Source organism: Endozoicomonas sp. PH6C, from assembly GCF_059322965.1.
The window spans coordinates 576,715-634,385 of record NZ_CP185342.1 but is presented as its reverse complement, the minus strand read 5'-3'; the positions used below and the strand labels follow the sequence as shown (position 1 = coordinate 634,385).

Genomic DNA, 57,671 nt, shown 5'->3' with positions numbered 1-57,671 from the left:
TATCTTGACATCCTCTAAAAGTACGGGGCTTTCCGCTCATTCAGGTAAAAGGCCTCTGATTCACGACTTCACTTCGGCTTCCTCTGGTTTTCGAGACGTCAGACGAGCAAACAGAATGCCCACCTCAAACAACAACCACATCGGGCCAGCCAGCAGAGTCTGGGAAATTACATCAGGAGGGGTCAGCAGCATGCCCAGAACAAAGCAGCCTACGACAATATAGGGACGCTTTCCAGACAGGGACTCAACGGTTGAGACTCCCGACCAGATCAGAAGCACAGTGACAACAGGAATCTCAAATGCCATACCGAAGGCAAAAAACAGTTTCAGAATAAAATTCAGGTAACTGTTTATGTCGGTCATCACCGTGACACTCTCAGGGCCGGTGCTGGTAAAGAACCCAAAGATCAGCGGAAAGACCACAAAGTAGGCAAAAGCCACTCCGACATAAAACAGTACGACACTGGCAATCAGCAGTGGTACAGCCAGCCTCTTCTCGTGCCTGTATAGCCCCGGCGCAATAAACCCCCATATCTGATTGAGGATAAAAGGAATAGCGGCAAACAGTGACAGGACCATTGTCAGTTTGAAAGGTGCCAGAAAGGGCGAAGCAACATCCGTTGCGATCATGCTGCTATTTTCCGGCAGAAAAACTCGCAGAGGCTCTGAAAAGAATTCATAGAGCGTACTGGAAAAGTAGAAGAGCCCGGCAAAAATAATCAGCACAACAACGATGCTGCGCAGAATACGGGTTCTCAGCTCTAGCAGATGCTGAACCAAAGGTTGTTGCTTGTCACTGCTCTCGGTAGTAGACGACATTTATTTGTTATCCTGAAAATCACTCCGATGGCCAGATACTTAAGCATACTCAACTGAAAACCCTTCTCACAATCAGTAGATTCAATAGGACAGCCACTACTTGCGAAAAAAAACAGCCGCCATTCTGCACAGAACCCTATCTGAAATGATTTCCAATAAGTACCTGGCCAGTTGGTTTCGCATATTCTGGCGAGTGGATTTTTTCATCCTTCAAGGCGCAACGACGGGCGCGTAGCCATAGCTACGCAACCAGAGTTGGAACGCAGAAGGGTGGAAAAAGCCGCCGTCCAGAATATGCGAAACCAACTGGTTAGGTACTTAAGTGAATTCATTCGATTAATGACATACCCATCCTTACAATGGCGGGCAATATTTGTGAGGACAGTTTATGAGACACTCGATTCTCGACATCTTCTGGCGCTTTCTGGTGCTGGGTTGCTACTCCTTCGGGGGACCCACAGCCCACATTGGCTACTTTCATAAAGAGTTTGTAGGACGTCGCAAATGGCTCAGCGAAAGAGATTACGCTGACACCGTAGCCCTCTGCCAGATGCTGCCCGGACCGGCCAGCAGTCAGGTGGGAATGAGCATAGGTTTTGAACGTGCCGGCCTGCCGGGTGCTGTGGCCGCATTCCTGGGTTTCACCCTTCCTTCTGCCCTGATCATGATCCTGCTGGCACTGGGCTACAGTGAGATATCCGGCATCCCTGCCGCTATGGGAATGCTACAGGGCATCAAGCTGTTTGCCGTTGCTGTCGTGGCAGATGCCCTCATCAAAATGGGCAAATCATTATGTCCGGATCGTCCCAGGGTGACATTAGCGGTGTTGTCGGCAGGGGCCATGTTGCTGCTCCCCCACGTATTCACCCAGATTGGGGTGATTTTTGTGGCGGCAGCCTGTGGATTCGTCATCTACAAAGATCAGTCTGCTCATGACGACCATGCCCGGGTTAAAGGCAGCAAACGACAGGCCTTTGCTGCACTGGTTCTTTTTCTTGCCGGCCTTATCTTGCTGCCTTTCTTTGCAGATATGTCAGACTCTACCAGCCTGAGCCTGTTTGACAGTTTCTATCGCGCCGGTGCTCTGGTGTTTGGCGGCGGTCATGTTGTTCTGCCGATGCTTCAGGCTGAAGTTGTACATCCCGGCGGTGTTACCCCGGACGCCTTTCTGGTTGGCTACAGTGCCGCCCAGGCAGTACCTGGCCCTATGTTTGCCTTGGCTCCTTTTCTGGGCGGTGTATACGGCGATAGCTACAGTATTTCCCATGCACTGGCCGCTCTGTTGGGTATTTTTGCTCCCTCTTTCCTTCTGCTGGCAGCGGCCTGGCCCTTCTGGAACCGTCTGAAAGCCATGCCAAAGCTGAGAGCCGCTATCAATGGCATTAATGCGGCGGTGGTAGGCTTGCTTCTGGCAGCCTTTTACAATCCGGTGATTACGCTGGCCATCAAGGATGCTCAGGATGTTGCCCTGGCATTGTTGGCTTATCTGCTTCTGGCTGTCTGGAAGCTGCCAATTGCCTGGATGGTTCCCCTTTTTGCAGGCATTGGTTTTCTGTTGATCTGACACTGAGCAGACACTTCCGGGGAACTTTTCACTCCCCGGAGACTCTAAACTATATAAGCTTTTGGAGGGTACGATTATGCAATTCGTGGTGTTCTGGGATATCAACTGGCTGAAGGAACGACTGATAAAGAAGCCTCTCTCTGGTCGGGAAACATACCTCTATGCGATATGCTGGCTGGCATTTCTAACCCTGGCTTTTTTTCCTGGAAGCATCAATGACCGCTCTGCCCATTCAGTCTGGCTTGAGGCCATAGAGCTCTTGATTCCTGTCATTGCTATCTTTTACGCCTGGCTCTGCAACGGGGGTCTTCAGGGAGAACAGTTCTGGACCCGACTGATTTCAATAGGTTGGGTCGTCACCATGAGAGCGTTGGTGTTCAGCCTGCCGATCTTTTTAATATTGGCTTTTGCACCCATGGAACAGTCAGAGCTTATTTTTGAATCCGTCGCCACATTGGTGAGTTTATTCATAATCTGGCGGCTGGGGAGTCATATCGAAGGACTAAGGGAAGTCAATATGACTAAAAAAACTTCCCTGTGAGCGGATGTTTTACTGTTACTTTTCCTTCTCGAGAGTCTTGATTCTGGCTCTCACCTGCCTTATGTCCCGCCACAGTTGAAAGCTTTCTGCAGGGTTCTTATACCACTTCAATTTGTCTTTTTGCTTAATCATATTGTTCAATACATCTTGTTCGTTAACTAATCTGACCTGACGCCCCCCCCATTCGACAGCATGTGATGCAGTCTGATAAAGTTCTTCTGCTTCATGCTTGACGGCATCAACAACCTTAACTGCGGCTTTTTTTATCTGATTCAGAGGACCCTTCTGTCTTGCTCTCTTTGCTTCGGCCATTCGGCTTTTTTGTTCCTTACGAATTTTTTCATTTTGGAGCTGGGCACTGGTTTTGGCATTTTCCGCCTGGGTTCTGACTTTTTGAGCTTGCTCTAGTGTGCACTGTTGCGCAACCTTCGATCTGTACTGTCCAGCCTGTTTTTCCAGATGATGAGCTTGAGCCAAAAAGAATTCTTTTGACTCCTTCAGGATGGGTTTGCCATCGACAGCCTCAGCAGCTCGATGATCATATCGCCCGACCTGCTTGCCTTTGACCTTGTTCGAACTCTGTGAAGGTGACGCTCCCACCAAGCCTTTGAGAAAATTTACTGGTCCAGCCATGGCTCATAATCCTCCTTGAAAGCTGAAAATACCTTACATCTAACTATCGACGATTTTCAGGTTTCTTCCATCAGTAGACGGTGTTTAGCGAAATTCTTCTCCCATACCTTCGCCAAAAACGTTATATTGTAACAACCTCAATCAGTTTCAGATGTCATGACCAAAGCAATCCCTACTAACCTGATTACCGGCTTCCTCGGATCCGGTAAAACCACTGCGATCCTTCATCTTCTTGCCAACAAGCCCAGAGACGAAACCTGGGGTGTGCTGGTGAATGAGTTTGGAGAAATCGGCATTGATGGCGCCATAATGTCGGGCAAAGGCGCAGTTGTCCGGGAAGTGCCCGGTGGCTGCATGTGCTGCGTGGCCGGGCTGCCCATGCAGATAGGGTTGAATATGCTGATTGCCCGCAGCAAACCAGACCGTATTCTGATCGAACCCACAGGGCTGGGGCATCCGGAGCAGATTCTGCAGACGCTGTCAGGTGAGCACTATTGCGATGTACTCGACCTGAAAGCCAGTATCTGTCTGGTGGACCCCCGGAATCTGAAAGACCAACGGTATCTGGATAACGAAAATTTTCAGGATCAGATCGCTCTGGCAGACGTTATCGTGGCCAATAAGACCGACTGTTGTGAGGATTCCGACAAAGAGCGTTTTGACGACTTCTGCAGCTCTATGGAAAACAAAACACTCAAAACAGCCTGGGTGGCCCATGGCGCACTGGAGCAGCAATGGCTGGATCTTCCCAAAGGCCATCAGGTCGCTCTGCACCCAGATGCGCATCACTCACACAGCGCCATGCCCCAAACCGCCCCCCTGCAACTGCCTGATGGCGAGCTGTTTATCCGGCGAGAGAACAAGGGACAGGGCCATTTCAGCTGTGGCTGGCTGTACAGTTCAATGCTGGTGTTTTCCTTCGATGCACTGTTTCATCTGTTCAACAGCATACCCGCCAAACGTCTGAAAGCTGTGGTTAATACCCATCTCGGGCCAAGGGCATTTAATGCCCAGGATGGAGTAGTCAGCATCATGGAACTGGAAGAATGCGATAACAGTCGGATTGAGGTGATTCACAACGAACCTCTGGCATGGGATGAGATTGAAGAGTTATTGTGCCAGGCAGCAGGATTGGTGCCTGATTCAGAGTGAAGGCTTTACCAGTTACAAAAACGGGACCTCCATGAGATCCCGTTTCCAGAAAGTGTTGTGTTTCATCTGGATAATAAGCTTGCCAGAATCAAGCGCCGCAGCACTTCTTGTATTTTTTACCACTGCCACAGGGGCAAGGATCATTGCGACCAATTTTGGTAACAGAAACCGGATCTGGCGTTTCCGTAATGGCTTCCCAACGGGTGCGAACTCCCAAGTCAATGGAAGCCAGCTCCCTGGCTACAGAGGGCACTGCAGACAGCATCTTGCCAATGTCAGGCCCCCCCGGTTTTTTGGCTTTATCCATTAGCTGCTCAGGGTTGGACCAGACGCTGAGGAGAATGGTGCAGGCCGTCCAGGATTCTTCCAGCTCTTTCATGGCCTGGTGCTGGAATATTTCTTCCCAGAAGTTCACCAGCATGGCATTGGCTTCACCGAAACCTTTGGACCACTTTTGAAGATTGGGGAACAGCTCATCTTCCGGCGTTTCTGACAGACAGTCTTCAGGAATGATATCCAGCCCCATTGCAGCAGTCCGCTCAATCGTGTCGCAAAGATTAAACAATATACGGTGAGCATCTTTTTCCTGCTGCGCATCCCTAAAAGCAGGTGTTTCACCAAAGATTTTTTTAAACCAGCGGTTGGGTGGCACCGGTTGAGGCGAGCCCCAGATACCAAACAGGAAACCTTCCAATTCCTGATAGGACATCTGGCCATACTCAGACAGCATGGTTGCCAATGTTGCCTTCTGGGCATCGTCAAAACGCCAGTCAGGAATGAAGGAACGGGTTTCTCTCAAACCCAGCTCAATCTCCACGTCCTCAATATCACCATGAACCTCACGATCAACTTTACCACGCTCAAAAGCATCGCGGATGACTTTAGCTGCTTCTTTGCCGTGCAGATCGATCAGGGCACCGACCAAGGCCGTATTCAGATAGTTCCCATCATCTTCCCTGTCTTCCAGAAGCTGCTGAAGGCCTGCTACTGTGCTTTCACGATCCGCGTCATGGTAAGTCGCATTCCAGCGCAGAGACTCTATAGCCAGATCCCGGGCATCTTCATTTTCCCCGGTGTTTCTGGCAATGCTCCAAAGGCGATCAGTGGCCACTTTACCAAGACGACCGACCACAGAAGGCAGATACTCTGAAATCACAAAATGTTCATCATCTTTGTAGAACAGCTCCAGCAGAGGTTCTACCGCTTCTTTTGCCTGCAGAATACCCAGAACTCTCCAGGCATGAACGGGTGACCAGACGGTATCGGCATCGTCATGGTCAAAGAAGGCCCAGTCCTGAGCCAACTTCAACAGCTCCGGGATGTGCGACTCATTAAATTCAAAACGGCTGTAATCCGTCCAATCCTGCCAGTCGCAGTGGCCCAGACCAAGAAGTTCAGAAATAGGAGAGGTATAAGGACTCATGGAGATATCCGAAGGTGATCCGTACAGAAAGGCACGCAATCATAGTAGATCAGTTCAACTAATCCAACATCCTCGAGCTCCTTCAGAATAAATACTCCGGAGAGATTATGACGCTCATTCAAACTAACGTCTGAGAATAGCAATCCAGCGGCCAAGATTAAGCAGGCTGCCCAGCGCTGCAGCAACATAAGTCATGGCAGCCGCTTTTAATACCTCTCTGGCAGCAGGCATATCTTTTTCTGACAGGTAACCCTCCGCCAGAATGGGCAGGGCTTTTTTAAAGCTGGCATCCAGTTCAACGGGCAAATTGATCAGTTGCACCCAGATGGCCGCTAGCATACCGGAGATACCGACCAAAACCGTTAGCAACATGCTGTGTGGAACCCGGGTCAGGGCGAAAATCAGTGGCGTAATCATCAGTGCCATGGCACTGAAACGCTCTATGGTTATGGCGAGACGTATCCGCCTCTGACGAAGCATAAATCCGGCATGTTTTTCCTGATGCTGAAGCGCATGTCCGGTTTCATGGGCCGCGACAGCAACTGCTGAAACTGAACGTCCATCGTAGTTTTCCGGAGAAAGCGAAATCAGCCACTCTTCCGGGTTATAGAAGTCTTCTCCCTGGTTGCCTTTGATAACCTTTACACCCTCAAGGCCAAAGCGTTCCACAAGATGTTCAGCCAGCTCGCCACCGGTTCCCTGGAGATCCGGACGATCACTGCTATGTAGTCTGATTGTTCGCTTTACCCAGATCTGGGGACCAAACACCAGAACAAGAATCAACAACCCCAGGATGACAAAGACCATTCCATGCTCTCCAATCCATTGATAATGTTTTAGCCCGGAAATTTCGTAAACTATCGAGCTTTTCGCTCAGCCATTCTCTTGATTTGCAGCGTTTTTATACGCTTTCAGGATTAAAAAATGGCCTGTTCACGTACCACGTCGGCGATCACTTTCAAGACGACCAGGGCCAGAATCAGCCTTGGGGCCCAATGCATATTTTTTACATCTTTAAAGAATTGCAGCATGTTTTTCAGCCCATATTACCGCTTACTGTTTGTGAAAAGGTCTTTCATAATGAAAAATAATTTCACTTTTTCACTTGTGGCTGAGAAGCTTTATATCATATCTCGGCTGCCAGCTCATATAAGTGTCCGTCGCTGGCGTGGTTCAATGGCGGTATATTTCTATCTCTGCTGTTTGCTAAAATCCTGACCTGAATCGGGAAGCCTGGCATTATTGGCCGATCTGGTTTCTGAATCCTTGCCTCACTCCAGAATCTGCTTTTCATGGCTATATCGAATTTTGCCCCTGAGTATAATCACCGAGCCGTGTCCAGCCTTCTGCTGGATATCGCTGTTCTGCTTACGTCATCCGGTGCACATACAAACAGGGTTGATCGTAATATACGACGAATATCTTATGCCCTGGGATATGACATTGAACTATTCTTCTCCTTTGCCGGGATTACTTTGACTCTATCTGATCGAGAGAGCCCCCACCTTCAACACACTGCTTTTAAAAGAGTTGGCAATTACGCTGTAAACCTCAGTGTGGTATCCGCCATCAGTCGAATGAGTTGGAAAGTCGCTTTTGAAAACTGGCCCATGACCGACATTGCCATAGAAATAGAGCGCATCCGAAGCATTCCTCATTACCCAAAAATGGTATTGCTGGTCATGATAACTCTGGCAGGTATGGCCTTTTGTCGACTGGCCGGCGGAGAAGTTCTGGCCATGCTGCTGGCAGGTGCGGCGACAGCCATTGGCTTTACAGCCCGAAATATATTGCTGGCCAAGGGTTATAACCTTGCCCTGACCGTTGTCGCTGCTGGCTTTATCGCCAGTACTATCAGTGGACTGGGTCTGGTGTTTCACTGGGGAGATTCTCCGGAAATAGCTGTAGCCACTTCCGTTCTTTTTTTGATTCCGGGCGTGCCGCTGATCAACGGTATTATTGATCTCATGCATGGCTATATTATTGTCGGACAGGCACGCGCCACGCAGGGCATTGTTATCGCATTTGCCATTGCCACAGGTATCGTCATCAGCTCCGCAATGTTGGGAGTTCATCAATAATGAGCGGCTTGCTGTTAGAAAAGTGTCTTTGGGCTGCTCTGGTCGCCATGGGCTATGCTACGCTGTTCACTTCGCCTATTCGGGCATTCTGGGCTTCAGCTTTTCTGGCTGCCCTGGGATACGGGCTGAGAGGTGTAGCCCTGCAGTTTGGTCTCGATTTACTGACATCCACACTGCTGGCATCATGCACCATGGGCTTGCTGTCGATTCAGTTAGCACATTGGGTGCACACGCCTACTACTGTTTTTATGGCACCCGCTGTTATTCCGATGGTGCCGGGCGTCTACGCCTATAGAAGCATTATGGGGCTTATGGAGATGAGCCAGGCCACCACCTTCTCAAGCGATCTTTTAATGCAAACCGTCAGCTATGGGTTGAATACACTATTTATTCTTTTATCCCTCGCCGTCGGCGTCACCATTCCATCTCTGCTCTTTAAGAATCGCAGTGTCAAAGACATCCGTTTCCTGAAATCCCGTCGCACAAGAGTCTAATTTCTCATAAGTAGCTGGTTAAGTTGTCATCCAGGGAGTGTCAGGCAGTTTATCGAGATTCTGCTCATATCTGTTCAGATTGAAAGTCGCATCATTTTGAATCACATCGATAATCTCGACCGAAAGGGCGCAGGCAATATAGTCCATGGCTTCCTGTCTATCCATACCCGTCATGGTCAGCCTGAGCAGTGTCTCTTTAACCCTTGTGGGGTTATTCCCGGTCAGCTGGTTTTCTACGATTTCCAGCAAATGCGCCTCAGTGACCAGATCATCATCAATCATGGCAGTTTTCCGATTATTAAATGGGGTAATCTTAGCGTTTTACCTTATCGATTGGCAGCCTGACGATGACTGAAATGGTTGAAATTCCGGAAGACTATTATCTAACCAACTTCCTGTCACTGCTGGATTTTGTTAATCATCATTATGAAGACCTGTTGGTGGATGATGAAAATAGTTTTCTCAGCTGTTTCCATGCTGCCTCTGAACCTGCCCGGCGTCTCTATGTACGTCTGATTTGCAGAAAGGGCCCCTTGTTCCGCTCAGACTTATTGAAGTATCCGGAAATATTGGCCATAACCCCGGCAGCCCGTGAGCTTGAGAAGCTGGGGCTACTGGCTGTTAATCCTGATATTAACGTCTCGGAACTGGTTCAACTTGGCACCAAGCCAGAGCTCTTGAAGTGGTTCAGCTCAGTCAGTGGCCTTTCCTCGAAGTTGAAAAGACCTGAACTTGTTGAACGGATTGTGGCTGAAGTCTCTCAGTCACCCGATCTGCCTTTTGATATTTATAAGCCTCTTTTCGCCGAACAGGTTCAGAATCTACAATTCCTGTTTTTTGGTAATCTCCATCAGAATCTGACCGAATTTGTGCTGCAAGACCTGGGACTTTATAAGTTTGAAAATTACCCTCTGGAAAAAAGCAATCGACTATTCAAAACCCGGCAGGAATTAAACGACGCTTTACAACTATCTAAGTTAGGCATTCTCGCTTATGAAGCAGAATTTGATAAAGACTCTCAAGCCCTTTGCCATTTACAAAATGAACTCCCCGCCCCACCTGCCAGCCCCATTCTAAAGAGGCGCTTCAGCCGCCTGGTCAACCGGATCGCCAGGGAATTGGAGCGTAAAGAACGGTTCGATGAAGCTCTGAGCCTGTTTGCACAATCAAACCTGCCGCCAGCTCTGGAAAGAATGGCTCGTATCCACCAAAAGCTTGGAGAGATAAAGACCAGCGAAACGATTTGCACCCATATTCTGAAACAACCTGCCAGCGATATGGAGCTGGAGTTTGCCAAACGATTCATCAGAAAATTAAGGGGGGAGAAAACCTTACGAAAACAATCCCGTTTTTCTGAAAAACGCCTTTCCCTAGCTGATAGCAGCGAAAGGGTTGAATTTCAGGTGCAAAAACACTTTCAGAATAATGGCTGGAAAACATTCTATGTAGAAAATACTCTGATCTGCGGGCTGGCAGGTCTGCTGTTCTGGGACATTCTGTTTGCCGATATTCCAGATGCCTTCTTTCATCCTTTCCAGAGTGCGCCTGCTGACTTATCGACCCCCGACTTTTACCGTAAACGACAGAATTTGTTTGAAAAAAGATTCAGACAACTGAAAACGTCTGATGTGACCCGGGAGGCTCTGACTATTTATCAACAAAAGCGGGGCATTTCCAACCGTTTAATCTATTGGCCCAGGCTGTCAGAAGAGTTAATCACGCTTGCCTGCGACCTGATACCCCGGCCTCACCTGAAAGCCATGCTGGAAAAACTGGTTTTCGACTTTGCCCATAATCGTACTGGCTTTCCCGACTTGATTCTTTTTCAGCCAGAAACCCGGGAGTATCGATGGTTAGAAGTAAAAGGCCCTGGTGACCGACTTCAGGAAAATCAGAAACGCTGGCTTTCATTTTTTTCCGAACACGATATACCGGCTGAAGTTATTTATGTCGGTTGGCAGTAGTCAGAATGGTGTCATGACCATCGCCGAGATCAGCCTCTTTGGGTAAACGCACACTAAACTGGACCGACTTTCCTTTAATCTTGGTCAGGCTTAAATGCTTTTTCAGAGTCCGGTTTCTGAAAAGATTTCCTCTTCCCCGTCCGACGCTGAGGTATTTCTTTGATAAGCTGATGGAGGGTTTGCAGGTGCAGTTAGGGTGGATCGACTGTCTCTTTCTTCATAGGGTGGCGGTTGCATTGAAATAATGGGCGGATAAGAATGGCTACCGGCATCTTCATCAGCCCGGAGTAAACCCTGAAGCACGGGAGTACTTTCAGGCTGGTCTATTACTGGCAAATGTCTGCGACAGACATCATCTGCCTCAGTTATACGACGACACCGGATACTGCAGCCATCGTTCCGATATGCACTGACTGCTGGGTAAGCCAGACAACCAATACTGGAGCCAGTAATGCCACCGATAATAAGTCCTGTGGGACTAGTTCCACTTCCAATAGTGGCAACACTCCCTAAAAGGCAACCAACAGCACCTCCAAGGCCTGTAGAAATTCCAGTAGAAATCCCGTGTCTTCGAGCACTTTGCAACGTCGGGTCCTGGCAAATACATTCTACTATTGTTGCACTTCCTGCTACCTGCATCACATCCTACCCCCATTAATGATTTATGTTGTCATTATTCAATTGGACTAAAGTATCTGAAAAAAGTTCCTCAGTTTTTGTCAGAAAACATCCAGAGCCTTTGAGAGTGAGTTAATACTTTAAATGCTTTTTCAAACCGTAGTTTCTGAAAAAATTTCCTCTTGCCCATCCGGCGCTGAGTCATGTCGTTGGTAGGGAGGCGGAGGATCTGCAGGTGTGGTCAGGGTGGCTCGACTGTCTCTTTCTTCATAGGGTGGCGGTTGCATTGAAATAATGGGCGGATAAGAATGGCTACCGGCGTCTTCATCAGCACGGAATGACCCCTGAAGCATGGGGTTACTTCCGGGTTGGTTCATTACTGGCAGATGTCTGTGACAGGCGACGTTTGTCTCAGTTATACGACGGCAGCGGATAGTGCAGCCTTCAGTCCGGTATGCACTACAAGCCGCGTAAGACAGACCACCAAGACAGCAACCAGAAGAGCACCCGATAAGAAATCCTGCGTAAGTACTTGCGGTTGCGAGAGGCAGCGCATTCCCGGTGAAGCCAGCAATCAGGCCTCCACAACATGCAGAAGTTCCGCCAAGAATGCCGTGTTTTCGAGCAGTTTTCGTCGTTGGGTCTGGGCAAATACATTCTAATATTGTTGCACTTCCTGATACCTGCATAACATCCTACCTCCATTAATGATTTATGTTGTTATTACTTTATTGGACTAATGTACATTAAAAAAGTTCCTCAGTTTTTGTCAGAAAAGTGAATTTTTCTCTCTGTCAACAATCACGGAGCAGCAGGGATCATTGCTTAGTGTCTGACAGGCACAGTCTCTGATATGTGATGCATGGGAATAGCGTGACGGAACCCGGAAAGGTTCATTATTCGGTGTCAACAAGGACAATCAATGAAATGGCGCTCTCGTAGGGAATCGAACCCCAATCTCAGCCTCCGGAGGGCCGCGTGTTATCCGTTACACCACGAGAGCATCGTCTGGCGTAGCCCCGACGGGGCTGAGGCAGGTTAGAATCCCTGTCCAGCTGAGCTACGACTGTTTAAAAGCCAATTGACTTCAGGGCTTTCAGCGGAGGCCAATATTACTGATCAGCTTCCTGCCTGTCTATGGCTTTTTGCCGCAAATACGGTTTTAGGCACTGGTACCTCAAGCTGAACAGGTTTTGGTGGATTCGTCAACTGTCTGCTAATAACCTTTCCTGGCAGCCGGGGTCCTGCATGCATAAGCGTGTCTTGTCTGGTGGAAATACCTGTGACCAACCTTTTTTGCTTTTTCAAACGCCCTATCCGAGGTGACGTAAGATTCAGCATTTGCCATGAACTCAGGGAACTGATGAGAAAAGATGAAATCTGATCTGGACGAACATGACACTGCCTTCTATACATCAAGCACAAATCTCAAAGCAGCACTTAATCACAAATTCAGGGACTGCCAAGTAGATGCATTCCTGTGGATTTTTTTGTGACGCTTGCTCTCTTTATTAAAATCAAAATGGTGTAGCTGTTTATGCGCTTGTTTATTTTTTTAGTTTTCAACTTAATTTTAACAATAGGGTACGCTGACGTATGTCCAATTTGTCTGCATGAAATTATCAGTGGTCAGCAAAGTACCAGCCTTTGTTGCGGACATGATTTTCATAAGGATTGTATAGAGACATTGCGATCAAATCATCGTGATCTGTTATGCCCGGTTTGCAGGCAGCGATCCCGAGTACACCATGGTGCAAGTTCGGGAGATCATAGTGTTTGTTTTGGGCAAGAACCTGCGGTTGAGGCACTTTCCAGACCAGAGCTTCAGGCAAATATGATTGTCGAGCTACAAAACAAACCGGCAAGTCCTAAATTATTATCTGCAGCAGCTCTATTTGTACAATCACAACTCCATTGTCCACCAAGAGACGATAATGACAGAAGATTATACAAAACATTACTTGATTTGTTCTTTCAGCGTTTTTCAGAGTTAAGCGAAGCCGATCGGTGGAAATCAGTAGAAGCTTTTCGAATGTTAATGGATATAACATGCAAGCCAGAGACACAGACTCAGACAGAGAATCAGACAGAGACTCGGACAGAAACTCAGACAGAGACTCAGATTCAGACTCAGACAGTGGCAGAGACAGTGGCAGAGGCAGAGACAGAGACAGAGACAGAGACACAATGACAGCTGATTTTATTTAGCAAAATCGCCGCGTAAACCCTCGCCCAATCGAGGGTGTCGCAAATAAAGAAGCACCAATGTTTATATTTCGACAAATAGTTCAATACAATCAATCTGTTAAACAATTAGCTGATATGACAAACGTTTTGATCTATAATCCGCGTTGCTTAAAAACAATTCGGTTGCTGGCGGTGCCCTGAGCACACAATAATAAGATCATCGCAATGGTTTATTCAGGTCCACCAGATCTAACCATAAGCAGCATAAGCGTTGAGATGCCCGACGTAGCCAAGTGCCACTGGCCAATTACAGTAAATTGTGCCACTGACTCATTACATGGTGCCGCGGGCCTTTGTCGATATAGGGGATAAGTGAGTGTCTCGGGTAACTCAAATACGTACGTTAATTGCCTTGGTCGGAGGCCTGTTTTCCGTCCTGGCGTTCGCCAAGCCTGTTGAGCTGGATGATATTTCCCGTAAAGAAGTAGCCGAGCGCATCGCTCCTCTTGGCTCTGTGTGTCTTGAAGGTGAAGAGTGTGCTGCCAATGCCGGTGCTACTGCCAGCACCGCCAGTGGTCCTCGTTCCGGTGAGCAGATCTTCAACCAGTTCTGTACTGCCTGCCATACTTCCGGTCTGCTTGGCGCTCCCAAGAAAGGCGACAAGGCTGTCTGGGAAACCAAACTGGCTGCAGCGGGTGATTTCAGCAAGCTGCTGGGTAATGCCATCAAAGGTGTCGGCAGCATGCCTCCAAAAGGAACCTGCGGAGATTGCTCTGACGAAGAGATCAGCAACGCCATTGAATTCATGAGTGGCCTCAAGCCCTGATACGCTTCAGTGTTGTCAGCTTCGCTGGCTCTCAGGCCAGTGGACTGACAAAGCCTTCCGGCTTAACAGCCAGAATTGAACAGTAGATATTGTTCAGAATATTCTCAGCCGTATTCCCCATCAGTACTCCACGGGCATGACGGCTCAGAGTTCCCATAACGATCAGATCCACATTAATTTCGTTGGCCAAATTCTCTATTTCTCTGGCAGCGTTGCCTTTCAACAGGTGTACTTTTACTCTGTCAGATTCAGGATCAATGCCCGCATCAACCAGAGTCTTATCCAGTCTCTGCTGATAGCGCTGATGAGTGCTCTCCTGAAGATCATAGATCTCCTCATCACCCAACATCCTCAATGCAGGCTGGTTCAACGGCAGGTTCCAGACTGTCACTATATGCAGCTCAGCGTCTTCCTGACTGCTGAGATAGTGACCATGAAGGAGCAGATTTCTATTCAGGGCCACCGCATCAGAGTCCGGGTCACCGACATCGACCGCTACCAGAATCTTGCCGGTGAAATCAGGCAGCTGATCCCTGCAGGCCATCATCAACACAGGGACCGGACATTTTCTTAGCAGCGCCAAGTCATTACCAGTTAACTGATTACGAACCAATGCCCCAGAGGGATCTGCAAGCTTGATAACCAGGTCTACACCAAATTCTTCAATTAAACCCGCAATGAGCTGTCTTGGCTTGCCAGCGACAATATGAACTTCGGCTTCAATGCCTTCTTCCCACGCCAGTTGCCTGAACTTCTCGGCATCCAGTTCCAACTGCTTTCTCATGGCAGCCTCCAGCTTGCTTTCCAGAGGTATGAACTGAAGCTTGCGCATAATTTCCAGGCTTTGATCAAAAAAGGCCATGATAAGTCTGGCGTGGTTATCAGCCACCAGCCTAAAGGCCTGTCTTAACTCGAGCTCGCTGGTATGACTTCTGGTAATGGCCACCATAACGGTCTTGAAAGCATGCATAGTCAACCCCATACAGTTCGCATCGGGCTTGTCGAATTACGTGCCGCCATTCCGCGACAAGCTCAGAACGAACGAAGTGTGTATATCAGTTCCTGGCTGCACCGGAAGCAAGACTCCAGAAAACGCCTCAGATCATCTCACCAATAACCGGAATAATAGACAGCACCAGTAAAAGCGCCATAGTGATGTTAAATGCCCTTTGATAAGACGGCTGTTGCAACACCTTTTTCAGACGAACACCAAAAAATAACCAGACGCCTACGCAGGGAATCGCAGCGACCAGAAAGGCCAGGGCAATGACAATCACTTGCAGAAATACATCTCCGGACACTGTTGTATAAGCAGCCACGGCACCTGTCGCCATAATCCATGCCTTCGGGTTTACCCACTGAAACAGGGCTGACTGTATAAAAGTCAGTGGTCTGGACTTGCCGCCATTTAAATCGGCAGGTGCAGACTTTGCGATGAGCCAGGCAAGGTATAGAAGATAAGCGACACCCAGAACCTTGATAATATCGTGAAGCACTGGAAAAAGATCAAACACCGCCCCCAGCCCCAAACCCACAAACAACACCATCAGAGGAAAGCCAAGACAGATGCCCAAAAAATGGGGGATGCTCTGTCGGGTGCCATAATTCATCCCCGAGGTCATGATCATGACATTATTGGGTCCCGGAGTAATCGTACTGGAAAAAGCAAAAGCCAGCAGGGACCACAAAACGATGCTCAACTCGCCACTCATTATGAAACTCCCGTTACTGTTATCTGGCCTTTGAGGAAGAGTACAGCGGCTCCACGCAGCAACACCCTGTCCTCAACCCATTCACACCCCAGCTCCCCCGTTCTTCGGGAAATCTGTTCAGCTTTGAGTGTTCTTTTGCCCAATAGTCCAGACCAATAAGGAGTTAGCATAGTATGAGCTGAACCGGTGACCGGATCTTCTTTATGAATGGGAAGCACTTTCATTATTTGTTCCTTTCTTCGGTTGTCCGATCAAAAACGATTTGGACTCTCTTGTTTTGTTTGCCTTTACTTTCAACCGGCATAAATTGTCACCATACAATTTTGTTTTTATTTTGCTTTTTTCATTTGATTGCAGTTTATAGGCTGCTTAAAATGGTTCAATCCTTTTATTGTCACCATGACAATCATGTAAATAGCTGAATCTATGATCGACTGGCAACCTGATCTGGATCGTTTTTCCGGTCCCAAATACAAAGCGCTGGCTGACGCTATAGAAGAAGCCATAAAGGAGGGCAAGCTAAACAGTGGCGACCGGCTGCCCACACATCGCTCTCTATCTGAGCAACTGGGTGTCACCATCGGGACAATTACACGTGGCTACGCTGAAGCTGAACGACGGCGGCTTATCATCGCAAGAGTGGGAAGTGGTACATTTGTTCTTGGCAAGGTCTGGGAAAAAAGAGATTTCTCTATTCCAGAGCCCCGGGAATCCGACCTGATCGACCTTAGCCTCAGCTTGCCCGTCCCGGCCAACCGAGAACAAACCCTGGCCAGGAGCCTAAGTTCAATAGCCGAAAAATGGCAACAATTGTCGCCTTTACTGGATTACCATCCGGAAACGGGCATCCCCCGGCACCGTGAGACCATAGTTCGCTGGATGGGCTATCACGGAATGAAAGCGGCGCCAGACAATATTCTGATAACATCCGGTGGCCAGAACGCTAACATGCTTACCCTCCAGGGTCTCATGAGGCCCGGAGATGTTATCGCGTCAGAATATCTGACCTACCGCGGATTTATTAATGCCGCCAGACACTGGCAGCTTCGCCATATGGGTTTGGCCATGGATCAGCACGGTCTGACGCCTGAGGCGCTGGAGCAATGTTGTGATCAATTCAAACTCCGTCTTCTCTACCTGACGCCAAACCTTCAGAACCCGACGGCCACTTTAATGCCACTGGCCAGGCGTCAGGAAATTCTGGACGTTGCTGCTGCGCATAACCTTGTGATTCTTGAAGACGATGTGCAGTTTATTCCACCTGAAAACCGCTTACCGTCTCTCTATAGCCTTGCGCCGGAACGAGTGGTGTACACTTCAAGTTTTTCCAAATTCCTGGCGGGAGGGCTGAGAGTCGGTTTTATTTGCAGCCCGAAAGACTTGAACCTCAAAATCAGAATTGCCATGCAAAACAATTATTGGAGCGCACCGCCACTGATGTCAGAAGTGGTAACGGAATGGATTGACTCCGGGGAAGCCCGGCAACTGACAGACTGGCAGCGGGAAGAAATCCTGCACCGGCAGGACATTCTGAAAGAAACTATCGGGCACCTTGATATTCAGTCACAACCTTATAGTTTTTATGCCTGGCTGAGACTGCCAGAACCCTGGCGGGCAGAAACATTTGTCCAACAGCTGGAAAGTAAAAATGTTAAAGTGTTGCACTCTGAAGTTTTTGCGGTTGGCAGCTCGGCTGCGCCTCAGGCCGTGAGAATCTGTATTAGCAGTCCATCATCAAGAGATCAACTCAGAAGAGGACTGGAAACCATCAGCGAACTTCTGGCCTCTGACCCCAAACCTGTTTTCAGACCCATTGTCTTTTAAATGGTTTTTTTAGATGAAACAACTGAATACTTTCTGGCTTAACAGTGGCCTGGCTTTGGCAGGCTGGCTGGTGTGCATGACAACCCGATCAACCTGGGCTGTTGCCGCAGCAGTCATCATTCTGATAGTACACTTCTTTACCTACGGCTCATGGAAAAAAGAGCGGGAGATTATGTTTATTACCCTGATTCTCGGTAGCGCCCTGGACAGTGTGATGAGCAATATAAGCGTTCTTCAATTTGCCGGTGAGAGTCGAATTCTTCCACCATGGCTGGCTTGTATCTGGATAATGCTGGGACTGACCATCCGTCATAGTCTGAGCTGGGCAGGTAAAAGCAGACTGACAGGCAATCTGTTTCTTATTATTTTGAGTGCAGCACATTACTTCCTGTTGTTAGAGTTTACCTATGTTTCTTCCTGTCTGCCCACATGGCAGGCAGTGGCTATTCTTTCAATATCCGCAACAATAATTATTAATATTATTCTGACATTCTCTGATGTCTGGTGGGAAAAATATCGTCTCCAGAACCCGAAATAATCTCACCTGTTATTGAGTCTGAAAAATCACTGCTATCGAATTTCTGCCACAAAAACAGGCTCGAAAAAAGCCTGCTCTCAAATACGCTTACACAAAAGTATCACTTTAGTTACATAAACTATTGTAATATGCCGTCATTTCTGTGTAGCCTGACAACATTTCCGGGCGATGAGCTCTAGATGACATAGTGCGCGAAAATAAAAAAGGAAAGTATTTGATGACCGTCTCAGCCCCCCCTGTTAATGCCAGCAACTTTCTGACTCAAAAGGCAGCTGATATGAAGTCCTGGTTCGAGTCCGGGACCCAACCCATAGAAGGCCTCAATGTTCGTAAAATGCCGGCCCGTGCAGAGCCTCTTGAATACATAGCGAGCGAGGGAAAAACCAAAAACAAGGCTCGCTTCAAACTGATTGTCAGTAAGAACTTTAAGCTTTGGTCGATGGATCTTGAAATGAGTTTTTTCTGCCAGCCCTGGCTAAGCAATGACGGCATAGCCAACCCACCTGGTTTACTTTTCTCAGTCATTGATGACGAAGGTACGATTCACCCCATTGAATACCTGCCAACAGTGTTCGATTATGAAGAAGAGGATATGAATGCACCACAATGGTTCAGCTTCTGGATTCAAAAAATTCTGAAAAGACCTTCAATCAAAATTGTCTTTGCCTATAAACAACTGATTTTCTCTGAGCTTGATGACTAAAGCGCCCTTTCATTTACCATGATACGTCCAGAAACAATAATAAGAACCGGAGCCTGTTTTGAATAATCATAACAAAAGGCTCCTTTCTTTTTATTTCCGGACAGGTGAAAAATATCTGCTATTACTTAATAAAAACAGGCAGAGCCTTCTTTCTCCGAAAATACTGGATTAGTAACATACGTTTTCAGCCATCTAACTTTTTGGAAGGAAAATAATGAATCGTTTACTCCTGCTTTTCTTCACTGCTTCACTATCACTCTTCTCATATTCAGAATTCAGTCACTATACTCATCGCTGGGTTGCCGTATTTGACTCAAGTATTGTTAAAAACTGCGATGCAGAACTACTGATCGAAAAGCTGGACAAACTCTCTTCAGAGGTGACGATATCACTGGTACGCCCCTTCGGATCCTGCGGCATTGTTTTTCTTTCCGATTCATCGCTGGATATTGAAAGCCTGACTCAGCAGGACCCATCCATTCGATATATTGAACCAGATGGCCTTAACCAAATTCTGCCGGAAATGACACCCATTAATTAGCAACAAAACATAAGAGAACGATAATTAAAACAATTCCCTTCTAAAGAATGATGACAGCACTAACAACCTGGTAGCCTGTTATCTGGCATTGATTCCCGGGACTCCGGCTCTCCCACTGCTTGCTTCTACTTCTATTAGTGCTAAAGTGCATGGTTTTTCCATTTTATCCCTCTTGAGCATTTTAATGACCTCCCAGTACACCAACAACATCAAGCTGACTGAATACAGCCATGGCGCAGGATGCGGCTGCAAAATTTCGCCACAAATTCTCGATGGCATTCTAAAAACCAACCTTCAGCTGCCTGACTTCCCCGGACTGATTGTCGGTAACTCCAGCAAGGACGATGCCGCTGTTTTTGACCTCGGAAATGGTGAAGGCTTGATCAGCACCACTGACTTTTTCATGCCTATTGTTGATGATCCCTTCGATTTTGGACGAATCGCTGCCACCAATGCGATCAGTGATATCTACGCCATGGGAGGTAAGCCCATGATGGCTATTGCCATTCTGGGCTGGCCAGTGAATAGGCTGCCCCCTGAAATTGCCGCAAAAGTTGTCGATGGCGGTCGTCGGGCTTGTGCTGATGCCGGTATTCCTTTGGCAGGTGGGCACAGCATTGATGCACCGGAGCCTATTTTCGGACTGGCGGTCACTGGCAAAGTACCGCTAGAGCAGCTCAAGCGCAATGACCAGGCCCGGGCAGGTAGCAAGCTTTACCTTACCAAGCCTCTTGGTGTCGGTATTCTCACCACAGCCCAGAAGAAAAAGCTGCTCAGGGACGAACACAGCCACCTGGCTCGTGATGCCATGTGCACACTTAACAAAATTGGCTCAGAGCTGGCGCAATTACCGGGTATCAGTGCCATGACCGATGTCACAGGATTTGGTCTGCTGGGTCATCTGATTGAAGTCTGTGAAGGCAGCGAAGTAGCGGCCAATATCAGAATGAGCGCTCTATCACTACTCCCCCACGTCAGTGAATACCAACTACAAGGTTGCATTCCGGGCGGTACTGTACGCAATTTTGACAGTTATGGGCATAAAGCCGGGATCATCACAGAAGAGCAAAAACAACTCCTGTGTGATCCACAGACCAGTGGTGGCTTACTGGTCGCTGTGGACAGGGAAAGCGAAGAAGCGTTTCTGGCCATCACCCGGCAGCATGGTCTTTCACTGGAGTCTATTGGTGAGCTGGAAGAATATTCAGAGGGCCCTTTAGTGAGGGTTCAGATATAAGAGGCCAAAAAAAAAAGCCCGACAATGTCGGGCTTAAAAATCGGTTTAAATTGTACGGTTACCGTATTCGCTCGAAGGTTTTTTGGGCGGATCAGCAGTAACGTTTGATGGGACCTCTTCTATTTCACCACCGGACTTAAGAAAGGCCTCTACCTGAGCGTTAAGACTCTCTCTGAGTTTTTTCCGGGATTCAACTGTGCGTTGATCAGCGGGTTCGTCTCGACTCCCCAGATAACTGATATCAACCCCGTCAAAACCAGCAGCAGCTTTTTTCGGCGTTTTCCGTGCCATAGCTATTTCCTCTTGGATACTGGTCAATGGAGCAATCTGTGCTCCAACCCATATTTTAAGACTTTAGTTCCGATTTTTTTTAGTTATAGTCCAGCGTTGGTAAAACGCCAGTCGGTTCGAGTCCTCCATTGATATACTGCTGTTAAAAAAGACCAATGAAATTATAATTACCTATATAGACGGCCTTGTAAAGTCGCAATCAAGCGACGTTTTCCGCCGCGCTTTTTGTGCTCTCCTAACCAGAGTCCCTGCCAGGTCCCGAGATTAAATCGGCCCCCGGTAACAGGTATCATCACACTGGCACCCCACAAGCTTGATTTTATATGGGCCGGCATATCATCAGCCCCCTCAAGAACATGGCGATAGTAGTCGGCACTATCCGGAATAGCTTGAAGGGAAAATGTTTCCATATCATGACGAACATCCGGATCTGTATTCTCATTCAGAGTAAGGGACGCGGATGTGTGCTGAATAAAGATATGAGCCAGACCCACCTGATAGAGTGAAAGCTCGGGAAGCTTTGACTCCAGCTCATCAGTGATAAGATGGAAGCCCCTGTCTTTTTCCGACAGTTGAATCAGTTTCTGAAACCAACTCATATCAAGTCTTCTCCTGTTTTGCCGAACTGCATTGGGCATTAAGCCCTTTTGGATAGCTTAACAGGCCTGTTTAATGATTCAGAGATTTTGGTTTGCTTTCATACTGCCTCTTTCTTTTCTGACAGCACTGTCTCACGCCAACGATTTGAATAGCTTTGGCTGTGACTTTCTTGCTATGCAGGCTTTCTATATGGAAGAACTGGGAGTCAGTGGTGTCACTATTGTTCATCTGACACAAAAGATGGATAAGCCCGAAATAAAGGGCTTTACCAAACCGCTCGGGCCGAAAAAGTACCTGATAGCCTTGGCAGAAGGACTCGAACCCAGTGAAATAAGAGTCACCATGGCTCATGAACTGGTGCATGTCCGGCAGCTGGAAGAAGGCTCAATCGAAAACAGTGAGTTTAAAAAGCATTATCTGGACCGAAGCTTCGAAGATGAAGCCTTCCGGCTAAGCCTGCCATTAGCTGCCCAATTCTACACCAGCCATTCATGTAATGATGAAAATCAGGCAAAGCAACACTGAACGAAGGGGTAGTAGAGTATTTTCCAGCTCAGGGGCGTCGATAGTTGCGCCGTCTATTGATGACAACCTCTCCGAACTTATTGATCTACCCGCTGTTATAGTCTACTTTTTGGATATACAAAATATATATACAGGACTAAAAATGGAAACCAGTGTATTTAGAAACAACCGTTCACAGGCGGTCAGAATCCCCAAAGAGCTTGAGCTGCCAGAAGGCACAAATCGTGTCAGGATCTCCAAACGTGGAGAATCTATACTGATCACTCCGATAAAAGGAGACTGGGACTCATTCTTTCAGATGGTTGATGAAAACGCTGTTGAGTTTGAGCGTCAGCCTCAACCCGACATGCAGGCCAGAGATCTGGGGGATTGGGGCGAATGAAATATATGCTGGATACCAACATGGTTATCTTCGCTATGCAAAAAGACGACCCCAGGCAAGTACGCCAAAAGATAACCAGCCACAATGGTGATATGTTCATTTCCTCAATCACCTATGATGAGCTGATGTTCGGTGTTTATAACTCAGACAGCGAAAAACGAAAGCAGACCAAAATCATTATACTAAACGAGTTTCTCATGAGGGTGTCCATTTTGCCCTTTGATGAAAAAGCCTCCGATCACTCAGCCAATATCCGGCAACACCTTTGCTCAAGAGGCCAGCAAGTCGGCGTATACGACAATCTCATTGCGGGTCATGCCCGAAGTCTTGGCATGACATGCATCACCAACAATACCCGTGAATTCGCCAGGGTACCCTCTCTGCTCGTGGAAGACTGGACCAATGTAAAAACACAAAAAACCAGCAGAAAAAGGTCATTGAGTTCAAACTGATCTACGAAAGAGCCTTGTGTAACTGCCAGAGTTCACCGCTGATTCAATTGCTAAAAGTTGAGTCTGTCAGTTAAACAGGGTCGAGAGATAATCCAGAGGCGCATAGAACTTTTTCCACTGAGTCCAGCCGGTCTCTGAAAAGCCTTCTTCCATTGGATAGCCATAAACGACGTAGTTTGAAAGACTGTTGATGAGAGCGAAGGTCAATGCAGGCACCAGAGTGACACCGGCTCTGATAAATGGGTTGTTTGAGGTTATCTTCGAACTGCCGAACATAAGCAGGACTCCAACTCCGCCCACAGCTGAGGATCCGAGTCCGACTCCGAATCCGGCTCCTAATCTGGCCAAGGCTCCGGCTGAGGTCGTGGCACTGGCTATGGCTATGGCTCCAGCTACGGCCCCGGCTTCGGCTCCAGCGCCGGCTCCGGTTATAGCTCCGACTTCTGCTCCGGCTCCTGCTACGGCTCCGGCTCCGGCAAAAGTTCCTGCTAAAGCTGCGATTCCGACTCCGGCTAAGGCTCCAGCTTCAGCCTTTAACTGTTCCCCCGCATCAATTGTTAACAATGAAAAAATTCCCGAGAGGCTACCCGCAATTGCTGCGCTGACAGCGGAAGCAAGAGTCGCTTTTGCCGGACTGAAGCCTTTATAGATCATGGCTTCATAGGCGACAGCGCCTGCCATAATCCCATTGACCACAGACAATGTCGTGTACCCTCCAGCCGCATACCATTCAGTTGTAGTATTTCTCACGCTCATTTTTCTTAGAATTACCGCCGAAAAAGCGCTGGCTCCAGTTCTTAATAATGCTTCGGACGCAAGGTAGATCAGGACTGTATCAGGTATCTTCCCACTCGTTTTCGTTGTGGCCGCATAAGCTGCCATTACAGCACCGGCAAAATATAGGGGTTTCCACCAGCGCTGCTCCAGGGGCCAGGGAGACACATGCCCAGCCAACGCCACTTCGGTGCTGGTCATCAGGGGGGCCAGCTGCAAACAGAAATCCGTTTTCAACTTCTTCAGCTCTTTTGTATCCGATTCAGTCAGATCATATGTGCTTGAAAGCCCCGAGACTATTCCCGCTGTTTTACACACACCCCACCAGATACCCAGGTTGAGCAGGGTAGACAGAGAGAATCCAGCAATGTTTACCGTTAACTCAAGCCCGTTTGCCACCAGTGCGGTGTCATTAAAAGGCTCAAGAAAATCAAAATCATTTTTTAAGGGGAGACTGGCTTGTGCCGTCGTATAAAGCAAACACAAAAGGAATGGAAACAGGTTGAATGACTTTCTCATGGTAATTTGCCAGATGCAGCTACTGAACCGAAAATATAGACCTAAATGGAGGTATGGATGACAAAATCCTTAACTACCAAGTGTGCAGTGCAGATAAGGCAGCAAACACATATTGAGGCTCTGTTACTGAGGTCTCACCACGGCCTGATGATTAACTCCCTGTTAACTTCAGGGGCACTTCGGGTAAATGGATTTGAAAGTTGAGTCTGTCATTTAAACAGAGTCGAGAGATAATCCAGAGGCGCATAGAACTTTTTCCACTGAGTCCAGCCTGTCTCTGAAAAACCTTCTTCCAGTGGATAGCCATAAACGACGTAGTTTGAAAGACTATTAATAACAGCGAAGGTCAACGCAGGCACCAGAGTGACACCGACTTTAATAAACGGGTTGTTCGAGGTTATCTTCGAGCCGCTCAAGATAAGCGGGGCTGTGACTCCGCCGAGAGCGGAGCCTCCAAGTCCGGCTCCAAGTCCGGCTCCAAGTCCGGCTCCGAGTCCGGCTCCGAGTCCGGCTCCGAGTCCGGCTCCGAGACCAGCTCCGAGTCCAGCTCCGAATACGGCTGCTGTCATAGCTCCAGATAAAGCTCCGATAGTTGTGATTCCGGTTACAGTTCCGGTAATAGCTCCGGTTACAGCTCCGATTGCGGTTACAGCACCGGTTAAGGCTCCGGTTACGACTCCAGCTCCGGTTACGACTACGGTCTTTGTCTGTCCGTCCACATCAATTTTTAACTCTGGAATAATGCCCGATAAGGTACCCGCAATGGCTGCGCTGACAGCAGAAGCAAGAATCACTTTTGCTGGCCTGAAGCCTTTATGGATCATGACTTCATAGGTGACATCTCCTGCCGTAGACCCGCTGATCATAGACAATAATGCGTATTGACCAACCGCATACCATTCAGCGGTAATGTCCCTAACGCTCATTTTTCTTAGAATTAACGTCGAAATAGCGCTGGCTCCGGTTCTTGATATTGCTTCGAATGCAAGGTAGGTTAAAACCACGACAGGTACCTGCTCCCTCCTCTTAAAAGCGGCGTAAGCTGCCATTCCTGCACCGGCAAAATACAGGGGTTTCCACCAGCACTGTTGCAGGGGCCAGGGAGACACATGCCCGGCCAGCGCCACTTCGGTGCTGGTCATCAGAGGGGCCAGCTGCAAACAGAAATCCGCTTTCAACTTCTCCAGCTCTTTTGTATCCGGTTCAGCCAGATCATATTTGCCTGAAAGCCCGGTCAGTATTCCCGCTGTTTTACATACACCCCACCATATACCCAGGTTGAGCAGGGTAGACAAAGAGACTCCAGCAATGCTTCCCGTTAACTCAAGCCCGTTTGCTACCAGTGCGGTGTCATTTAAAGGCTCAAGAAAATCAAAATCATTTTGTGATGGAGGACTGGCCTGTGCTGTCGTATAAAGCAAACACAAAAGTAACTGAAACAGGTTGGATAGCTTTCTCATGGTGATCTGTCAGATGCAGCTACTGAACCGGAAATATAGACCCTAAACGCAGCTATGGATGAAAAAATCCTTAACTCCAACGTGCGCTGTAAATAAGGCAGTTAACACATACCGAGGCTCTTTTACCCTGAGGCTGGTGGTTAACTTCCTGTTAACCTCAGGAGCACTTCGAGTGTCTGTCATCTAAACAGGGTCGAGAGATAATCCAGGGGCGCATAGAACTTTTTCCACTGAGTCCAGCCGGTCTCTGAAAAACCTTCTTCCAGTGGATAGCCATAAACGGCGTAGTTTGAAAGACTATTGATAAGAGCGAAGGTCAATGCAGGCACCAGGGTGACACCGGCTTTGATGAACGGGTTGTTTGAGGTTATCTTCCAATTGCCGAACATTAGCAAGGCTGCGACTCCACTTAAGGTAAGGGTTCCGGCTCCGATTCCGCCTGAGATTCCATTACTGACTTCTGCTGAGGCTCCAGCTCCGAGTCCGGCTCCGGCTCCGGCTCCGGCTCCGAGTCCGGCCAGGGTTCCTGCACATGCTCCTCCTCCGGCAACAGCTCTGACTACAGATTTGATTGTGGCTGTGGGTATAACTTCAGCTCCGAATCTGGCTAAGGCTATGGCTAAGAGTCCAGCCCCGAGTCCGGCTATGGCTCCAGCTTCGATTCCGGCTAAGGCTCCAGTTACGATTATGGTGAGGGCCTGCGTCTGTCCGTCCACATCAATCGTTAGCATTGAAATAACTCCCGAGAGGATACCCGCAATCGCTGAGCTGACAACAGAAGCAAGAGCCGCTTTTGCTGGACTGAAGCCTTTATGGATGATGACTTCATAGGCGACAGAGCCCGCCATAACCCCATTCATCGCAGAAAATATCATGTATTCCCAAGCGGCATACCTTTCAGCTTTAATATCTCTCACGTTCATTTTCCTTAGAATTAAGGTCGAAATAGCGCTGGTTCCAGTTCTTGATATCGCTTCGGACGCAAGGTAGGTCAAAACTGCGACAGGTATGTGCTTCCTCGTTTTCGTAACACTGGCGTAAGCTGCCATTCCTGCACCGGCAAAATACAGGGGTTTCCACCAGCGCTGTTCCAGGGGCCAGGGAGATACACGCCCGGCCAACGCCACTTCGGTGATGGTCACCAGGGGGGCCAGCTGCAAACAGAAATCTGTTTTCAACTTCTCCAGCTCTTTTGTATCCGATTCAGTCAGATCATATGTGCTTGAAAGCCCGGAGACTATTCCCGCTGTTTTGCATACACCCCACCATATACCCACATTGAGCAGAGTAGACAAAGAGACTCCGGCAATGCTTGCCGTTAACTCAAGCCCGTTTGCCACCAGTGCGGTGTTATTTAAAGGCCCAAGAAAATCAAAATCATTTTTTAAGGGGAGACTGGCCTGTGCCGTCGTATAAAGCAAACACAAAAGTAAAGGAAACAGTTTGAATGACTTTCTCATGGTGACCTGCCAGATACAGTTACTGAACGGAAAATATAGACTCTTAACAGAGCTACGGATGACAAAATCCTTAACTACAACGTGCGGTGCAGACAAGGCAGCAAACACATATTGAGGCTCTGCTAATGAGGTCTCACAACAGCCTGATGGTCTACTTCCTGTTAACCTCAGGGGCGCTTCGAGTAAATGGATTTGAAGGTTGAATCTGTCAGTTAAACAGAGTCGAGAGATAATCCAGGGGCGCATAGAACTTTTTCCACTGAGTCCAGGCGGTCTCTGAAAAACCTTCTTCCAGTGGATAGCCATAAACGGCGAGGTTCGAAAGACTATTGATAACAGCGAAAGTCAACGCGGGCACCAGAGTGACACCGGCTTTGATAAACGGGTTGTTTGAGGTTATCTTCCAATTGCCGAACATAAGCAAAGCTGCGACTCCGCTAAAGGTAAAGGCTCCGGCTGTGACTCCGGCTCCGATTATGCCTCTGATTACTGCTGAAGCTGAAGCCCCACCTCCGATTCCGGCTATGGCACCCGCACATGCTCCTGCTCCGGCTATAACTGCGACTACAGCTTTGATTCCGGCTGCATCTCCGGCTATGGCTCCAGCTCCGGCTATGGCTGTGGCTCCAGCTCCGGCTATGGCTCCAGCTACAATTCCGGCTAAGGCCTGTGCCTGTGCGTCTACCTCAATGGTTAATACTGAAATAACTCCCGAGAGGGTACCTGCAATCGCTGAGCTGACAACAGAAGCAAGAGCCGCTTTTGCTGGCCCAAAGCCTTTATGGATGATGGCTTCATAGACGACAGCGCCTGTCATAATCCCATTGATCAAAGACAACAATGAGTATTCCCAGGAGGCATACGTTTCAGTTGTAATATTCCTCACACTCACTTTTCTTAGAATTAACGCCGAAATAGCGCTGCCTCCAGTTCCAGATACCGCTCCGGACGCGAGGTAGGTCAAGACTGCGACGGGTAAGTGCTCCCTGGTTTTCGAAGCAATAGTGGCGTAAGCTGCCATTCCTGCACCGGCAAAATACAGGGGTTTCCACCAGCGCTGCTCCATGGGCCAGGGAGACACATGCCCGGCCAGCGCCACCTCGGTGGTGGTCACCAGCGGGGCCAGCTGCAAACAGAAATCTGTTTTCAACTTCTCCAGCTCTTTTGTATCCGGTTCAGCCAGATCATATGTGCTTGAAAGCCCGGAGACTATTCCCGCTGTTTTGCATACACCCCACCATATACCCACATTGAGCAGGGTAGACAAAGAGACTCCGGCAATGCTTGCCGTTAACTCAAGTCCGTTTGCCACCAGTGCGGTGTTATTTAAAGGCCCAAGAAAATCAAAATCATTTTTTAAGGGGAGACTGGCCTGTGCCGTCGTATAAAGCAAACAGAAAAGTAAAGGAAACAGTTTGAATGACTTTCTCATGGTGACCTGCCAGATACAGTTACTGAACGGGAAATATAGACTCTTAACAGAGCTAAGGATGACAAAATCCTTAACGTGCGGTGCAGATAAGGCAGCAAACACATATTGAGGCTCTGTTAATGAGTTCTCACCACAGCCTGATGGTCTACTTCCTGTTAACCTCAGGGGCGCTTCGAGTAAATGGATTTGAAGGTTGAATCTGTCAGTTAAAGAGAGTCGAGAGATAATCCAGAGGCGCATAGAACTTTTTCCACTGAGTCCAGGCGGTCTCTGAAAAACCTTCTTGCAGTGGATAGCCATAAACGGCGAGGTTCGAAAGACTATTGATAAAAGCGAAAGTCAACGCGGGCACCAGAGTGACACCGGCTTTAAAAAGTGGGTTGTTTGAGGTTATCCTGGAACTTTCCAACATAAGCAAGGCTGCGAATCCGGCAAAGGTAAAAGATCCAACTTCGGCTCCAACTAAGGCTACTAATCTCTCTCTGAACCCGGCAGGAGCTGCGGCTGGAGCTGCGCCTGTGGCTGTAGCTGTCGCTGCGGCTGAAGCTGCAGCTGTGACTGTGAGTACAGCTGCGGCCCCGGCTCCTAATCCTGCTCCTGCTCCGAGTCCGATTCCCGCTCCGGCTACAGCTCCAGCTAAAACTCCGATCCCGGCTTTGGCCAATGTCTCTCCGTCCACATCAATTGTTAACAATGAAATAATTCCCGAGAGGCTACCCGTAATCGCTGCGCCAACAACAGAAGCAAACATTGCTTTTGTTGGCCTGATACCTTTATGGATCATGGTTTCATAGACGACAGCACCTGCCATAACCCCATTAATCAGAGACAATATTGCGTATTCCCCAGCCGCATACCATTCAGTCACCATATCCCTTACGCTCATTTTTCTTAGAACTAATGTCGAAATAGCGCTGGCTCCAGTTCTTGATGCCGCTTCGGATGCAAGGTAGATCAAGACTGCGACAGGTACATGCTTCCTCGTTTTCGTACTACCGGCGTAAGCTGCCATTCCTGCACCGGCAAAATACAGGGGTTTCCACCAGCGCTGTTCCAGGGGCCAGGGAGACACATGCCCGGCCAGCGCCACTTCGGCGGTAGTCACCAGGGGGGCCAGCTGCAAACAGAAATCCGTTTTCAACTTCTCCAGCTCCTTTGTATCCGATTCAGCCAGATCATATGTGCTTGAAAGCCCCGAGACTATTCCCGCTGTTTTGCATACACCCCACCATATGCCCACATTGAGCAGGGTAGATAAAGAGACTCCGGCAATGCTTCCCGTTAACTCAAGCCCTTTTGCAACCAGTGCAGTGTCATTAAAAGGCTTAAGAAAATCAAAATCATTTTGTGAGTGGGGGCTGGCCTGTGCCGTCGCATAAAGCAAACATAAAAGCAATGGAAACAGGTTGAATGACTTTTTCATGGTAATTTTCCCAGTACAGCTAATGAACGGGAAATATAGACCCTAAACGGAGCTATGGATGACAAAATCCTAAGGCAGCAGACACATAGCGAGGCTCTGTTACTGAAGTCTCATCACGGCCTGATGGTCTGCTTCCTGTTAGCCTCAGGGGCACTTCGAGTAAATGGAATTGAAAGTTGATTCTGTCAGTTAAACAGAGTCGAGAGATAATCCAGGGGCGCATAGAACTTTTTCCACTGGGTCCAACCAGTCTCTGAAAAGCTTTCTTCCATTGGATAGCCATAAACGGCGAAGTTTGAAAGACTGTTGATAACAGCGAAAGTCAACGCAGGCACCAGAGTGACACCGGCTTTAATAAGCGGGTTGTTTGAGGTTATCCTGAAACTGCCCAACATAAGCAAGGCTGCAACTCCGCCAAAGGCAAAAGCTCCAGCTATGGCTCCAGCTGCGGCTTCGACTCCTGCTCTGAAATCGGCTTTGGCTATGACTGTGGCCGTTGCTGTGGCTTTGGCTATGGCTGCGGCTATGATTGTGGCTTTAGCTGCGGCTGCGGCCACAGCTCCGACATCTGCTCCGATTCCGACTACTACTCCGGCCAGAGCTCCGACTAGAACTCCGATCCCGGCTTTGGTCTCTGTCTGTCCGCCCACATCAATTGTTAATAATGAAATAAAACCCGAGAGGGTACCGGCAATCGCTGCGCTGACAACAGAAGCAAGAATCGCTTTTGCTGGCCTGAAACCTTTATGGATCATAGCTTCATAGGCGACAGTACCTGCCATAACCCCATTAATCACAGACAATATTGGGTATTCCCCAGCCGCATACCAATCAGTTACCACTTCCCTCAGGCTCATTTTTCTTAAAGCTAACGCCGAAATAGCACTGGCTCCAGTTCTTGATACCGCTTCGGACGCAAGGTAAATCAAGACTGCAACAGGTATGTACTCCCTCCTTTTCGTACTGCCGGCATAAGCTGCCATTCCTGCACCGGCAAAATACAGGAGTTTCAACCAGCGCTGCTCCAGGGGCCAGGAAGATACACGCCCGGCCAGCGCCACCTCTGCGATAGTCACCAAGGGGGCCAGCTGCAAACAGAAATTCGTTTTCAACTTCTCCAACTCCATTGCATCCGATTCAGTCAGACTGTGTGTGCTTGAATGCCCGAAAGCTATTCCTGCTCTTTTACATACACCCCACCATATACCCACATTGAGCAGGGTAGACAAAGAGACTCCGGCAATGCTTTCTGTTAACTCAAGCCCGTTTGTCACCAGTGCGTTGTCATTAAGAGGCTTAAGAAAATCAAAATCATTTTGTGAGGGGGGGCTGGCCTGTGCCGTCGTATAAAGCAAGCACAAAAGTAACGGAAACAGGTTGAATGACTTTCTCATTCTGATTTGCCAGATACAGTTCCTGAACGGGAAATATAGACTCTAAACGGAACTATGGATGACAAATATAGACATTCAGTGTCAGTCGTTTTTACGCCTTCTGTAGTTTTTATTATCCGGTGATGTTCTGTCAGGTAGCCAGCTCAGTGTCTGTGGAGGCTTTTTATGTCTCAAACACCGGAAATGATCATAATTCGGGGAACAAATCCGTGACATTCTTCACGGGAACTGGTTGTCTGCTTTTGAGCTTCTTAACGAACACGGTAGCTGAAACCGCTGCAACGAAGACAACACCCACCGCAATAAGCCCAATACCCCAGTCCGGGATTTCTGCTCGCGACAAAGGGGGAAGGTTCTTTGGGTTGTAGTTTTGAAGACCCAGAGAAAGCATCTGCATACGGACATGCCGGGTACCCTTCTCAATATCAGCGTCTGCAATTGCCAGATAGGCGTTATTGCCCACAAAAATCGGGCGCATCGACTTTGTTGCCGGGGTCTTGAATGCGGTGTCAAAATGATGGACATTGACCTGATTTTCATAAGTAATGACAGACAGTTGTCCATTACTGTTGTAAATAATAGCGTGCAAATAATGGTCTGAAGTCACCAGTCTGACGATTAAAAACGAACCAGGTTTTCCTGAAGGAAAACGAATCACATCGTCTATAATATGAGCACTGTCCATCACTCCAGTGTCAGTCGCCACCCGGCGAATGGAGAGTTTCTCTTTCTCAGGGCTGAATACAGCAACGTAAACATGGTCCTTTTGAATCAGAATGTCCTGCCGAATGTTGTCACTTTCAATGTTTGTGTCAATTACTATCTCTTTGCCATTGTATCCAAAAGAGAAAGCGGGATTGAGTTGTTTTTTTTCGAACTGTCTTATAAATACAGGATAGGGCGCATTTTTACCTCCACTGATGCCTGTTACATAAAGGTGCTTGCCATCTGGAGAAACCCTCAAAAAAAGTCCTCGTTCCTCATCGCTCTTAAAACATTTTTTAGGAAACGTGAGTCCTTGTTGATGATAACTGCTCATCAACAGTTTGTTATTGATTTTTCCTGTTAAATACATGACACCCTGATGATGAGCGGTATCATTAATTTGAACCCCTTCAGGAAATACCTTGTCGTGTACGCTGAATCGTGCCCGGTATCCCTGGCCAGCAATTAACGGAAACTCCAACAGAACCGTTTTTCCAGACGTTGGCGTTGCAATAATGTCAAGGTGAGAACCTGTAGTTTCGTGAATAACCTGTCCAGCCAGAGACTGATAGGAAGCCAACCTTCTGAAGCTGCTGGCAGAGGTTGTGTAAGTCACAATACCACACAGACCAAATTGTTTATCCAGTTCAGAGCCTTTATAACGTGCCAGAATAATCCTTTTGGGATCCGACTCAGGCTGAATAACAACGTATATCTGCTGATTTGCAGCATCATACGCTTGAAACTGGGGTATTCCTTCTGGCGGTGGACAGCCAGCCGAAAGGCTGTGTGCATTTCTATTGTGAGGCAGAGTTGTATTCGACGATAAAGTTTTGTTCAGCGGTGAATTTGCTGACGGAGATTCCGAAATGATCGTAGAAGTCGTGGTCAGTTTTCTGGTTGACAGACGTGTAGAGGGTGGTGATGTTTTCGCTGATGCTCTTATACCGACCTGATAAATCCTGACCTTTTGGTCTTCCCCACCGACTGCCAGCAGGGTACCGTCGTGGTTGTAGGCAACGCTCCGTATATCGCTTTTCGCATCGGAGATGGTGTGCAGTAAGCGAGCTGGTTTCGACACGTCATATATCCTAACCTTTCGATCACCTGACCCAACTGCGAGTCGGGTGCCGTCGTGATTGAAGTCGATGCTCATGATCCAGTCTCTCGCAACGGACAGAACTTGCGGCGGAATGTTCAGGTTATTCGGGTTATAAATCCTGACCTTATTCCAGATCTTTCTATCACTTCCCCCAGTTGCCAGCTGAGTGCCGTCGTAGTTGTATTTAACGCTCCGTACCTGACCATTTGACTCGTGCAGAGTATGGGGGAGAATGGACAGATTCCTCGGATAATAAACCCTGACCTTTTGATCTTTCCCTCCCACTGCCAGCTGGGTGCCATCGTGGTTGTAGTCAACACTCATTACCCAATCATTTGCATATGGCAGTATTTTCGGAATGGACAGGTCATTCGGGTCATAAATCCTGACCTTGTGATCTTGCCCACCCACTGCCAGCTCGGTGCCGTCGTGGTTGTATTTAACGCTGCGTACCGCTTTTGTCGCATCGGACAGGGTAGCAAGGGGGGAGGACGGGGACACTGGGTCATAAATCCTGACCTTTTTATCATTCCCCCCGGCTGCCAGCCGGGTGCCGTCGTGGTTGAAGGCAACAGTCCTGACCCAGTCTTTAAAATCGTGCAGGGTATGCAGCAGTCTGGGCCTCGCCGGGTCACTCATATCAAAGATTTGTACGGGGCCTGAAGAAGGGCATTTGGGATCAGCACTGCCGGAACCCATTCCCACAGCCATGAGCATACTGTTCTTATTCCATGAGACACTCATAACCCTGTGGGGCCCACAATAACTTGGTGGGACAACGCCTCCTGTGGGTGTTGGAGCGGTCGTTACCGGCAACATGTTCGGATCTATATTAATCTCGTGGATCAGTAAAGGTTGCATTGTTGGCCGGGCAATAACGGCCGTTTGAGCAACTGCCTGCATACAGCTTGTTGCCAATAAGATAACCAAACCCGCAATAGAACAGCTCTTTGCAATGCCCATAACCACTCTCCAGAATTCCAGCTTGGTGATCTGAGGCAATGAAAATGGACACAAAATTCACTGCCGCCCGGTTAAAAAACAGGGAAAGATGTGAGGTGCCTGACGCTGTCGGTCAGCGGTAAAATAACAGTTGTCGAGACAGCTATTTCAGAAAACAGGAACAATAGACGTGAGTCTCAGTGGGTGTTGGCGCTTTAATCAGCTCTTCAACATCTTCTGCTAAACGCTGTATCTTACGACGACTTTCAGGTAGGTAGCTATCAATCCATTCATTTCCAGATGTTAATGTTGCTGTACTGTGATTACTGGATCCTCGTAAGCACATCCTTCAAAAAAAATCACCATTATCGGTATGGATAAATATATACGATTTCATGCGGAAGCGTTGCTGACCCTATTTGCTGATAATGGGCTTTGATACGCTGTACAGGAATGTCAGGTGTCTTCTCGTTAATCCCAGAGGATCATCAGCGGGTTGATCTGGTTGCCAGACTGTTTGGTGGTTATTAATGATCATCACTCTTGGAGCGCATTTGTGGCATCACTTACTGGAACGGGTGGTTTCCTCCTGAACTTCTTATGGACTAAGACTGAAACCGCGACAACCAGGACCACAACAACCACTGTAATAAGCCCAATACCCCACTCTGGGAATTCTCCGGGGGGTGGAGGCGACAGGTTCTCAAGATGCAGAGAAATCACCTGCATCCGGACATGCCGGGTACCCTTCTCAATATCGGCGTATGCAGCTGCCAGATAGGCGTTATTGCGGACAAAAACCGGGCGCATTGACCTTGTTGCCGGGATCTTGAATGCGGTGTCAAAATGATGGACATTGACCTGATTTTCATAAGTAATGACAGACAGTTGTCCATTACTGTTGTAAATAATGGCGTGCAAACAATTTTTCGCAGCCACCAGTCTAACGGTTAAAAACGTACCAGATGTGCCTGAAGAACAACGAATCGTATCGTCAATAATAAAAGCGCTATCCATTTGTCCATTGTCAGTGGCGAACCGACAAATGGAGAGTTTCTCTGATGCTGGGTTGAATGCGGCAACATAAACATGGTTCTTTTGAATCAGAATGTCCTGCAGACTGTTGTCACTTTCAATGTTTGTGTCAATTACTATCTCTTTGCCATTGTATCCAAAAGAGAAAGCGGGATTGAGTTGTTTTTTTTCGAACTGTCTTATAAATACAGAATAGGGCGCATTTTTACCGCCACTGATGCCTGTTACATAAAGGTGCTTGCCATCTGGGGAAACCCTCAAAAAAAGTCCTCGTTCTCCATCGCTCTTAAAACATTTTTTAGGAAACGTGAGTCGTTGTTGATGATAACTGCTCATCAACAGTTTGTTATTGATTTTTCCTGTTAAATACATGACACCCTGATGATGAGCAGTATCATTAATTTGAACCCCTTCAGGAAATACCTTGTCGTGTACGCTGAATCGTGCCCGGTATCCCTGGCCGACAATTAACGGAAACTCCAACAGAACCGTTTTTCCAGACGTTGGCGTTGCAATAAGGTCAAGGTGAGAGCCTGTAGTTTCGTGAATAACCTGTCCAGCCAGAGACTGATAGGAAGCCAACCTTCTGAAACTGCTGGCAGAGGTTGTGTAAGTCACAATGCCACACAGACCAAATTGTTCATCCAGTTCAGAGCCTTTATAACGTGCCAGATTAACCTTTTTGGTATGCGACTCAGGCTGAATGACAACGTATATCTGCTCATTTTTTGCATCATACGCTTGAAACAGGGGTATTCCTTCTGGCTGCGGGCAACTACCCGGCAGGCTTGGCGCTTTTGTATTGTGTGGCAGGGATGTATACGACGATGAATGTCTGATCAGCGTTGAATTTTCTGATGTAGCTCCCGAAATGGTTGTAGAAGCAGTGGCGAGTTTACTGGTTGAGAGACGTGTAGATGACGATGTTGTAGCTGACGCTCTTATACCGATCCGATAAATCCTGACCTTTTCATCTTCCCCCCCGACTGCCAGCAGGGTACCGTCGTGATTATACTCAACGCTCAGTACATCGTCTTTCGCATCAGAGATGGTGTACAGGGGGCGTGTTGGATTTATCGCCTTGGACGCAATGGGCGGGGGCAGTTTGGTGTGCAGGAGGCCAGATGTATTCGACATGTCATATATCCTAACCCTTCGATCACCCGACCCAACTGCGAGCTGGGTGCCGTCGTGATTGAAGTCGATGCTCATGATCCAGTCTCTCGCATCGGACAGAACTTGCGGCGCAAAGGTCAGGTCATTCGGGTTATAAATCCTGACCCTATTCCGTGCCTTATTATCACTTCCCCCAGTTGCCAGCTGAGTGCCGTCGTGATTGTATTTAACGCTCCGTACCTGACCGTTTGAATCCTGCGGAATGCGCGGGGAAATGGACAGATCCCTCGGATCATAAACCCTGACCTTTTTATCTCTCCCTCCCACTGCCAGCTGGGTGCCGTCGTGGTTGTAGTCAACACTCATTACCCAATCGCTTGCATCGGACAGAGTGTGCGGGGAAATGGACAGGTCATTCGGGACATAAATCCTGACCTTTTGATCTTGCCCACCCACTGCCAGCTGGGTGCTGTCGTGGTTGTATTTAACGCTGCGTACCGCTCCTGTCGCATCAGACAGGGTAGCAAGGGGGGTGGACGGGGACACTGGGTCATAAATCCTGACCTTTTTATCATCCCCACCGACTGCCAGCCGGGTGCCGTCGTGGTTGAAGGCAACGGACCTCACCCAGTCTTTAAAATCGTGCAGGGTATGCAGCAGTCCGGGCCTCGCCGGGTCACTCATATCAAAGATTTGTACGGGGCCTGAAATAGGGCATCCGGAACCACCGGAACCCATTCCCACAGCCATGAGCATACTGTTCACATTCCATGAAACACTCATAACCCTGTGGGGCCCACAATATCTTGGTGGGACAACGCCTCCTGTGGGTGTTGGAACGGTCGTTACCGGCAACATGTTCGGATCTATATTAATCTCGTGGATCAGAAGGGGTTGCATTGTTGGCCGGGCAGTAATGGCCGTTTGAGCAACTGCCTGCATACAGCTTGCTGCCAATAAGAGAACCAAACCCGCAATAGACAATCTCTTTGCAATACCCATTGCCATTCTCCAGAGTTCTGTCTACCGACACTTCACTTCGTGGTCGAGGAAGCCAGTAGGGTTTAAAAACCTTTAGAAACATCCTCTACAAAAACGAATGAGAGCAAAGTAAGAGCCGTAAAGTTGATTGCTGAAATAATGCTTGCGTTGCAAGCTACTTTCATTCTTTGAAAGTAGAAACGCAGCTTTGTACGCCTATGATGAATGGGGCAGCAGATGCGTCAGGCGGTGTTTGAATATATTGAAATTGATTATAGTCGGACGCGTCAACACAGTTTTAACGGGTATGTGAGCACTGAAAAATATGAATAGCCAGAAGCAGTTTAATCCGGCGTCACTTATATACTGTCTCAGATCAAGTGTTCTCCGGCACATAAAAAAAGACCTCGGTCGCACAACACCTGAAGTATTGTTGCCGAGGTCTTGTTTGTCAGAGTTGTGCTGGATTAATAGGATAAGTGCAATCGACTGAAATTTCAGATTTGAGTCAGCTGCTGGTACATTTCATAGCTCTCACACTCAGAAATGGAAGTCAGGAATGAGTACACAAACCAGACAATACAAGCAGCTGACTCTTGGTCAACGATACCAGATTCAAGTACTCCGTGGAAAAGGCCATTTGCAAAAAGAAATCGCAATAGCAGTTGGCATCAGTGAGGGCGCTCTGTCGCGGGAGCTCAGCCGTAATTCTTCTACTCACGGCTACTGTGCTGAGAGTGCTCATGCACTGGCTTGTAAAAGAAAAAAATCAGCCAGAAAGTTCAGCAAAACAGATGAACGATATATGCCCATCATCGAGAAAGGATTGCTCCTTGGCTGGTCACCTGAAAACATCAGCAAGCGGATGCACGTCTAACTGCCTGAGATTGCCCTGAGTCATACGACTATTTATATCCGTATCGCTGATGATAAAGCCCGTGGAGGCGTTCTTTACAAGAAGTTAGTTCGCTTCAGCAAAAGACGTTGACAGGATGGCAAACGCAAAGCTGGGCGCTCTCTTATCCCAAACCGGATCGATATCAAGGAACGTCCTGAGATCATTGGTTTGCGATCTCGCATAGGGGATTGGGAGGGCGATACTGTCTTTGGACAGAACGCCCACCTGGTTACCCTTGTTGATCGTAAGAGTCGTTTAACATTGATTGGAAAAGTTGACACCAAGCAAGCTGAAACCGTGGCAGATAAGATGATAGAACTTCTGAAGCGCGTCTCATCGGTTAATACAGTTACACTGGATAACGGGGGTGAGTTTGCTGCTCACGAGAAGGTCAGCAAGGCATTCAATGCGGATGTTTACTTTGCCAAACCTTATGCCAGTTATCAGCGAGGAACTAACGAAAACACGAATGGCATCATTCGGCGAACCTGGCCCAAGAAAATGGCACTAGCAGCCTGACCGAGAATAGCGCCCGTCTAGGCGACCCCGTAGCGAGGACGGCAGAAAATTGAGGATGAAAATTCGGTTTTGTGAGGAGAATAGCGAGCTATTTGACGAACAAAAGCAGATTTTCAGACCAATTTGCTGCCGCCGCACGACTGCATGGATGCAGGAGCTAGAGCAACGCAGGAGCAGTTGCCGCGTAGGGCAGTCTATTCTCGGTGAGGCTCCTACGGGATCTGACTGATGAAGATGTCAGAACGATGGAGTTATTGATTAATACCATGCCAAGAAAAGTTTTAGGTGACCGAACGCCTCTTGAAGTCTACACCGGGCAGTCGATTGCACTTATTGCTTGAATCCAGCGTTAACCTTGGATTTCCCTGGTTTTCTACGGTACATAAAAGAGACCTCGGTCACACAACACCTGAAGCATTGTTGCCGAGGTCTTTTTTGTCAAAGTAGCTGTTTTATGTCATTACTACTTTTTTTGTCAGGACATGGTTGCACCCACCACTGTCGCCACTACCACGATGCTTGTAGCGACAGACACACGGCGACAGCTTTTTTTAATCACCTACATCTTATCACTGTTTACCCATGAACTCGGGATAAGCTTCCATACCACATTCGGTCAGGTCAGCACCTTCATACTCTTCTTCTTCAGTAATACGCAGACCAAGTATCTGCTTGATAGCAGCCCAGACGATCAGGGAAGAGAGGAATACCCAGGCGAAGATTGAACCGATACCCAACAGCTGGGCGCCGAAAGTTGCACCGTCGTTGGTCAGAGGTACAGCCAGCAGACCCCAGATACCTACAACACCATGTACAGAAATTGCACCCACTGGATCGTCGATGCGCAGCTTGTCCAGAGCCAGAATGGCAAAGACAACCAGAGCGCCACCAACACCACCGATCAGAGTGGCAGATACTGCGCTTGGTGTCAGCGGCTCAGCGGTGATGGATACCAGACCGGCCAGAGCACCGTTCAGAGCCATGGTCAGGTCAGCCTTACCGAACAGGACACGGGCTACGATCAGAGCAGCAATGACACCACCAGCAGCGCCAGCATTAGTGTTGACAAAGATCTGGGCGACAGCGTTCGCATTTTCAACATCAGACAGTTTCAGCTGAGAACCGCCATTGAAGCCGAACCATCCCAGCCACAGAATAAAGGTGCCCAGGGTAGCGAGTGGCAGGTTGGCACCAGGGATCGCATTAACAGCGCCGTCTTTAGCGTATTTGCCTTTGCGTGCACCCAGAAGCAGCACACCTGCCAGAGCGGCAGCAGCACCGGCCATGTGCACAACACCGGAACCTGCGAAGTCCTGGAAGTTGGCTTCGTTCAGGAATCCACCACCCCATTTCCAGAAGCCCTGTACGGGATAGATGAAGCCTGTCATGAAGACCGCAAACAGCAGGAAAGACCAGAGTTTCATGCGCTCTGCAACCGCACCGGAAACGATCGACATTGCAGTCGCTACAAAGACCACCTGGAAGAAGAAGTCTGAACGTGCAGAGTAATATGGCGCATCATCACCACCGGCAGTTACCGCTGCAACCGTGTTTTCATTACCAATCAGAGAACCAAGGACCGGCAGGATACCGCCTTCATTGGCTCCGGGATACATAATGGCATAACCACAGAGCAGGTACATGGTACAGGCAATCGCAAACAGGGCGATATTTTTAGTCAGAATTTCAACCGTGTTTTTAGAACGGACCAGACCGGCTTCGAGCATGGCAAAACCTGCTGCCATCCACATTACCAGCGCACCGGACATCAGAAAGTAGAAAGTATCGAGTGCGTACGACACTTGAGCCAGATTTTCCACAGGGCTCCTCCCAAAAAAGTTCAGCAGATAAGTAGTCTTTTGCTACGGCATTTGTGCCCTGAAAACAGTCTCCTCAACCCGGAAACTGTTTCCACATTAGCTATTTTTATTTTCGCGAATGTCGTCAAGTGCTTTTAGTGTATCTTAAGCAAACGACAAAACTTGTTTATTGTTGTGCATGCACCCTGAGAACCATGAACTCCCTGACTATGGTCTCTCGCTGCTCTGAACATCAAATAGCGTCTTCGCCAGTTTCGTTAGTTCTGATCCGAATCGCCTGCTCCAGATTGGTAACGAAGATCTTCCCGTCACCAATCTTTCCTGTGTTGGCAGCTGAAGAAATGGCTTCGATCACCTGATCCAGCAAGTCATCTGCAATGCCGACCTCCAGCTTAACCTTGGGCAGAAAATCAACCACATATTCAGCTCCACGATAAAGCTCAGTATGTCCTTTCTGTCGACCGAACCCCTTAACTTCGGTGACAGTGATACCCTGAACACCAATCTCGGACAAAGCCTCTCGCACGTCGTCCAGTTTGAATGGCTTAATGATGGCTGATACCAACTTCATAAAAGCTCTCCTGAGTGAATCCTGTTGGCCAACAGGGAAAATCCGGACATTGTTATTGTGATCCGCGCTCCCAGCCCTAAGTATTCAGCTGATCTAATTTCCAACTGAGTTTGGTGGCTTATATGCAGGCAATGTGCCAAATTCTGAAATAACCTGTCGACAGGGCCTGCAGAGCGAACAAGGACCATTCCCGTTGGCTCATCAAAGTTTATGCACCAACAAAGCCCATCTATTATGCACTTTGCACTCATATCGTGCGCTTTTTTAGTGCAACCGATCATCAGCTGCCAGTGGCATCATGATCGCCAGCCTTAAATCACAGCACATTAACGACAACTGTAGCTAATGGTTGATAAAAAAGTCTCATCCATCGCAGGTTACCTCTACATTAATAGTCTGTCTGTGGGTGAAGAGCATGTGCGGTTCAGACTCAGCTACGCTGCGATTCCATCGCAGTTCTCCTTGATCGTTGTAGTATGTCCACTGATAGTAATAGATGGTATGACACTTGAGCCCGCTGTAGGTATAGCGATGGTATTTGATGGTGTTTTGGCCAAGGTAGGGCTGCTTTACGTACCAATCTGCCAGATAGCTATAGTCGGGATCGTATAGACGTATATAGGTTTCAACTCCCGTAAACAGCCCATCGCTGCACACAGATGTGTCCTTCCTGGTATGCGGTGTGATATAGACGTTGCGCTCATGATCCACAGTGCCATGCTTCGGATCACCGAGATCCAGGTGCAGCTCCAGATCGCTGTTGTTGTGAACGGAAATACCGAAGTATTCAGCAACGTCGGATTTGTAACAATTGTAGGCTGACGCCGTACCGGCTGCTAAAACAAGGGCCGTCGCTAAAACAGTCCTACGCACTGCTGATGGTCTACTTCCAGCAACTGAGTCTGGCGGATTATAGGCAGGCACTGCGCCAGACTCTGGAAATAACCAGTCAGCAAAACCCGCACAATGAAAAAAAAGCATTTTCGCTCACCTATTTAAACTTTATGCATCAACAACAAAGCTCAGTTATCATGTGTTGCACTCGAATCGTGAACTTATTTAGTGCAACGGTTCATCACCTGCCTATGACATAGAAGAAGCATTAAAATCATAACCCTTATCTTCAGCGGCCAGATCCCAAATACGATTGGCAAGCACGCCATAAGTCGAGCCCTGGTCCATTTTGAGTACAACAGCGGTAGGCCCTGGTCCCCACGTTTCTGTACCCAGCATTTGCTCAAGCTCCACTCATTATGCACCCGTCGTGCATCGGACAAGCTATAACCATTGTTGATTGCGTGCACCGAGAAATCCTCGGTTGGCGTGGTATAGGCGTCGTCTCAGTTATCTGCAGCGTTGATGCTGTTTGAGACGATAAGACTTGCGAACAGAGAGAACCAGCCAAGGGCAGATACAGGTTTGATTTGAATCGTTGGCATAAGAAATTTAGCACATAAAAGCAGGCACGGCGAAATAGCTGCTTGTGGTATCATCACTGCCGGTTTTAAATCATAGCAATTGCAGGAATAATCGATGATCGATAAAGCCTCCCTTATCGGTAGTATTGCCGGCAAAGCAGGACAGGTTCTGGGTGGGCAGAAAAGCCAGACCCGGGAAGATATTGAGCACAACATCAAGGCAATGGTGAGCAGTGCTCTGGCCAAATTTGAACTGGTCACCCGTGACGAGTTTGATGCCCAGGTCGCGGTTCTGAAGCATACCCGTGAAAGACTGGAAGCCCTCGAAAAGAAAGTGGCCGAATTGGAAAAAGCTGGATCGTCCGACGGTTGCTGCTGATGTCATTGGCCGTTCTTGCCCTGAGAACGGCTGCCCCACGCACTGCCAGATTTTACTCGTCACTGACACTTTTCATTGTATAAAAAAATAATTTAAATCAATAAGTTAACTCGAAATCAAAATTATCCCCCTCGGTAGTTATCCCTATAGAGATACTACTTTCTTCGCTATAGCATTGCTCTACAAATTAAGATGACTGCCTCAACTCCATTTGGTAGCAATGGCCATATCCCTACAAAGACAGGATGGCCTCAAGGACAAATAGTGAAAATTTCAGGAGAACAATCACTATGAAACGCGCACTTTCAATGTTTACTCTGCTGATGACCATGGTGATGTCTGGCTTTGCACAGACTGCATCTGCGGCTGGCTGGGAGCTTCTGGGCGAAAAGAAAGTCAGTCGTCGTGCAGAAGTAGACACCATCCGTGTTGGTCTGAGAGACGGTGCTTTCAAGCGTCTGCAGTTCAAGGTCAAAGGTGCAGACGTGGATTTCGACAAAGTGATTGTTCACTACGAGAACGGTCAGAGCCGTGAAGTAGCCATCCGCAGCAAAGTCAGAAAAGGCGGTAGCTCCCGCGTCATTGACCTGCCCGGCAAAGCAAGGGCCATTGAAAAAGTAAGATTCTATTACGACACCGAAGGAACCGGACGCGTTCAGGCCAGTGTTCTGCTGATGGGTAAGTCTGCCTGATAACAGACAACCGAGAAGTGGCAGCTGAACGACTAAGCTTCCGGGTCTGGAGCCATTGAGCTTCAGACCTCTCTGGAGAGAACCCATATGATAAAACGACTGTTTACGTTTTTAGTTTTACTCACCACTTTTTCACCGGTCTCAACAATGGTCCATGCAAGCCCGGGCAATAATGATCGGGATGAAATCCGTGAAGAGCGCCGTGACGACCGTCAGGATAATCGTGAAGAGCGTCGAGACGACCGTCAGGACAATCGCGAAGAACGTCATGACGATCGTCAGGATAATCGTGAAGAGCGTCGAGACGACCGCCAGGATAACAGAGAAGACAGAAGAGATGATCGTCAAGACCACCGTCATAATGGCTGGGATGGCCCAAAGGTCATTAAGAACAACCTGGTCGTTGTAGCCCCTAGAAAAAGGGTGATCAGAAACAATATTGTCGTGGTAAGAAACTATGGTAACTCATACTACGGCTATGGCCATTACCACGATGACAACGATGCCTACAAATGGCTGGCGTTTACGGCCATCACGCTGAAAATTCTCGACAACATCAATGAAGCGGCGCAGCGTGCTCACGAAGAAGCACAGATCAAAGCCACTACAGCGCCTGTCGGTGAAAAAATCATCTGGGATGAAGGCGATGCCTCCGGCTATGTTGTTACTACCAAAGAAGGCAAAAGTGCCTCCAGCGGTCTGGTTTGCCGTGAATTTCAACAGTCCATTACAGTAGGTGGTCAAACTGAGGATGCCTGGGGTCAGGCTTGCCTGCAGGAAGACGGTTCCTGGAAAATCATTAACTGACCTCTGCACCGGCCAGCCTGCTGGCCGGGCAATTCTGCCAGCAAATCTCTGAATCACTGCTATTCTCAACCCTTCAGCTTTGCAAAGGCATTCCATTCCGGTGTGCCAAAACAACAAAAACAAGCACAAAAAGAAGGGAGTGTATATGTCGCGGCTAGCTGTTGTTCAAACCCGCGCCAAAACCGGGCTGGATGCGCCTGCGGTATCGGTTGAAGTCCATTTGTCGGCAGGTCTGCCAGCCCTGAATATGGTCGGTCTTCCGGAAGCTGCTGTTCGTGAAAGCAAAGACAGGGTAAGAAGTGCCATCCTCAACAGTGGCTTTGAGTTTCCGGTTTCCCGTATTACCGTTAATCTGGCACCCGCTGATCTTCCCAAAGAAGGCGGTCGCTTTGACCTGCCTATCGCTCTGGGTATTCTGGCGGCATCGGGCCAGCTCAAACCTGAGTCTCTGGCAGGTTACGAGTTTCTTGGTGAACTGGCCCTGTCAGGCGCGCTGAGACCGATCACCGGCTCACTGCCAGCATCCATAGCCTGCAGCCAATCGGCTCACACACTGCTGCTTCCCCAAATGAATGCACAGGCGGCAGCCCTTTGCCCTGATGCCAGAGTGTTGGGAGCAGAAAACCTGCTGGGAGTCTGCGCTCATCTCACCGGTAATCAACATCTTACAGAAGCCACCTGTAACAGGAATGAATCCCCTGTCGATTATCCCGACCTGCTGGATGTCAAGGGGCAACAACAGGCTAAACGAGGCCTGATGACGGCAGCCGCTGGTGCTCACCATCTGATTTTCTACGGTCCCCCGGGAACCGGCAAAACCATGCTGGCCAGTCGCCTGCCCGGAATTCTTCCCGAGATGAATGACCATGAAGCTCTGGAAGTGGCCGCCATACATACTTTGTCTTCCTACAGCCAGCCCCCTTCATGGAAACAGCGACCCTTTCGCAACCCCCATCATACCGCTTCAGCCGTCGCCCTGGTGGGTGGAGGCAGCCAGCCCCGACCAGGAGAGATTTCCTTTGCGCATAATGGTGTCCTGTTCCTGGATGAACTGCCGGAGTTTCAAAAGGTAGCCCTGGAGGTACTGAGAGAGCCCCTGGAAACCCGGGAAGTGGTTATTTCCCGAGCCAAAGGTCAGGCCAGCTTCCCTGCCGGCTTTCAGTTGATTGCCGCCATGAACCCCTGCCCCTGCGGATATCTTGGAGACCCACAGAAAGCCTGCCAGTGTTCTGCCGAGCAGGTCAGACGTTATAAACGAAAACTGTCAGGTCCTTTACTGGATCGCATTGATTTACAGATAGAGGTTTCCAGTCAGAAAACGGAGCGACTTTTTGAAAACCCGCCCGAAGATGAAAACCTGTCAACTGAAAAAATACGTCAACAGGTGATTCAGGCAAGGTCTATCCAGCAGCACAGGCAGGGGAAACCCAACGCCCGATTGTCTGCCAGCGAGATGGATGAATACTGTTCACTGAATAAGCAAGAACAGGATTTTATGACCCGGCTGTGTGACAAACTGGGTTACTCAGCCAGAGCCGTACACCGAATACTGAGAGTGGCCCGAACTCTGGCGGATATTGATGAGGACAAAGACATTCAACAGAAGCATCTTGCTGAAGCGGTGCATTACAGAAAGCTGGATCGTGAACCAGGTTAACCGATAACCTCTCTTTGTTATGAAGCTGTTTTTTCAATCTCTGGCTATCAGCTCAGCGGCTCAGGCAGATCATCTATCAGTCAGCGCTTACTTTCAGGTTCACACCCTGACAGTATTACTGTTCCTGCCAGTACATGCTTTCGGAAACGGCTTTAATCAATCGGCTGATGTCTTCCGGATACACTTCCCCGATATTGCCAATTCTGAAACAGTCAGCATCAGAGACTTTACCGGGATAAATGACGAAACCTTTCACTTTCAGCTGCTCATAAAAGCGGAGGAATTCATAATCGGGGTGCTCGGGGGAGTAAAATGAAGTTATAAACGGAGAGTGCAGTTCAGTGTCTAACAGGCACCGGAAGCCCAGCTCAGTCATACCCTGGACGAGCAAACGCTGATTGCTGGCGTAGCGCTTGTGACGGGCAGCAATGCCCCCCTCTTCAATCAACTCTGCCAGGGCTTGATGGAAAGCCCTTACGGTGTGGGTGGGGGAAGTAAAACGCCACTTACCGTGATTCTTTTCCATGCATTGCCACTGATCATAGAGGTCCAGAGACAGAGAGCGGGCCAGGCCTTTGCATTGGGACAAAAGAGTACGACGAGCTATAACAAAGCCAAAACCGGGTACGCCCTGAATACACTTGTTGGCAGAGCTGATCAGAAAATCAATACCCAGCCCGGCAAGGTCAATCGGCACACCGCCGAAGCTGCTCATGGCATCAACAATCAGAATACAGTCGTGTTTCTTCACCACCTGTGCGACTGCTTCAACAGGGTTCAGCATGCCTGTTGTGGTTTCACAATGAACAATGGCGACATGAGTGATGGCTTTATCTTCAGAGAGTACCTGATCAATTTCCCCCGGCGTCGGCGGATTAATCTCACCACAATTCAGAACACTGTGGGGAATATTCAGATACTCGGCAATCTGGGCAATACGGGCACCGTAAGCCCCATTGTTAATGACCAGTAATTTCCCTTCATCAGAGATAACCGACCCGATGGTTGCTTCTACCGAAGCAGTACCACTACCCTGCATGAGAACGGCGGTGTAGTCATCAGTATCCGAGGCCAGTTTAATCAGCTGACTGCGGATCTCCTCAACCACGCCAAGGTTGTAATCATCGTCCCAGGTACACCAGTCACGCAGCATCGCTTCGCGGACACTGGCAGAGGTTGAGAGGGGTCCCGGAGTCAACAGAAGATAAGGATTTTCCAGGCTCTTTTCTTTCACAGTGGGCACTTCTTTTGTAGACATGACTTTAATGAGACACCTGTAGAAACAGAAATTTCAATCGTCTGGTATATACCAATTGGTACAAAATCATGATGGAGACACTTTTTTCTGTAAATACCCAGCGACCACTCTTCATAAAAATTTCACATTCATACCAGTCTGGAAACAACAGCTAAAAGAGCTCCCCCAACGTCAGTCAAGCAAATAGTTAATTGTCATAAAAGCGATCATTTAATTGTCATAAAAGCCGTTTAGTATGGTCTATACCAGTTGAAAATCCATTGACCCTTAGAGAATAGTATTTATGGGACAGGGAAAAAATCAGTATCAAATCATTCGCACGGCCCTGAACGAGCAGATAGAAAGCGGGGCATTAAAACCGGGAAGCAAGCTACCCTCGGAGCGATTGCTGAGTGAAAAATTCGGTACCACCCGCATTACTCTCAGAGAGTCATTGTCATCACTGGAAGCCGACGGACTGGTCTATCGCGAAGATCGCAGAGGCTGGTTTGTTTCTCCGCAAAGAGTGACCTATGACCCGACGGTGAATGCTAACTTTCATACCATCGTTACCCGCCAGGGCAGAGTACCCGGTACCCGAATGATCCATGCTGAACAGGTACCAGCACCGCCCGGGGTTCAAAAGCTACTTCAGATTCCAGCTCTGACCCCGGTGTATCGGCTGCAACGCCTTCGTTCAGTGGATGGGCGAAATGTCCTCTACGTTGAAAATTACATGAACCCTGCCTACTTCCCGGATCTGCTCAAGCATGATCTGTCTCGATCACTCTCCGATATCTATCAGGAGCATTATAACCGTCAGTATGCCCGGGTCAGTTTCAGGTTGTACCCGGTAGGCCTGAATGCCGAGGCTTCTTTACACCTCAAGGTCACCACGGGCAGTTCCGGTTTGCTGGTTGAGCGAACAAACTACGATCAATCGAATGTCTTGATTGACTGTGACTTTGAGTATTGGCGGCAGGATGCGGTGGTTATAGCCGCTGACACCACTGTGAGCCCCATGACTTGAGAGTCATTAATACCTGCCGGTGCCAATGGTATGAGCCATTTTCTTACTGAACGTCCAAACCCTTTAATTTCCGAATCTGAAAAATGAGAAGAGGTCACAATGAACAAAATTCAACTCGCGGTTTTTGATATGGCTGGTACTACGGTCAATGAAGACAACGTCGTTTACAAAACCGTTCAGAAGAGTCTTGTTGACGCAGGCTACGATTTCACTCTGGACGAAGTCCTTGAGCATGGCGCAGGCAAAGAGAAGCATCAGGCCATAAAAGATACCCTGTCGTCCAAAGGCTTTGACCACTCGGACTCGGAACAAATCTTCCAGTCCTTTAAAAAACAACTGACACAGGCCTATGAAGAGCTTGCAGTCACCTCTTTTGACGGCGTCCCCGAACTTTTGAAAGAGCTGCGGGCAAAAGGCATCAAAGTCGCACTCAACACCGGCTATAGCCACCAGGTAGCAACAGGCCTGTTGAAAAAGATGAACTGGCTGCCCGGGGTCGAATTCGACACCCTGATCACTGCGGATGATGTAATAAACGGCAGACCAGCACCGGACATGATTGAGCTGGCCATGGAGAAAACCGGCATTAACGACAGTTCACAGGTACTTAAAGCCGGAGATTCAGCCATTGACATCGAGGAAGGAAAAAACGCCCACTGCGGTATCACGGTTGGCGTGACTACAGGCGCCCAGACCCGGGAGCAACTGGCAACAGCCGCTCCAACGCTGGTGCTCGACAACCTGGCCGATATCCTTAAGCACATTTGAACACAGGGAGACACCTTTGAAATACGATTTAATGGTTGTCGGTGCAGGTATTCTTGGCACTTTTCACGCCTTCGCTGCTGCGAAGCGGGGGTATAAGGTACTGCTGGTTGAAAAAGACAGTCAACCGGTACAGGCCACCGTCAGAAACTTTGGCATGGTTGTTCCATCCGGCATGACAGCAGACCTGCTGCCGACCGCCCTGGACTCTCTGAGCATTTATCAGACCCTGCAAGATCAGTTTGATATTTCAGCCCGAAGAAATGGCAGCTGGTATATAGCCTCCGATGACCAGGAGTTGGCCATGTTGCAAGAGCTACACCAACGAAATCAGCAAACGGGCTACCCTTCATCACTGCTAAGTATTGACGAGGTTATACGTGCCAATCCTGCCGTCAAGAAAAGTTATGCAAAAGGTGCCTTGTACTTCCCGGAGGAATTCAGTGTTAACCCCCTGCAACTGATTTACCGCATCATTGAGTTTATTCAGCAGGAATACACCGTTGAATACCGACCCAACACCCAAATCATCAGCATGGAAACCGGGCAGGATGAAGTCATCAGTATGGATTCAGCTGGTGAGCAATACCGGGCTTCAAAAGCGATAGTCTGTAACGGGCATGATTTCAAAACCCTGTTTCCATCACGCTTTCTCAACAGTGATATTGAGCTGGTCAAGCTCCAAATGATGCGTACCAAACCACTGAAGAGCGTCAGTCTCAATGGCAATTTGCTTTCGGGCAGGACTATCAGACGCTATGAGAGCTTTCGCAACTTGCCTTCCTGGAGTGCCGGAGAAAAAGACTCAGAGCTGGATAAGTACGGGATACATATTCTGTTCAAAAAGGAGCTTGACGGGTCCATCATCATTGGCGACTCACACGAGTACGCCGATGCCCGCGAGGCAGAGAAACTCTCCTTCACAATGAATCAATCCATCAATGAACGGATGCTGACAGAAGCCAGAAACATTGTTGAGCTTCCTTGCTGGGATATCGCGGAATATTGGGCAGGTTATTATTGCCAGAGTAAAACCGATCACTACTACCAGGACGACATAGACAACAAAATTCACTTTCTCACGGCCATCGGCGGCAAGGGCATGACCCTGGCTCCCGGCATTGCAGAAAAGAATATCGAAAACATCCTTTGACATCCTCCTTGACGTAAAGAGAGTGTCGCACAACTCTAAAAACTCGTTCCCGTGCTGGTGCGTGGGAACCAGAGTTTTGCGACAGAGTTTTGCGACACCCTATTAAAGTACGGGGTTTTACGCTCATTCGATAAATCTTTCAGCAAACCCATCATTTCTTTGCGATCATGACGGTTCTCCCTGGCATCAATGACCAAATTGACCAGCCCAAAACACGGGCAAAGCCCCCGGCAAAAGCATCTGTGCTTTAGCAATTCATTTTGATTCCCCTATGTTATTTGCCTACAGTGGTAGGGCAATGGAGGTGATTTATGGAAAACTTGTATGACACTGATTTCTACACATGGTCCTATCGACAAGCCGAGCTTATCAGGCAAGGCCGTTTCGATGAACTTGATATGGACAACCTGGTCGAGGAAGTTGAGGACATGGGTAGAGCCCGTTATCGTTCAGTACAGAGCCGTTTGTCTCAATTACTCATGCACTCGCTTAAATGGCTGATGCAGCGTAAAAAAAATGATTTGCATGAGATGGATCAATGGTTCCGAAGCTGGTCAACCAGTATCAGTAAACAACGTATTGCCATTGAGCATGAGCTTGAAGAAAATCCCGCTCTCAATAGTAAACTGGACGAGATTTTGCCAAAAGCCTATCAGTACGCCCGAAAGCTTGCTGCCAACGAGATGCAGTGCAGACCCGACGCTTTCCCGTCTGAGTGCCCATGGACCTATGACGAAATCATGGAAGATGGCTGGCTGCCGGAGGCTGACGATGACTGATTTATACAAAACCGACTACACCTCATGGCTGAGCCAGCAGCGGGAGCTGCTGGCTCAGCGACAATTTCACAAACTCGACATTGACAATCTGTTGGAGGCGATGGAGTACGAAATGGGCAGTACCAGAGATACTCTTGAGTCTCATTTATCGGTATTGGTTTTACATCTTCTCAAATACGATTATCAGAAACGGATTCTGAAAGATTTGTGGGTAGAGGATAAGGTTGTCCAGACGTGGATGCCAAGTATCTACAATTCCAGAGCAGCGATTGAAAAGCAAATTTCAAAACACCCTCATTTACAGCCCATGATCGTGGAGTTATTGGCGGGTGCATATTCCGATGCTTGTCGGCAAGCAGTTAAGCAGATGAACAATTACGCTCGCAGTGAAAGCCAGAAGCTGAGCAAAAAAAGCTTTCCCGGCCAATGCCCATGGACCTTTGAACAGATCACAGATGACGACTGGCTGCCCGGCGATTAAAACAGCGCAGCAGCCCCAATCCCCGCCACCGTAATAATGGTGCCAAAGACCCCGCCCTGGTTCTGGGCACTCTGCCGAACCGCCGCCTGATTGCACAGCCTCCGACGACCAGGAATTGGCCATGTTGCAGGAAACTGTCACAGAGTCGAAAAAGATCTGTAATATTTTAGTCATTTCTCTCTCGTAGAATCGCGATATCCCTTCTGGTCTTGGCCAGAACAAAATGATTATCCGACTGGAGAGAGCTCCATGAAAAAACACCTGACAGCCCTGACCCTGGCAACAACTTCAATTTTCAGCGCTTCATCTTTCGCTGCATCTCCTGTGGAATTGACGGTTTATACTGCTTTTGAGACCGACATTCTGAATCGCTACAAGAAAGCCTTTGAGCAGGATAATCCCGATATCAGCATCAAATGGGTACGGGACTCTACCGGTATCATGACCGCTAAACTGCTGGCAGAAAAAGATAATAGCAGGGCAGACGTCGTATGGGGCCTGGCCGGTTCCAGCATGGCACTGTTGAAAGATAAAGGCGTACTGGATACCTACAAGCCCAGAGGTCTGAATCAAATCAAGTCTCAGTTGGTTGATCCTGAGGCCGCCAAAGCATGGTTTGGCAACCAGGCTTACTTTAATGTCATTTGTTACAACGAAGCGGTAGCCGCAGCCAAAAAACTGCCCAAGCCTCAATCCTGGCAAGACCTGCTGAATCCGGTCTATCAGGGCCAGATTGCCATGCCTAACCCAGCCTCTTCCGGCACTGGCTATATGCAGGTTTCCGCCTGGCTGCAGAGCATGGGTGAAGACAAAGGCTGGGCCTATATGGATAAGCTGAACAACAACATGTCCCAATACACTCACTCAGGTTCCAAGCCCTGTGTTCAGGCTGCCATGGGTGAAGTGGCTATTGGTATTTCCATGGCGGTTCGTGGCGCCCAATTGAAAAGTCAGGGTGCACCGCTGGACCTGATTCTTCCCAAGGGTGGCGTTGGCTGGGATGTGGAGTCAGTAGGTCTGGTTGCAGGTACCGATCAGGCTGCAGCTGCGAAAAAGCTGGTCGACTGGTCTCTCAGCCAGAAAGCTAATGAGCATTATGTAGAGGCGTACCCCGTTGTCGGTCACAAAGACGTCAGTAAAGAAGTACCCAACTATCCAGATGTAGAAAGCGCTATGGTGGACCTGGACTTTGGAGAAATGGCCAGTGAGCGTGAAGCTGTACTCGCTGAATGGTCCAAACGTTTCGATCATATGTCTGAACCTAAGTCTTGATGCCTTACTAGTTATGCAGAAAGCGCCGTTTATTCCCCAAAGGGAATAAACGGCTTTTTCAGGTTTGGAGCTTTAGGAAGTTAACGCTATGAAACCCTTTCTCACCATCGAAAACCTGGGGAAACGCTTCGGCGATTTCACCGCTCTCAAAGAGATTTCCCTGTCCGTTAATAAGGGTGAATTCATCTGTTTTCTCGGCCCCTCGGGTTGCGGAAAGACGACGCTGTTGAGAATGATTGCCGGATTGGAAGCCTGTAAACAGGGAGAGATCTGGCAGGATGGCACCAACATAACAGCACTCCCACCTGAACAAAGAGACTTCGGCATTGTCTTTCAATCCTATGCCCTGTTCCCCAACCTGAGTGTTTCAGAAAATATCGGTTTTGGTTTGAAAAACCAGGGTCAATCCAAACGTGAAGTTGAGGGCAGCGTGAACCAATGGCTGGATATTATCGGCCTGCAGGATTCCGGCCCCAAATTTCCCTCTCAGCTTTCTGGCGGTCAACAACAGCGTGTAGCACTGGCAAGGGCTCTGGCACTCTCTCCGGGGTTGTTGTTGCTCGATGAACCCCTCTCGGCCCTGGATGCCAAAGTCAGAATCAAGTTGCGGGAAACGATCTGTAAGCTGCAAAGAAAACTGGGCATTACCACCATTATGGTGACCCATGACCAGGAAGAAGCCATGGCTATGGCTGATCGCATCGTGGTGATGAATCACGGAAACATAGAACAGATAGGCACACCGGAAGAAATTTACAAACAGCCAGCCTCTCGCTTCGTTGCTGAATTTGTTGGCGCCATGAACTTTCTGGAAGGTGATACCAACAAAAAGAATCAGGTCGTACTGGCCAACCAGCCACTCTCTCTGCCAGTGACTGAGTCAACAACGAGAAAAGTGATTCTGGGGATTCGTCCGGAAGACCTGAGCTTCAGTGAAGGTCAGTCTGCTTTGCCAGTCAGTGTTGAAAGTCTGGAGTTTCAGGGCTCCTTTGTTCGTGCAGAGTGCAGCCCTGTTGGCTGGAGCAGTGAGCGACTGATTAAAGTCGATGTACCTGTCCACCAGCTGGCTGGCCTTAAGCTGGAACCGGGGAGCCAGAATCGGTTGTCCCTGAGTGAAAAACATATCCATGTCTTCCCTGCAGCATGATGAGCCCGCTTTAAATATGAGTCTATCTACACACACCCCAGCGGATGCAAACTCTCCAGCACTGGGCCGGAAGCCTCTGCTGCCAGCCATCAGCAGGGATCAATGGATTCTTGGGCTGGTCATCGGAGCGGTTGCTCTCTATCTGATCATTTCACTGCTTCTGCCACTCCTTGCCATGCTGGCAAGAAGCGTTCAGGACAGCAATGGGGCGTTTCTTGGCCTGAGTTACTTTGCTGAGTATCTTGGCAACCCGGCCCTGAGTCATTCCATTGGCAACACGCTGAAAGTCGGTGTTACTGTTACGACAATAGTCGTTAGCTTGTCATTCTTGTTTGCTTACGGACTGACACGAACCCAGATGCCTTTGAAACCGCTCTTCAAAGTAATGGGCATGTTACCCATACTGGCACCTTCCCTATTGCCTGCCATCAGTATGATTTATCTGTTTGGTAATCAGGGGGTGGCTGTAGACCTGCTGTTTGGTCACTCTATTTATGGTCTGCCCGGTATTGTTATGGGTCTGGCTTTCTGGACCTTTCCCCATGCACTGCTAATTCTTACCACGGCGCTTTCAACATCCGACGCCAGACTCTATGAAGCAGCTCGCTCCATGGGTACCTCTCCATTCAGAACGTTTACAACAGTCACGCTTCCAGCTGCCAAGTTTGGTTTGATCAGCACGGTCACTGTCGTATTCACCCTGGTCGTAACCGACTTTGGTGTCCCGAAAGTGATTGGTGGCCAATATAACGTACTGGCTACCGACATCTATAAACAGGTCGCCGGTCAGCAGAACTTTGCCATGGGCGCTGTCATCAGTGTGCTTTTGCTGATACCCGCTCTATTGGCTTTTGTGATTGATCACAGAGTGCAGAAAAAACAGAAGGAATTGTTTGGCGCTCGCTCAGTCAATTTCCAGCCCGAGCGAAACCCCGTGAAGGACAGCATTTTCTTCCTGCTCTGTAGCCTGGTCTCTCTGGCCATTTTGGCCGTGGTGGGCATGGCGATTTATGGCTCATTGGTCACTTTCTGGCCCTGGAATATGGAGCTATCCTGGAACAACTATCAGTTTGAAAGGTTCAGTGCCAATGGCTGGGAACCCTATTTCAACTCTCTGGAAATGGCGTTCTATACGGCTATTGCCGGAACCCTGATTATTTTCATTACCGCTTACAATGTGGAAAAAAGTAAGTTACCCCCCATACTAAGGCACTTTATCCACATTATGGCCATGTTGCCGATGGCAGTACCCGGTATGGTGCTGGGTCTGGGTTATATCTTCTTCTTTAATCAGGCCGGTAATCCGCTGGGTATACTCTATGGAACCATGGCTATTCTGGTTATCAACACCGTGGCCCACTATTTCACTGTCGGGCACCTGACGGCATTGACCGCTCTGAAGAAGTTACCCGCCGAGATCGAACAGGTAGCCGCATCACTCAAGATTCCACAGTATAAAGCTTTCCTGAAAGTATCCCTGCCGGTCTGCACGCCTGCTTTGCTGGATATAGCGATCTACCTTTTCGTCAACGCCCTGACCACCACGTCGGCTGTCGTTTTCCTTTACTCCACGGATACTATGCTGGCTTCCGTTTCTGTAATGAATATGGAAGATGCCGGACAAACAGGCCCGGCCGCAGCCATGGCGGTTTTGATTCTGGCAACCGCAGCCTGCGTCAAGATAGCTCATATGACGTTGGGTAAATTGCTATTGAACAGAACCCAGAAATGGAAGCGCTCCTGAAGCACTTAAAACTCGCTGGTCTGTGGGAACGTGATTGACTCGTTCCCACGATGAAGCATGGGAAGCAGAATATTTTTACGACGGGGAGGATATCAAAGGTCTTGATGCACCTGCTTCCCGGAAATAGATGCTTTCCATTTGTCAAACTGAGCCTGAAGCTCATTGATCGGATCGACACCTGCGGGAACAGACGCTACGCCCAAATCGACGTAGTAGTTCTCTTCGGTGTCATCAGGTCGGGCAACCACCAAAAAAGAGAGTAATGAGGAAACACCTTTAGAAGAACAGCGGCGATCTGCACCAGCAAAATTAGCCCCCTGCATGGCGGCCATGAGTTTATCAGCCAGACTGCCCTGGGTACTGTTAAAATTATTTTCCATAGTATCCAATACCGCTTCATTCAATAGAGTATTTCCCTGAATCACATAATAGCTTCCCGTACGATATCCTTTTGCGCTCAAGATATTGTCTCCCATAAAAGCAGCAGACCGTGGATGATTGGCAGCATCAAAATCGACAATACCGTACTGCCGGATGGATGGGAGTTGATTCACATCATTAGCCTTTAGCCAGCGAATGATTTGCTCGGGACTCATACCCTCATCCATCTTTTTGCTGGCATTTTGCTGATTGACTTCGTGGTAAAAAGCCTGGCTGACGATGACACCTTTGCCCGGATGCAGTCGTGATAAAAAATCGGTTTCCGTACGCTGGAAGGCGCTTAGAGGAGAACAGGTTGCCCCGGCAGCCCCAACTTCTCTGGTAACAGGGTCAACGGCAACAATAGAAAAAGTACCCTGAGCAGTTAAAGAGACTGACAGCAGTGACAGCACACTGAAAATAAAACGAAATTTCATAGGCTCAAAAACCACTTGAATTTATATCATTGTTATATTAATCCTGTAACTAGAATGGTAACAGAAGTCCTCTAATGTCAACTTTAAAACAGACAACGATACAGCCATTTTTAATCTTGAACTCAGATAATCACTTACCTCATGTATTACGGCTGATCGCTGGTTACTTATCCGGTAATGCAGTTTGGCAACCGTTCGCTTGGCTTTCGCATTGCGGTTGCTTCCCTTTGTTTTGCGGCTTAACGCCCTCTGTTTCCTGTTAAGGCGTTTCAGAGAGCCTTTCAGAAGGGAGGTCAAGCTTCAGTGGGAATCATAAAATTCAACCATTGAGATCAAAAAAATATCAAAGCTTAAAAATGCTGGCAGAAATCAACATTTTTAAGCAAAGCATCAACGTCCTGTCTTCTTGTTAGTTGCGCTTACATCAATGTTATGAACTTTTATCATGAAGGCAACTCTGAGTTAACAAAGTGGATCAATGTTGGATGATCTTCAAACCAACATCCTCACAAACAAGGATAAAAACTAACTTAATGAAAGGAACTTAATATGAACAACATAAATACTCCCCCCGCTGTTGGGTTTTCAAAACCGGCCTCAACAGAACAGCCGCAGAGCGCACCAACAGGTTATGCTTCAGGGAGGGTTGTTACTGAAGATTACCAGGGTGAATTTTTGAGTCATCAAGGAATTGATCTTTTACAACAGGCAAGCTCCCATCTTCAAGGTGACAAAGCCAATGACCGCCGTTTGGTGACCATCAATACCAACGGCAGCGCTAATACCTATAATCAGCAAGCCGATCGATCATCAGGACTTGATGATCTTGTTTCCTGGTCGCAGTTGCCGCCGCAAATCAAGCAGGAACTAACACCCTGCCATCAGCTTCTGTTTGCTATATATCTGGGCTTACCGATAGCGGAAATCAATAAAAAAAATATACAACACAAACTCGATCACTCAACAGAAAAATTTGATTATTTATCCTGGTATTC

56 protein-coding genes, 1 tRNA gene and 1 pseudogene (1 of these 58 running past the window's edge) are annotated in these 57,671 nt (G+C 48.4%); 30 read left to right on the top strand and 28 right to left on the bottom strand.

The annotated features are described in order from the left end of the window. Positions 1–60 precede the first annotated feature (60 nt). Positions 61–819, bottom strand: coding sequence for a twin-arginine translocase subunit TatC (gene tatC / locus ACOMG9_RS02610; protein WP_422139827.1), 759 nt, complete (start codon positions 817–819; stop codon positions 61–63). Between the two features lie 388 nt (positions 820–1,207). On the opposite strand from tatC, the gene chrA reads away from it, so the two are divergent. Beyond that, complete coding sequence (chrA, locus tag ACOMG9_RS02605) at positions 1,208–2,383, top strand: chromate efflux transporter (RefSeq protein WP_448215645.1); 1,176 nt, start codon at positions 1,208–1,210, stop codon at positions 2,381–2,383. 76 nt (positions 2,384–2,459) lie between these two features. Next, complete coding sequence (locus ACOMG9_RS02600; protein ID WP_448215644.1) at positions 2,460–2,924, top strand: hypothetical protein; 465 nt, start codon at positions 2,460–2,462, stop codon at positions 2,922–2,924. Positions 2,925–2,939: 15 nt separating this feature from the next. On the opposite strand, the gene ACOMG9_RS02595 is transcribed toward ACOMG9_RS02600, so the two are convergent. Then, positions 2,940–3,557 (bottom strand): hypothetical protein, encoded by a 618-nt coding sequence (locus tag ACOMG9_RS02595; RefSeq protein ID WP_448215643.1) that lies wholly within the window; start codon positions 3,555–3,557, stop codon positions 2,940–2,942. A 156-nt stretch (positions 3,558–3,713) separates the two neighbouring features. Between ACOMG9_RS02595 and ACOMG9_RS02590 the strand changes: the two genes are divergently transcribed. Next, positions 3,714–4,709 (top strand): CobW family GTP-binding protein, encoded by a 996-nt coding sequence (locus ACOMG9_RS02590; RefSeq protein ID WP_448215642.1) that lies wholly within the window; start codon positions 3,714–3,716, stop codon positions 4,707–4,709. A gap of 88 nt (positions 4,710–4,797) precedes the next feature. On the opposite strand, the gene ACOMG9_RS02585 is transcribed toward ACOMG9_RS02590, so the two are convergent. Together ACOMG9_RS02585 and ACOMG9_RS02580 are read right to left on the bottom strand one after the other, a co-directional pair. After that, positions 4,798–6,132 (bottom strand): UPF0149 family protein, encoded by a 1,335-nt coding sequence (locus tag ACOMG9_RS02585; protein WP_448215641.1) that lies wholly within the window; start codon positions 6,130–6,132, stop codon positions 4,798–4,800. 123 nt (positions 6,133–6,255) lie between these two features. Beyond that, the gene (locus ACOMG9_RS02580) at positions 6,256–6,939 is read right to left on the bottom strand and encodes a zinc metallopeptidase (RefSeq protein WP_448215640.1); all 684 of its coding nucleotides are present in this window, start codon (positions 6,937–6,939) and stop codon (positions 6,256–6,258) included. A 485-nt stretch (positions 6,940–7,424) separates the two neighbouring features. On the opposite strand from ACOMG9_RS02580, the gene ACOMG9_RS02575 reads away from it, so the two are divergent. Continuing rightward, the gene (locus tag ACOMG9_RS02575; protein WP_448215639.1) at positions 7,425–8,213 is read left to right on the top strand and encodes a threonine/serine exporter family protein; all 789 of its coding nucleotides are present in this window, start codon (positions 7,425–7,427) and stop codon (positions 8,211–8,213) included. Next, positions 8,213–8,707, top strand: coding sequence for a threonine/serine exporter family protein (locus ACOMG9_RS02570; protein ID WP_422136792.1), 495 nt, complete (start codon positions 8,213–8,215; stop codon positions 8,705–8,707). The genes ACOMG9_RS02575 and ACOMG9_RS02570 overlap by 1 nt, the downstream gene beginning before the upstream one ends. Positions 8,708–8,725: 18 nt before the next feature. Here ACOMG9_RS02570 and ACOMG9_RS02565 read toward each other — a convergent pair whose 3' ends face one another. Continuing rightward, a complete protein-coding gene (locus tag ACOMG9_RS02565; RefSeq protein ID WP_422136791.1) occupies positions 8,726–8,989 on the bottom strand; it encodes a hypothetical protein in 264 nt (87 codons plus the stop codon). A 65-nt stretch (positions 8,990–9,054) separates the two neighbouring features. On the opposite strand from ACOMG9_RS02565, the gene ACOMG9_RS02560 reads away from it, so the two are divergent. Then, positions 9,055–10,671, top strand: coding sequence for a VRR-NUC domain-containing protein (locus ACOMG9_RS02560; RefSeq protein WP_448215638.1), 1,617 nt, complete (start codon positions 9,055–9,057; stop codon positions 10,669–10,671). Between the two features lie 102 nt (positions 10,672–10,773). Here the strand turns inward: ACOMG9_RS02560 and ACOMG9_RS02555 are convergent, their stop codons facing one another. The 3 genes from ACOMG9_RS02555 to ACOMG9_RS02545 all read right to left on the bottom strand — a co-directional run bounded on the left by ACOMG9_RS02555 (position 10,774) and on the right by ACOMG9_RS02545 (position 12,292). After that, positions 10,774–11,256 carry a hypothetical protein gene (locus ACOMG9_RS02555; protein ID WP_494529708.1) on the bottom strand — a complete coding sequence of 161 codons (483 nt, stop codon included), beginning with the start codon at positions 11,254–11,256 and terminating at the stop codon, positions 10,774–10,776. A gap of 185 nt (positions 11,257–11,441) precedes the next feature. After that, a complete protein-coding gene (locus ACOMG9_RS02550) occupies positions 11,442–11,666 on the bottom strand; it encodes a hypothetical protein (RefSeq protein ID WP_448215636.1) in 225 nt (74 codons plus the stop codon). Between the two features lie 551 nt (positions 11,667–12,217). Next, positions 12,218–12,292, bottom strand: a tRNA-Arg gene (locus ACOMG9_RS02545). A 534-nt stretch (positions 12,293–12,826) separates the two neighbouring features. On the opposite strand from ACOMG9_RS02545, the gene ACOMG9_RS02540 reads away from it, so the two are divergent. Continuing rightward, the gene (locus tag ACOMG9_RS02540; protein WP_494529707.1) at positions 12,827–13,480 is read left to right on the top strand and encodes an RING finger domain-containing protein; all 654 of its coding nucleotides are present in this window, start codon (positions 12,827–12,829) and stop codon (positions 13,478–13,480) included. Positions 13,481–13,852: 372 nt separating this feature from the next. Next, the gene (locus ACOMG9_RS02535; protein WP_448215634.1) at positions 13,853–14,302 is read left to right on the top strand and encodes a c-type cytochrome; all 450 of its coding nucleotides are present in this window, start codon (positions 13,853–13,855) and stop codon (positions 14,300–14,302) included. Between the two features lie 31 nt (positions 14,303–14,333). On the opposite strand, the gene ACOMG9_RS02530 is transcribed toward ACOMG9_RS02535, so the two are convergent. The 3 genes from ACOMG9_RS02530 to ACOMG9_RS02520 form a co-directional block, all read right to left on the bottom strand. Next, positions 14,334–15,272, bottom strand: a complete 939-nt coding sequence (locus ACOMG9_RS02530; protein ID WP_422136786.1) for a universal stress protein — start codon at positions 15,270–15,272, stop codon at positions 14,334–14,336. Positions 15,273–15,399: 127 nt separating this feature from the next. Then, complete coding sequence (locus ACOMG9_RS02525; protein WP_448215633.1) at positions 15,400–16,014, bottom strand: LysE family translocator; 615 nt, start codon at positions 16,012–16,014, stop codon at positions 15,400–15,402. Next, the gene (locus ACOMG9_RS02520) at positions 16,014–16,238 is read right to left on the bottom strand and encodes a PhzF family phenazine biosynthesis protein (protein ID WP_448215632.1); all 225 of its coding nucleotides are present in this window, start codon (positions 16,236–16,238) and stop codon (positions 16,014–16,016) included. Before ACOMG9_RS02520 ends, ACOMG9_RS02525 begins: the two co-directional genes overlap by 1 nt. A gap of 202 nt (positions 16,239–16,440) precedes the next feature. Here ACOMG9_RS02520 and ACOMG9_RS02515 point away from each other — a divergent pair, with 202 nt between their 5' ends. From ACOMG9_RS02515 to selD, 5 genes are all read left to right on the top strand, one after another. Then, complete coding sequence (locus ACOMG9_RS02515) at positions 16,441–17,838, top strand: aminotransferase-like domain-containing protein (protein WP_448215631.1); 1,398 nt, start codon at positions 16,441–16,443, stop codon at positions 17,836–17,838. Positions 17,839–17,851: 13 nt separating this feature from the next. After that, on the top strand, positions 17,852–18,376 hold the full coding sequence (locus ACOMG9_RS02510) for a DUF2878 domain-containing protein (protein WP_448215630.1): 525 nt from the start codon (positions 17,852–17,854) through the stop codon (positions 18,374–18,376). 217 nt (positions 18,377–18,593) lie between these two features. Beyond that, entirely contained in the window at positions 18,594–19,079 is a 486-nt protein-coding gene (locus ACOMG9_RS02505; RefSeq protein ID WP_448215629.1) for a hypothetical protein, read from the top strand. 214 nt (positions 19,080–19,293) lie between these two features. Continuing rightward, on the top strand, positions 19,294–19,620 hold the full coding sequence (locus ACOMG9_RS02500) for a hypothetical protein (RefSeq protein WP_448215628.1): 327 nt from the start codon (positions 19,294–19,296) through the stop codon (positions 19,618–19,620). Positions 19,621–19,804: 184 nt separating this feature from the next. After that, positions 19,805–20,857 (top strand): selenide, water dikinase SelD, encoded by a 1,053-nt coding sequence (selD, locus tag ACOMG9_RS02495; RefSeq protein WP_448215627.1) that lies wholly within the window; start codon positions 19,805–19,807, stop codon positions 20,855–20,857. A gap of 45 nt (positions 20,858–20,902) precedes the next feature. Here selD and ACOMG9_RS02490 read toward each other — a convergent pair whose 3' ends face one another. Together ACOMG9_RS02490 and ACOMG9_RS02485 are read right to left on the bottom strand one after the other, a co-directional pair. Continuing rightward, the gene (locus ACOMG9_RS02490; protein WP_422136778.1) at positions 20,903–21,148 is read right to left on the bottom strand and encodes a hypothetical protein; all 246 of its coding nucleotides are present in this window, start codon (positions 21,146–21,148) and stop codon (positions 20,903–20,905) included. 167 nt (positions 21,149–21,315) lie between these two features. Further along, positions 21,316–21,747, bottom strand: coding sequence for a secondary thiamine-phosphate synthase enzyme YjbQ (locus ACOMG9_RS02485; protein WP_422136777.1), 432 nt, complete (start codon positions 21,745–21,747; stop codon positions 21,316–21,318). A gap of 73 nt (positions 21,748–21,820) precedes the next feature. Here ACOMG9_RS02485 and ACOMG9_RS02480 point away from each other — a divergent pair, with 73 nt between their 5' ends. From ACOMG9_RS02480 to ACOMG9_RS02470, 3 genes are all read left to right on the top strand, one after another. Beyond that, a complete protein-coding gene (locus tag ACOMG9_RS02480) occupies positions 21,821–22,273 on the top strand; it encodes an ImmA/IrrE family metallo-endopeptidase (protein ID WP_448215626.1) in 453 nt (150 codons plus the stop codon). A 142-nt stretch (positions 22,274–22,415) separates the two neighbouring features. Then, positions 22,416–22,655 (top strand): type II toxin-antitoxin system VapB family antitoxin, encoded by a 240-nt coding sequence (gene vapB / locus ACOMG9_RS02475; protein WP_317143578.1) that lies wholly within the window; start codon positions 22,416–22,418, stop codon positions 22,653–22,655. Further along, entirely contained in the window at positions 22,652–23,107 is a 456-nt protein-coding gene (locus ACOMG9_RS02470) for a PIN domain-containing protein (RefSeq protein WP_448215625.1), read from the top strand. The genes vapB and ACOMG9_RS02470 overlap by 4 nt, the downstream gene beginning before the upstream one ends. Before the next feature lie 66 nt (positions 23,108–23,173). Here ACOMG9_RS02470 and ACOMG9_RS02465 read toward each other — a convergent pair whose 3' ends face one another. The 8 genes from ACOMG9_RS02465 to ACOMG9_RS02430 form a co-directional block, all read right to left on the bottom strand. Beyond that, positions 23,174–24,400 carry a hypothetical protein gene (locus ACOMG9_RS02465; RefSeq protein WP_448215624.1) on the bottom strand — a complete coding sequence of 409 codons (1,227 nt, stop codon included), beginning with the start codon at positions 24,398–24,400 and terminating at the stop codon, positions 23,174–23,176. Positions 24,401–24,609: 209 nt separating this feature from the next. Next, entirely contained in the window at positions 24,610–25,860 is a 1,251-nt protein-coding gene (locus tag ACOMG9_RS02460) for a hypothetical protein (protein ID WP_448215622.1), read from the bottom strand. A gap of 179 nt (positions 25,861–26,039) precedes the next feature. Continuing rightward, complete coding sequence (locus ACOMG9_RS02455) at positions 26,040–27,320, bottom strand: hypothetical protein (protein ID WP_448215621.1); 1,281 nt, start codon at positions 27,318–27,320, stop codon at positions 26,040–26,042. Positions 27,321–27,528: 208 nt separating this feature from the next. Beyond that, the gene (locus tag ACOMG9_RS02450; protein WP_448215620.1) at positions 27,529–28,752 is read right to left on the bottom strand and encodes a hypothetical protein; all 1,224 of its coding nucleotides are present in this window, start codon (positions 28,750–28,752) and stop codon (positions 27,529–27,531) included. Between the two features lie 202 nt (positions 28,753–28,954). Next, positions 28,955–30,175 (bottom strand): hypothetical protein, encoded by a 1,221-nt coding sequence (locus ACOMG9_RS02445; protein WP_448215619.1) that lies wholly within the window; start codon positions 30,173–30,175, stop codon positions 28,955–28,957. Positions 30,176–30,360: 185 nt separating this feature from the next. Next, on the bottom strand, positions 30,361–31,569 hold the full coding sequence (locus ACOMG9_RS02440) for a hypothetical protein (RefSeq protein ID WP_448215618.1): 1,209 nt from the start codon (positions 31,567–31,569) through the stop codon (positions 30,361–30,363). Between the two features lie 187 nt (positions 31,570–31,756). Then, a complete protein-coding gene (locus tag ACOMG9_RS02435; protein ID WP_448215617.1) occupies positions 31,757–34,339 on the bottom strand; it encodes a WD40 repeat domain-containing protein in 2,583 nt (860 codons plus the stop codon). A 516-nt stretch (positions 34,340–34,855) separates the two neighbouring features. Continuing rightward, entirely contained in the window at positions 34,856–37,471 is a 2,616-nt protein-coding gene (locus tag ACOMG9_RS02430) for a WD40 repeat domain-containing protein (protein WP_448215616.1), read from the bottom strand. A gap of 538 nt (positions 37,472–38,009) precedes the next feature. On the opposite strand from ACOMG9_RS02430, the pseudogene ACOMG9_RS02425 reads away from it, so the two are divergent. Beyond that, positions 38,010–38,858, top strand: a pseudogene (locus ACOMG9_RS02425) (IS30 family transposase); the annotation flags it as partial. 578 nt (positions 38,859–39,436) lie between these two features. Here the strand turns inward: ACOMG9_RS02425 and ACOMG9_RS02420 are convergent. The 4 genes from ACOMG9_RS02420 to ACOMG9_RS02405 form a co-directional block, all read right to left on the bottom strand. Then, on the bottom strand, positions 39,437–40,687 hold the full coding sequence (locus ACOMG9_RS02420; protein ID WP_448215615.1) for an ammonium transporter: 1,251 nt from the start codon (positions 40,685–40,687) through the stop codon (positions 39,437–39,439). Between the two features lie 232 nt (positions 40,688–40,919). Then, positions 40,920–41,258, bottom strand: coding sequence for a P-II family nitrogen regulator (gene glnK, locus ACOMG9_RS02415; protein WP_317143605.1), 339 nt, complete (start codon positions 41,256–41,258; stop codon positions 40,920–40,922). 363 nt (positions 41,259–41,621) lie between these two features. After that, entirely contained in the window at positions 41,622–42,239 is a 618-nt protein-coding gene (locus ACOMG9_RS02410) for a hypothetical protein (protein WP_448215614.1), read from the bottom strand. Between the two features lie 102 nt (positions 42,240–42,341). After that, positions 42,342–42,506 (bottom strand): hypothetical protein, encoded by a 165-nt coding sequence (locus ACOMG9_RS02405; RefSeq protein WP_494529706.1) that lies wholly within the window; start codon positions 42,504–42,506, stop codon positions 42,342–42,344. A 285-nt stretch (positions 42,507–42,791) separates the two neighbouring features. On the opposite strand from ACOMG9_RS02405, the gene ACOMG9_RS02400 reads away from it, so the two are divergent. From ACOMG9_RS02400 to ACOMG9_RS02385, 4 genes are all read left to right on the top strand, one after another. Then, positions 42,792–43,055, top strand: coding sequence for an accessory factor UbiK family protein (locus tag ACOMG9_RS02400; RefSeq protein ID WP_422136736.1), 264 nt, complete (start codon positions 42,792–42,794; stop codon positions 43,053–43,055). Positions 43,056–43,345: 290 nt separating this feature from the next. Continuing rightward, entirely contained in the window at positions 43,346–43,747 is a 402-nt protein-coding gene (locus ACOMG9_RS02395) for a DUF2541 family protein (protein WP_422136735.1), read from the top strand. Between the two features lie 147 nt (positions 43,748–43,894). Continuing rightward, positions 43,895–44,554, top strand: a complete 660-nt coding sequence (locus tag ACOMG9_RS02390) for an RT0821/Lpp0805 family surface protein (protein ID WP_494529705.1) — start codon at positions 43,895–43,897, stop codon at positions 44,552–44,554. Positions 44,555–44,699: 145 nt separating this feature from the next. Next, a complete protein-coding gene (locus ACOMG9_RS02385) occupies positions 44,700–46,211 on the top strand; it encodes a YifB family Mg chelatase-like AAA ATPase (RefSeq protein WP_422139798.1) in 1,512 nt (503 codons plus the stop codon). Between the two features lie 115 nt (positions 46,212–46,326). Here ACOMG9_RS02385 and phnW read toward each other — a convergent pair whose 3' ends face one another. After that, positions 46,327–47,469 (bottom strand): 2-aminoethylphosphonate--pyruvate transaminase, encoded by a 1,143-nt coding sequence (gene phnW, locus ACOMG9_RS02380; protein WP_448215613.1) that lies wholly within the window; start codon positions 47,467–47,469, stop codon positions 46,327–46,329. A 283-nt stretch (positions 47,470–47,752) separates the two neighbouring features. Here phnW and phnR point away from each other — a divergent pair, with 283 nt between their 5' ends. From phnR to ACOMG9_RS02340, 8 genes are all read left to right on the top strand, one after another. Then, positions 47,753–48,478, top strand: coding sequence for a phosphonate utilization transcriptional regulator PhnR (phnR, locus tag ACOMG9_RS02375; protein ID WP_448215612.1), 726 nt, complete (start codon positions 47,753–47,755; stop codon positions 48,476–48,478). Positions 48,479–48,577: 99 nt separating this feature from the next. Continuing rightward, the gene (locus ACOMG9_RS02370; RefSeq protein ID WP_448215611.1) at positions 48,578–49,246 is read left to right on the top strand and encodes a phosphonatase-like hydrolase; all 669 of its coding nucleotides are present in this window, start codon (positions 48,578–48,580) and stop codon (positions 49,244–49,246) included. Positions 49,247–49,262: 16 nt separating this feature from the next. After that, positions 49,263–50,396: a TIGR03364 family FAD-dependent oxidoreductase gene (locus ACOMG9_RS02365; RefSeq protein WP_448215610.1), complete on the top strand. Its 1,134-nt coding sequence runs from the start codon at positions 49,263–49,265 to the stop codon at positions 50,394–50,396. Between the two features lie 311 nt (positions 50,397–50,707). After that, on the top strand, positions 50,708–51,175 hold the full coding sequence (locus ACOMG9_RS02360) for a DUF29 domain-containing protein (RefSeq protein WP_448215609.1): 468 nt from the start codon (positions 50,708–50,710) through the stop codon (positions 51,173–51,175). Further along, positions 51,168–51,656 carry a DUF29 domain-containing protein gene (locus tag ACOMG9_RS02355; RefSeq protein WP_448215608.1) on the top strand — a complete coding sequence of 163 codons (489 nt, stop codon included), beginning with the start codon at positions 51,168–51,170 and terminating at the stop codon, positions 51,654–51,656. Before ACOMG9_RS02360 ends, ACOMG9_RS02355 begins: the two co-directional genes overlap by 8 nt. Positions 51,657–51,905: 249 nt before the next feature. Beyond that, entirely contained in the window at positions 51,906–52,928 is a 1,023-nt protein-coding gene (locus ACOMG9_RS02350; RefSeq protein WP_448215607.1) for a putative 2-aminoethylphosphonate ABC transporter substrate-binding protein, read from the top strand. An 88-nt stretch (positions 52,929–53,016) separates the two neighbouring features. After that, positions 53,017–54,075 (top strand): putative 2-aminoethylphosphonate ABC transporter ATP-binding protein, encoded by a 1,059-nt coding sequence (locus tag ACOMG9_RS02345; protein ID WP_422413190.1) that lies wholly within the window; start codon positions 53,017–53,019, stop codon positions 54,073–54,075. 16 nt (positions 54,076–54,091) lie between these two features. Then, entirely contained in the window at positions 54,092–55,819 is a 1,728-nt protein-coding gene (locus tag ACOMG9_RS02340; protein ID WP_448215606.1) for a putative 2-aminoethylphosphonate ABC transporter permease subunit, read from the top strand. A gap of 92 nt (positions 55,820–55,911) precedes the next feature. Here ACOMG9_RS02340 and ACOMG9_RS02335 read toward each other — a convergent pair whose 3' ends face one another. Both ACOMG9_RS02335 and ACOMG9_RS02330 read right to left on the bottom strand, forming a co-directional pair. Continuing rightward, on the bottom strand, positions 55,912–56,676 hold the full coding sequence (locus ACOMG9_RS02335; RefSeq protein ID WP_448215605.1) for a DUF1028 domain-containing protein: 765 nt from the start codon (positions 56,674–56,676) through the stop codon (positions 55,912–55,914). A gap of 21 nt (positions 56,677–56,697) precedes the next feature. Next, positions 56,698–56,973, bottom strand: a complete 276-nt coding sequence (locus tag ACOMG9_RS02330; protein WP_448215604.1) for a transposase — start codon at positions 56,971–56,973, stop codon at positions 56,698–56,700. Between the two features lie 252 nt (positions 56,974–57,225). On the opposite strand from ACOMG9_RS02330, the gene ACOMG9_RS02325 reads away from it, so the two are divergent. Continuing rightward, positions 57,226–57,671 carry the 5' portion of a hypothetical protein gene (locus tag ACOMG9_RS02325; RefSeq protein ID WP_448215603.1) on the top strand. The gene runs 1,462 nt beyond the window's last position, so only the first 446 of its 1,908 coding nucleotides appear in the window; it begins with the start codon at positions 57,226–57,228; the stop codon falls past the right edge of the window.

Coding starts and splice junctions, on each gene's coding strand:
- selD (WP_448215627.1), top strand. CDS start 19,805: ATGACCTCCCAGTACACCAACAACATCAAGCTGACTGAATACAGCCAT.
- ACOMG9_RS02440 (WP_448215618.1), bottom strand. CDS start 31,569: ATGAGAAAGTCATTCAACCTGTTTCCGTTACTTTTGTGCTTGCTTTAT.
- ACOMG9_RS02450 (WP_448215620.1), bottom strand. CDS start 28,752: ATGAGAAAGTCATTCAAACTGTTTCCTTTACTTTTCTGTTTGCTTTAT.
- ACOMG9_RS02585 (WP_448215641.1), bottom strand. CDS start 6,132: ATGAGTCCTTATACCTCTCCTATTTCTGAACTTCTTGGTCTGGGCCAC.
- ACOMG9_RS02565 (WP_422136791.1), bottom strand. CDS start 8,989: ATGATTGATGATGATCTGGTCACTGAGGCGCATTTGCTGGAAATCGTA.
- ACOMG9_RS02580 (WP_448215640.1), bottom strand. CDS start 6,939: ATGGTCTTTGTCATCCTGGGGTTGTTGATTCTTGTTCTGGTGTTTGGT.
- ACOMG9_RS02350 (WP_448215607.1), top strand. CDS start 51,906: ATGAAAAAACACCTGACAGCCCTGACCCTGGCAACAACTTCAATTTTC.
- ACOMG9_RS02385 (WP_422139798.1), top strand. CDS start 44,700: ATGTCGCGGCTAGCTGTTGTTCAAACCCGCGCCAAAACCGGGCTGGAT.
- ACOMG9_RS02490 (WP_422136778.1), bottom strand. CDS start 21,148: ATGGCACGGAAAACGCCGAAAAAAGCTGCTGCTGGTTTTGACGGGGTT.
- ACOMG9_RS02485 (WP_422136777.1), bottom strand. CDS start 21,747: ATGAGTTGGTTTCAGAAACTGATTCAACTGTCGGAAAAAGACAGGGGC.
- phnW (WP_448215613.1), bottom strand. CDS start 47,469: ATGTCTACAAAAGAAGTGCCCACTGTGAAAGAAAAGAGCCTGGAAAAT.
- ACOMG9_RS02395 (WP_422136735.1), top strand. CDS start 43,346: ATGAAACGCGCACTTTCAATGTTTACTCTGCTGATGACCATGGTGATG.
- vapB (WP_317143578.1), top strand. CDS start 22,416: ATGGAAACCAGTGTATTTAGAAACAACCGTTCACAGGCGGTCAGAATC.
- ACOMG9_RS02600 (WP_448215644.1), top strand. CDS start 2,460: ATGCAATTCGTGGTGTTCTGGGATATCAACTGGCTGAAGGAACGACTG.
- ACOMG9_RS02525 (WP_448215633.1), bottom strand. CDS start 16,014: ATGAGTGGCGAGTTGAGCATCGTTTTGTGGTCCCTGCTGGCTTTTGCT.
- ACOMG9_RS02370 (WP_448215611.1), top strand. CDS start 48,578: ATGAACAAAATTCAACTCGCGGTTTTTGATATGGCTGGTACTACGGTC.
- ACOMG9_RS02515 (WP_448215631.1), top strand. CDS start 16,441: ATGATCGACTGGCAACCTGATCTGGATCGTTTTTCCGGTCCCAAATAC.
- ACOMG9_RS02460 (WP_448215622.1), bottom strand. CDS start 25,860: ATGAGAAAGCTATCCAACCTGTTTCAGTTACTTTTGTGTTTGCTTTAT.
- ACOMG9_RS02455 (WP_448215621.1), bottom strand. CDS start 27,320: ATGAGAAAGTCATTCAAACTGTTTCCTTTACTTTTGTGTTTGCTTTAT.
- ACOMG9_RS02445 (WP_448215619.1), bottom strand. CDS start 30,175: ATGAAAAAGTCATTCAACCTGTTTCCATTGCTTTTATGTTTGCTTTAT.
- ACOMG9_RS02340 (WP_448215606.1), top strand. CDS start 54,092: ATGAGTCTATCTACACACACCCCAGCGGATGCAAACTCTCCAGCACTG.
- ACOMG9_RS02335 (WP_448215605.1), bottom strand. CDS start 56,676: ATGAAATTTCGTTTTATTTTCAGTGTGCTGTCACTGCTGTCAGTCTCT.
- ACOMG9_RS02530 (WP_422136786.1), bottom strand. CDS start 15,272: ATGCATGCTTTCAAGACCGTTATGGTGGCCATTACCAGAAGTCATACC.
- ACOMG9_RS02540 (WP_494529707.1), top strand. CDS start 12,827: ATGCGCTTGTTTATTTTTTTAGTTTTCAACTTAATTTTAACAATAGGG.
- chrA (WP_448215645.1), top strand. CDS start 1,208: ATGAGACACTCGATTCTCGACATCTTCTGGCGCTTTCTGGTGCTGGGT.
- ACOMG9_RS02400 (WP_422136736.1), top strand. CDS start 42,792: ATGATCGATAAAGCCTCCCTTATCGGTAGTATTGCCGGCAAAGCAGGA.
- ACOMG9_RS02570 (WP_422136792.1), top strand. CDS start 8,213: ATGAGCGGCTTGCTGTTAGAAAAGTGTCTTTGGGCTGCTCTGGTCGCC.
- ACOMG9_RS02560 (WP_448215638.1), top strand. CDS start 9,055: ATGACTGAAATGGTTGAAATTCCGGAAGACTATTATCTAACCAACTTC.
- ACOMG9_RS02470 (WP_448215625.1), top strand. CDS start 22,652: ATGAAATATATGCTGGATACCAACATGGTTATCTTCGCTATGCAAAAA.
- ACOMG9_RS02465 (WP_448215624.1), bottom strand. CDS start 24,400: ATGAGAAAGTCATTCAACCTGTTTCCATTCCTTTTGTGTTTGCTTTAT.
- ACOMG9_RS02590 (WP_448215642.1), top strand. CDS start 3,714: ATGACCAAAGCAATCCCTACTAACCTGATTACCGGCTTCCTCGGATCC.
- ACOMG9_RS02505 (WP_448215629.1), top strand. CDS start 18,594: ATGACCGTCTCAGCCCCCCCTGTTAATGCCAGCAACTTTCTGACTCAA.
- ACOMG9_RS02500 (WP_448215628.1), top strand. CDS start 19,294: ATGAATCGTTTACTCCTGCTTTTCTTCACTGCTTCACTATCACTCTTC.
- ACOMG9_RS02360 (WP_448215609.1), top strand. CDS start 50,708: ATGGAAAACTTGTATGACACTGATTTCTACACATGGTCCTATCGACAA.
- ACOMG9_RS02480 (WP_448215626.1), top strand. CDS start 21,821: ATGATTCAGAGATTTTGGTTTGCTTTCATACTGCCTCTTTCTTTTCTG.
- ACOMG9_RS02430 (WP_448215616.1), bottom strand. CDS start 37,471: ATGGGTATTGCAAAGAGATTGTCTATTGCGGGTTTGGTTCTCTTATTG.
- ACOMG9_RS02550 (WP_448215636.1), bottom strand. CDS start 11,666: ATGAACCAACCCGGAAGTAACCCCATGCTTCAGGGGTCATTCCGTGCT.
- tatC (WP_422139827.1), bottom strand. CDS start 819: ATGTCGTCTACTACCGAGAGCAGTGACAAGCAACAACCTTTGGTTCAG.
- ACOMG9_RS02510 (WP_448215630.1), top strand. CDS start 17,852: ATGAAACAACTGAATACTTTCTGGCTTAACAGTGGCCTGGCTTTGGCA.
- ACOMG9_RS02345 (WP_422413190.1), top strand. CDS start 53,017: ATGAAACCCTTTCTCACCATCGAAAACCTGGGGAAACGCTTCGGCGAT.
- glnK (WP_317143605.1), bottom strand. CDS start 41,258: ATGAAGTTGGTATCAGCCATCATTAAGCCATTCAAACTGGACGACGTG.
- phnR (WP_448215612.1), top strand. CDS start 47,753: ATGGGACAGGGAAAAAATCAGTATCAAATCATTCGCACGGCCCTGAAC.
- ACOMG9_RS02435 (WP_448215617.1), bottom strand. CDS start 34,339: ATGGGCATTGCAAAGAGCTGTTCTATTGCGGGTTTGGTTATCTTATTG.
- ACOMG9_RS02355 (WP_448215608.1), top strand. CDS start 51,168: ATGACTGATTTATACAAAACCGACTACACCTCATGGCTGAGCCAGCAG.
- ACOMG9_RS02520 (WP_448215632.1), bottom strand. CDS start 16,238: ATGAAAGTGCTTCCCATTCATAAAGAAGATCCGGTCACCGGTTCAGCT.
- ACOMG9_RS02595 (WP_448215643.1), bottom strand. CDS start 3,557: ATGGCTGGACCAGTAAATTTTCTCAAAGGCTTGGTGGGAGCGTCACCT.
- ACOMG9_RS02410 (WP_448215614.1), bottom strand. CDS start 42,239: ATGCTTTTTTTTCATTGTGCGGGTTTTGCTGACTGGTTATTTCCAGAG.
- ACOMG9_RS02575 (WP_448215639.1), top strand. CDS start 7,425: ATGGCTATATCGAATTTTGCCCCTGAGTATAATCACCGAGCCGTGTCC.
- ACOMG9_RS02390 (WP_494529705.1), top strand. CDS start 43,895: ATGGTCCATGCAAGCCCGGGCAATAATGATCGGGATGAAATCCGTGAA.